Origin of the sequence: Propionivibrio sp. (genome assembly GCF_017995515.1) — a bacterium.
Taxonomy (GTDB): Bacteria; Pseudomonadota; Gammaproteobacteria; order Burkholderiales; family Rhodocyclaceae; genus Propionivibrio.
On sequence record NZ_JAGOIT010000003.1, the window covers coordinates 1 to 57,383 of the forward strand.

Below are 57,383 nucleotides of genomic sequence, written 5' to 3' on the forward strand. Positions count from 1 at the left end.
AGGTTCTCCAGTCCCGGCCAGCCCTGTACCAGCGTCCACTGCACGAAGTCGTGCCAGTGCTCGCCGGCGCCGGCGCGCACGTACCAGGCGTCGGCGTCCTCGGCAACCAGCGCTCGGCCGGGAATCGCCATGTGCAGCACGAGGCCGTCAAAGTCGCCGGACAACACGAGGTTGCTGCCGCCGCCGAGGATGAAGAGGCGCGTGTCGCTGGGCGAACAGGTGTCGGCCAGCGCGGTCAGCTGATCGGCCGAGCTGATCCGCGCAAAAAGCGCGGCGTGTGCCGGTAGCGCCAGCGTGTTGCGCCGTGCGAGGTTGGCGTCGCGTTCTACGAAATCCGGGAAGTGGCCGGGCATGCGCGAATCTATCCGAAGCGTTCCAGGCAGTCGCGCAGCATTTCGTTGAGGCGAATGAGCGCCGGCAGATCCCCGTCGGCTTTGGCGAGTGCGATCTGGGCGAGGATCAGCGAACGCCATTCGGAACTGTGCATCTCGGTCGCTTCGAGCAGCGGTTTGAGCGCTTCGCGTGCTTCCTCCAATTTACCTTCCTTGACCAGCAGCTTGACCAATCCGGTGCGAGCGAAAAAATACCCCGGATCAATCTCGGCTGCGCGTCGAACAAGCGTTGCCCAGCTTTCGAGCGGCTCGTTTTCGGCTTCGCGCAAGGTGGCGACGGAAGTCATCACGCGCGGGTAGTCCGGGTAGCGAACGAGCAGCTGCTCCATGATCGCCCGGGCTTGGCTGATTTTCTGCTCGGCGATGTAGTCGAGCGCATTTTCATAAAGCTTGAAATCGGGCGGGGAGAGAACGGTTTCTTCTTCCGTCGCATCGTTGTGAACCGTGAGCGCGAGTGGGCGAATCTCGGTAATCTTGCCGCCGATGAACATCGTGATCGGTGCGCCCTGGGGGAGCAGATTGTCTTCGATCATCGACATTTGCAGTTGGCTGCGGACCGAATCGGGGCCGCAAGGCAGCGCCAGCAACAAAAGCATGGCATCCCGCGCAGCGGCTTGGCTGTCACCGTCATTCGCCGCCAGGTAGCGCAGCGCCGCGATCGCTAGCGTTCGCGCTCCCTTCCCGCCATTGAGCGCGGTCGCGACGAGATAGTCGGGATGCGGCATCGGCGCTTGCCAGCGCTCGAACAGTTCGTCGTCACGGGCGAATTTCTCGGGGTGGAGCGACATGATGTGAGTGATCGGCCACCATTGCGCCAAGATACCGATCTTCCAGTCCGGGGTCTCTCCACTAATGCGGCCGATGAGGCATTGTTGTATGAATTCGGCGTAGGCATCGTCTTCGTCGGCGATTTTTTCCAGTCGGGTGACGGCGTCGCCAAACCGCGACTGGCGCCAGGCGACCAGTGCGCCAAGATAGTGCAGGCGGTCGGCCGCTCCCGGAATCGCTTCGTTGAGCTCGCGAAGCCACGAGGCATCCAGCGCCTGTTGATAGAGATCTTCGGCACGCTCGAGTTGATCGAGCAGGATCGAAGTTTCCATCTGGTAACGCGCTTCGTCCCGCGTGGATGTCTTGAGGGCAAGCAGCCGTCCTGCCATTGCCGTCGCGGCGGCTTTGCCGTCGAGCCAGAGACGAAGCGCGGTCAGCCAGCAAAGTGCGAAGAAGTTATCGGGATCATCTTGCAGAACAGATTCGAACAACCCGACGGCTTGCTCGATTCTTCCGGCGGCGAACACGGTCAGGGCGTAATTGTTCTGCGCTGCGGGGTGCTGGATCGACGCCACCAGCGCACCCGCCTCCTCGATTCGTCCGACCGCCATCAATACCCGGCTCAGATCGACGCGTATCCCTTCTTCACCGCTGAGCGCCTGCCCCCCGGCCGAGGTGCGCAATTCGTCCAGATCGACGTCGCAGGCTTTCCCCAAGGCGGTGAGGCGTTGTTCGGCGTGGATAAAGAAATAGAGATAATCCCCATTGCTGCTGTCAGAAAGCGCTTCGAAGGCCGGGACGCTATTGGGCGAAGCCTCGCACCACTCCCAGGCGGCCAAAACGGCCTGATTGGCGTCGCCGCTTTGCCAGGCAATTTCGAAAGCCAAACGTCGCAAGGGCTTGAAGCCCGGAAAGGCGGACAACAGGCGCGCGAGTCTCGTGTGTGCCTCGCCGAATTCGCCGCGCTCGACGCAGCGCTCGATTGCTTGCATCTGAGCGGGTTGGGGGCGTTCGGGGGTCGGGGTCTTCTTCATCTTGACTTGGTCCTTTCGGCGTTTCAAACGATGTCGCTACAGCACCGGCGCCAGCCAGCGCTCGGCCTGCGCAACGCTCATGCCGGTGCGTTTCGCCCAGTCTTCCAGCTGGTCGCGGCCGATCTTCGTCACTGCGAAATACTGGGCTTGCGGGTGCGCGAGGTAGAAGCCGGAAACGGCGGCGGCCGGGGTCATGGCGAAGGACTCGGTGATGCCCATGCCGGCATTGCCCGGCGCGTCGAGGAGTTCGAACAGCGGACCTTTGGCCGTGTGATCCGGGCACGCCGGGTAGCCGGGGGCGGGGCGGATGCCGCGATACTGCTCGCGGATCAGCGCATCGTTGTCCAGCGTCTCGTCGGCCGCGTAGCCCCAGTAGTTAGTGCGCACCTCGCGGTGCAGCCATTCGGCGCAGGCTTCGGCGAGGCGGTCGGCGAGCGACTTCAACATGATCGCGTGATAGTCGTCGTGTGCCGCCTCGAACTCGGCGAGCTTCTTCTCGATGCCGAGGCCGGCGGTGACGGCGAAGGCGCCGATCCAGTCGGGGGTGCCTTTTTCTGCCACAAAATCGGTAAGCGACTGGTGCGGCTTGCCGGCCGGACGCTCGTGCTGCTGGCGCAGGTTGTGCCAGGTCATCGCGACTTCGCTGCGCGTTTCGTCGGTATAGATCTCGATGTCGTCGCCGACCGCGTTGGCCGGGTAGAGGCCGAAAACGGCGTTGGCCGTGATCCATTTCTCAGCGATCAGTTTTTCCAGCATCGCCTTGCCATCGGCAAAGACCGAGCGCGCCGTCTCGCCGACGACTTCGTCGTCAAGAATCTTCGGGAAGGCGCCGGCGAGATCCCAGGTCTGGAAGAAGGGGCCCCAGTCGATGTACTCGGCGAGCGTCGCCAGATCGACGTCGCGCAGTACGTGCAGGCCGGGCTTGGCCGGCGCGACCGGCGTGTAGGCCGGATCGGCGTTCCAGGCGAACCGGTTCGCCTGCGCTTCGGCCAGCGTGACCAGCGTGACGCCCTTCTTGTTGGCGTGCTGGGCGCGCACGCGCTCGTAATCGGCGGCGACTTCTTCCTTGTAGCCTGCCGCATTGTCGATCGACAGCAGCTTGGTGACGACGCCGACGGCGCGCGAGGCGTCCGGTACGTAAACAACGGTGCCTTCGTAGTGCGGCGCGATCTTGATCGCCGTATGCGCGCGGCTGGTCGTCGCTCCACCGATGAGGAGCGGCACGTCAAAACCTTGCCGCTGCATCTCGGCGGCGACGTGGCTCATCTCTTCCAGCGACGGCGTGATCAGTCCGGAGAGGCCGATCGCCTGCGCGCCGTGTTCCTTCGCCGCGTGCAGGATCTTGTCGCACGAGACCATGACGCCGAGGTCGATCACTTCGTAGCCGTTGCAACCGAGCACGACGCCGACGATGTTCTTGCCGATGTCGTGCACGTCGCCCTTGACGGTCGCCATGATGACGCGACCCTTGCTGGCCGCGCCGGTGCGGCGCTTTTCTTCCTCGATGTACGGGATCAGGTGCGCGACGGCTTGCTTCATGACGCGCGCCGACTTGACCACCTGCGGCAGGAACATCTTGCCGGCGCCGAAGAGGTCGCCGACGACGTTCATGCCGCCCATCAGCGGGCCTTCGATCACCGACAGCGGCGGCTTGCCGGCGGCTTCCAGCGCGGCGCGGCATTCCTCGGTATCGGCGACGACAAAGTCGGTGATGCCCTTGACCAGCGCGTGCGAGAGGCGCGCCTCGACCGACAGTTCACGCCAACTCAGATCGGGACCGGCGTCCCTGGCCTTGCCTTCCTTGACTGTCTGGGCGAACTCCACCAAAGCTTCGCCGGCGTCCGGCGAAGTGTTCAGGACGACCGCTTCGACCTTGGCGCGCAGCACCGGATCGAGATCGTCGTAGATGCCGACCATGCCGGCGTTGACGATGCCCATTGACAGCCCGGACTTGACCGCGTGGTAGAGGAAAACCGTGTGGATCGCCTCGCGCACCGGGTCGTTGCCGCGGAACGAGAACGAGACGTTGGAAACGCCGCCGGAAATCTGCGCATACGGCAGGTTGGCACGTATCCAGCGGCAGGCCTCGATGAAGTCGACGGCGTAGTTGTTGTGCTCCTCGATGCCGGTGGCGATGGCGAAGATGTTCGGGTCGAAGATGATGTCCTCGGCGGGAAATCCGATGCCCACCAGCAGCTTGTAGGCGCGCTCGCAGATCTCGATCTTGCGCCGGTACGTGTCGGCCTGGCCCTGCTCGTCGAAGGCCATGACGATCACCGCCGCGCCGTAACGCCGCGCCAGCCGGGCCTGCTCAAGAAACTTCGTTTCTCCTTCCTTCATCGAGATCGAATTGACGATGCCCTTGCCCTGGATGCACTTCAGGCCGGCCTCGATGACTTCCCACTTCGACGAGTCGAGCATCACCGGCACGCGCGAAATGTCGGGTTCCGACGCGATCAGCTTGAGGAAGCGATCCATCGCGGCGACCGAGTCGAGCATCGCCTCGTCCATGTTGATGTCGATCACCTGCGCGCCGTTCTCGACCTGCTGGCGGGCGACGGCCAGCGCATCGTCAAAGCGGCCTTCAAGGATCATCTTGGCGAAGACGCGCGAGCCGGTGACGTTGGTCCGCTCGCCGACGTTCACGAACAGCGACTCCGGGCCGACGTTGAACGGTTCCAGGCCCGAGAGGCGCAGCTTCTTCTCGACCGCCGGGATGGCGCGCGGCTTGATCGTCTCAACCTTGCGCGCGATGGCGGCAATGTGCTCGGGCGAGGTGCCGCAGCAGCCGCCGACGATGTTGACGAAGCCATGCTTCGCCCAGTCGGCGATCTCATCGGCCAGCTGATCGGGCGTCTCGTCGTAGCCGCCGAAGGCGTTGGGCAGGCCGGCGTTCGGGTGCGCCGAGACGTAGCAGTCGCAGACGCGCGCCAACTCCTCGACGTACTGGCGCAGTTCATCAGCGCCGAGCGCGCAGTTGAGGCCGAACGACAGCGGCTTGATGTGCGACAGCGAGTTCCAGAAGGCTTCGGCGGTCTGGCCCGAGAGCGTGCGCCCGGAAGCGTCGGTGATCGTGCCGGAGATCATCACCGGCCAGCGGCGGCCAGTCGCTTCGAAAAACTGTTCGATGGCGAACAGCGCGGCCTTGGCGTTGAGGGTGTCGAAGATCGTTTCGACGAGCAGGATGTCGGCGCCGCCGTCGGTGAGGCCGCGAATCGCCTCGGTGTAGCTGACGACGAGGTCGTCGAAGCTGACGTTGCGATAGCCGGGGTCGTTGACGTCGGGCGAGATCGACGCCGTGCGCGAGGTCGGGCCGAGGACGCCGGCGACGAAGCGCGGCTTTGCCGGATCCTTGGCAGTGAACTCGTCGCACGCCTCGCGCGCCAGTCGCGCGCCGGCGACGTTCAGCTCATAGACGATGGCTTCGAGGTGGTAGTCGGCCTGCGACAGCGACGTGGCGTTGAAGGTGCAGGTTTCGAGGATGTCGGCGCCGGCCGCCAGATATTCGGCGTGGATGCCGCGAATGACCTCGGGCTTGGTCAGCAGTAGCAGGTCGTTGTTGCCCTTGAGGTCGAACGGGTGGTCGGCAAAGCGCGTGCCGCGGTAGTCGGCCTCCTGCAACTTGTGCCGCTGGATCATCGTGCCCATCGCGCCGTCGAGGATCAGGATGCGCTGTTGCAGGAGGGCGGTGAGTTCGGCGGAGCGATCTGGCTGCATTGATAAACCTCGAAAATGAAAAAACCCGTTCAGCCTCATCAGCGAACGGGTTTCGGAAAATCGTCGAATCACGCGCGCTTTAGCCAGATTTGTAACGCGCCTGCAAGCTGAACTTCAAATCGGCGCGGACCGGAAAACCGGCCAAGCAAGGGCGTGAATCTACGCGGCAAGCCCTTGATTGTCAATCCAAAGCGCCTTGCGCAGCGGACTCTTCAGGGTGAGCATCAAGCGCCTGCGGCCGCGTCGTATTTGCCGAGGTGATACCAGTCGATCTTGCGCGTGCCGAGCATCAGGCCGGCGAGCGCGAGGAAGAGCAGCAGCGAGCCGAGGAGCAGCGCGTTCTGTTCCGAGCGCAGGATGCCGTAGAGCGCGGCGTACAGGATCGTCAGCGCGCCGCCGAAGCCGAGGCCGCGCCACCAGGCGCGCAGGATCGCCGCCAGATAGACGCCGATCAGGACGATCGATGCCGCCGCCGCGGCGAGGTAGGCGAGCGGGAAGGCGATGTGTTCGGAGAGACTGGTCAGCAGCAGGAAGAACACCGCCTGCGCCAGTCCGACGAGCAGGTACTGGATCGGGTGGATCGGCAAGGTGCGCAGGTGCTCGAACATGAAGAAGGCAGCGAAGCTGAGGACGATGAACAGCACGCCGTACTTCACCGCGCGCAGCGCCTGGCGATAGATGTCAACGGGATCGATCAGGCGCACTTCAAAGCCGTCGGCTCCCGCCTTGACCGGATCGCCCGCGGCGTTGGAGGCGAGCGCGGTGGTCGCCCAGCGCGCCGAGAAGCCGTCTTTCGCCACCTCACGGCTGCGCGGCAGATAGTTGCCGCCAAAGCTCGGATGCGGCCAGTTGCCTTTCAGCTCCGCCGTCGTCGTTTCGCCGACGGGGACGAAGTCGAAGCTGCCGGTGCCGGCGAGGGCCAATTCCACGCGGAAGGGGAGCGTCGCGGGACGCGCACCGTCGATCTGTTCGGCGAGCGCGTGGAAGCCGTTCCTTGCCTCGCCGGCCTTCGAGCCACGGTGCGGCGTGAGCGCCGCGCCGGCCAGCACGATCTTCGGCGCGCCCGTGATCCCGCGCGCGTCGGCGACGCTCACCGAGAGCACCGGTGCGCCCCACGACAAGACCGCATTCTGGCCGAGCGTCGGCAGCGCCGCGGGGCCGGGCAGGTCGAAGCTGCCGGTGATGCCGCCCTGCATTTCGAAGACGGCGGTTTCGTGCAGCCCGTAGGCGCGCTTCTCGACGTTCAGCCCACCCTTGAAGTCGAGCTGGCGCGGCAGGACGGTGATCGTGTGCGTGCGTTTTCGGCGCACCGATTTCTTGCGCGTCTCGCCGTTCACCTCCTCGACCTGCTCGTCGTCGTATTCCTCGACGACGGGAATCGTCAGCATCGGGCCGCTGACCGACTGCTCGCCGGCCGAACTGGCGGCGATCGCCCGGATGGCTTCGGCCCGGTGCAGCGTGCGCTCGTCGATCGTGTGCTCGATCATCGCGAGCGGGATCAGCAGCAGGGCGCCGATCAGCGCCAGCAGCGCACATTTCAGGAACAGCGGGTTCTTCATGGCTTGTCTCCGTGGGGTTGGGTCGGAGGCCAGTGTGGCCGGGCGATGTGTGCACCGGATGCGCCTGCATGAAGGGCGCGTGAAGCGAATGTGAAGCGCCTTCTGGCGCCGTGTTCAGGCAGCGGTTTGCTGGCCGGCGATGGTCAGCGTGGCGATTGCGCCGCCATCCGCTGCGTTGTCGAGCGAGACCTTGCCGTCGTGCAAAGTGGCGATCTCGCGCACGAGCGGCAGGCCGAGGCCGGTGCTCTTGGGCGTTCCATTGGGGCGGGGGAGCGAGAAGAAGCGCTCGAAGAGACGCGCGCGGGCGTACTCGGGAATGCCGGCGCCGTGATCGCGTACGCCAAGGACAATCTGCCCGCCTCCTGCCGTCGCGGTGATCTCGACGGTGCTTCCCGCCGGGGAGAAGTCCAGGGCGTTCTGCACCAGATTGCCCAGCGCGAGACCGAGCAGGAAACGATCGCCGTTCGCCGTGAGGCTCGCATCGGCGGCCGAGAACGAAAGCGAGACATCGCGTTGTTCGGCGAGGGGCGCCAGGGCTTCCTCGATAGTGTCGAAGAGCGCCTTGAGCGGGAATTGCGCACGCGATTCGAGTTGTCTCAGCTGTTCGAGCTGGGCGAGGCGCAGCAGCTTGTCGATCAGCGCCTGCAGACGTTCGCTTTGTGCCTGCACATTGGCGGCGAAGCGCTGCCGTTCGGCCGGCGGAAGGTCGTCCTCACCGAGCAGCTCGGCGGCGCCGCGGATGGCGGCGAGCGGGCTCTTCATCTCGTGCGTCATGTGCTGGACGTAGTGCTCAACGTAGGCGCGGCCGTCGACTTCATCCCTTAACTGCGCGAGCGCGCGCGCCAGCGTGCCGATCTCGTCCTTGCCCTTCGCCGGCGGTTCGGCCGGTTGGCCGGCCGCGAGGGCGCGCGCGTAGCGGACGAGGCGTCCGAGCGAAACGCTGAGCCAGGCGGTGAACAGTCCGCCGATCAGCAGGGTCGCGCCAAGGAGCAGCAGCCCTTGCCGGAGCACCGCGTTCTCGCCGCGGGCGATGATCGGCGTCAGCGTGCGCGACGGCTTGGCGACGGTGACGACGCCGACGATCGCGCTGCCGGGGTCGTTCGTTTGATGGACGGGCGCGGCGACGTGCATGACGCTGCTCGTGCTGTCGTCGGGATCGTCGCGCGTCGAGCGGCTGCCGTATTCGCCGCGCAGCGTGCGGTAGACGTCGCGCCAGTCGCCGTAGTTCTCGCCGATGGCCTGGTGTTCGGAGTCGTAGCGCACGATGCCTTGTGCGTCGGTGACGTAGATGCGGAAATCGAGCGTCTGCTTTTCCAGCCCCCAGATCGTGGCCTTGACCGGGCGGCGGCGATACGCCTCGACGCTTTCGGAAAAACGTCCTGCCGGCAGGCGGTTGGCGAGCAGATCGTCGCGTGCGAGTTCGGCGAGCAGGTTGGCGCTGTCGACCATCACGTCCTCCACCGCGTCGCGCACGCCGGGTTTGACCTCGGAGACGAAGACGCGCAGGAGGAACCAGCCCGAGAGACCGACGATCAGGAAGTAGCCGAGGAAAACGCGCGCCCAGAGCTTCATGGCGCGAGGCTGTAGCCGATCCCGCGATGCGTGACGATGGGTTCGCCGATCGGGTCGACCGCGCGCAGCTTGGCGCGCAGCGTCTTGACATGGGTGTCGATGCTGCGGTCGCTCGTCTCGGGCGCATCGGACCACACGCGGTCCATGATCTGCTCGCGCGTGAACACGCGGCCCGGTGACGAGAGCAGCAGCGCGAGCAGCAGGTATTCATAGCGCGTGAGGTCGAGCGTCTGTGCGCGGAAGACGATGCGCATGCCCGCCGCATCGTGCTGCCAGGTGGTCGCCGGCTCCATTGCTTCCGTGCCGCGCGAGCGTGCCTCGCGGCGGAGTATGGCGCGCACGCGCGCGGCGACCTCGCGCGGCGAGAAGGGCTTTGTCACGTAGTCGTCGGCGCCGAGTTCGAGGCCGAGGATGCGGTCGATCTCCTCGGCGCGGGCGGTGAGGAAGATGACCGGCACATCGCGCCGTTCGGGCAGGGCGCGGATCTGTTTCAGCACTTCGAAGCCCGTGGTGTCGGGCAGGCCGACGTCGAGGATGACGAGATCGGCTTCGGTCGCGCGGAGTGTGGCTATCGCTTCACTGCCCAGCGCGACGTGGCAGACGTCGAAGCCTTCGCTGCCCAGCGCGTAGAGCAGCGTATCGGCGATCGCCTGTTCGTCTTCGACGAGGATGATTTTCTGGCGTTGCATGGGCGGACAGGAAGCGGGAGTGACGGGACGAGCAACGCTACCCGAAAGTCATCCCGCCGCCAACAACGTCGGGCGTGTGTTCGGCCTTACTTCAGTGCGCCGAACACCTTCTTGAGCAGGCTCGAACCGGTGCCGATCGGGTCCTTGCGGATCGACTTTTCCTGTTCGGCGATCATCAGGAAGAGCCCGTCCAGCGCCTTCTGGGTGACGTAGGTATCGAGGTCGGCGTCCTGCTCGCTCATCAGCCCAAGCTTCGCGGCCTGTCCGGCGTACTTGTTGTACTGCCCGGCGAGGTCGACCTTGGCGGTTGCCGTCTTGACGATGGGCAGGAACCTGGCGCCGATGTCCTTCGACGTCGTGCGCTTGAAATACTGCGTCGCCGCGTCGTCGCCGCCGGTGAGGATGCTGCGCGCGTCGTCGAAGCTCATCGACTTAACCGCGTTGGTCAGGATCGGCTTGGCTTCGACGACGGCCATCTCGGCGGCGCGGTTCATCGTCTCGATCAGCTCGTCGGCCTGCTTCTTCATGCCGAAGGTGCGCATCATCTTCTCGGCCGTTTGCGCGGATTTCGGCAGCGGTATCTTCACGCGCTTGTCGCCGAGAAAGCCGTTCTTCTGGCCAAGCTGGCTGATCGCGATGTCGGCGCCGCGCGTCAGCGCCTCCTTGAGACCGGACGAGGTGTCGGTTGCCGACAGGTCGCCCACGCCGGCGGCCGACGTGGGCAAGCTGAAGGCCAGCACACAGGCGATACCGAGTGCCTTGATCGTCCCGGCGATGTTTCTGGCGATGCTCATGCGTCTCTCCCTGGAAAAGGACAATGGTCGTCAAAGGGAGAGACTATGCTTGCGTCGCGCGGCCCGGCAAGTAAACAAGTGTGAAGGGGTCGGGCTTTCAGTCCGTTTCGTCGCCGCTGCGCGGCGTCATCGCGGCGCTCAGCAGCTTCATCGGGTCGGTCTCGTGGGCCTTGGCGAGGGTTTCGATCGTATCGGTGGCGTCCACCCGCGCCACACCGGCCTCGGCAAAGCGTGCCGTGAGCTCCGCCGTGGTAACGCCGACGACCGGCGCCAGATCCTTGAGCGGCGCGCGCATGACCGCCGTGATCGTCGAACGCATCGGGTTTGGCTGCTGGCTGGACGACGGATAGAGGAAAGCGAGCGAGATGACCAGCGTCAGCACGAGCAGGATATGCGTCCGGCTCTGCTTCATCATCAAGCCTAGCGGACGGCGATGGCGCAGGAGATGCAGCACGGCGGCGACGACGAAGCCCATGCCCAGCCACTCGTGCATGGCCTGGACTTCGCCCTTGTAGAGGTGGAAGAACATCATCACGCCGGTGACGCAGACGACGATGGCCGTCGCCGCGGTCAGCGGCGTCGAGTACTTCTTGAGCAGCGCGTCGGCATTGCTCGCCGCATCGGCCGGCTGGTTCGTGGGTGATGAGGTGGTGATTGCGTTCGTCATGGTTGTTCTCAGGGAGGGGTGATCGACGCGCGCAGTATGGCAAGCAGATATATCCCGTCTGTTTCAAGAAACCGCGTGGATGTTTCAGGATATTTCGGCGCTGCCGATGGGTGGTCAGGCGGGCCCGTGTCCGTCGTGCGGAGTGCGGCCGAGACGCACGGTCAGCCAGAAGGTGCTGCCTTTGCCCGGCTCGCTGCGGGCGCCGGCCGTACCGCCCATCAGTTCGGCGATGCGCTTGGTGATGGCGAGGCCGAGGCCGGCGCCTCCGTGCTTGCGCGTTGCCGAATTGTCGGCCTGTTCAAAGCTCTGGAACAGGCGGACGAGGTCGTCGGGTGGAATGCCTGTGCCGGTGTCCTCGACTTCGAACTGGACGAGGGAATCCTTCTCCCGCCTTTCGAGCGTATGGCAGCGCAGCGTGATCTTGCCGCGCTCGGCAAACTTGACCGCGTTCGATAGGTAGTTGACCAGCGCCTGGCGCAGGCGCTTGCGATCGCCGCGCACTTCCTGTGGCGCATCGCCAACGTCGATGCGGAGCAGCAGTCCCTTGTCGACCGCGCTCTGGCCGACAATGTCGGTCACGTCGCGGATCAGGTCGTTCAGGAAGAATTCGGTCTCGTCGATCTGCAGTTTGCCGGCCTCGATGCGCGAAATGTCGAGGATGTCGTTGATGACGGCGAGCAGGTGATTGCCGGAGACTTCGATCTTGTCCACATAACTCGTTTGCTTCTCGGTCAGGCCGCTGCGACGCAGCAGGTGCGCCATGCCGAGCACGCCGTTCATCGGCGTGCGGATCTCGTGGCTCATGTTGGCGAGGAAGGCGCTCTTGGCGACGCTGGCGACCTCGGCATTCGTCCTGGCGATTTCGAGCTCGCGTGTCCGTTCATCGACCAGCTGCTGCAGGTGGTGGCGATGCCGATCGAGTTCCTCGGTGAGGCGCTTCTTCTCGGTGATGTCCTGCTTGACCGCGAAGTAGTGCGTTATCCGTCCGTTTGAGTCGCGCATCGGCGAGACGATGGCGAACTCGGTGTATTCCGTACCGTCCTTGCGCCGGTTGATGAGTTCGCCGCTCCAGGTCCGGCCCTGCCTCAGTGAAGCCCAGAGTGCGTCGTATGTTGCGTTCGGTGCCCTGCCCGAGCGCTGGAGGCGTGCGTTTTGTCCGAGCAGCTCGTCGCGGCCGTAGCCGCTCGACGCGACGAACGCATCGTTGACGTACTGGATGTTGGCGTCGAGGTCGGTGATGACGATGGCCTCGGGGCTCTGCTCGATCGCCTGCGAGAGCTCGCGCACTTTCTCCTCTGCTTCCTTGCGCGCCGTGATGTCGATGATCGCAACCAGCATGTCGTCGCCCAGCCTCTGCCGGCTGATCAGAATGGTTTTTGTGCTGCCGTCCCTGCTTACGGCCGTGGCCTCCACGGGCGACGGGCGACGGGTTTCCTCGGCCGCCTCATTCCAGCTTTCACGCCAGTACTGTTCCTGCTGTGCTCTTTCGGCTGGATCGGGATACACGCGCTGGCGGAAGGTCTCGACGCTGGGAAGCTCCTCTTGCCGGTAACCGAACAACGTTTCGAACGCCTGGTTAACCAGAAGCACACGCCCTTGACGGTCACTGATGGCCAGCGCGATCGGCGCGCGCCCGAACAACTCGCGGAAGTGTGCTTCGCTTTGCGCGAGCGCGAGCGTCGCCATCCTTCGTCGTTGCCACTGGCGGTAGAGTGCGATGGCTCCGGCCGAGAACACGGCGAAGAGCAGTACTTTGGCGACTGCGAGGGGGTACCAGCGGGCGATGATCTTGTCGAAACGGGCCGAAATCGCGACGTCGATGCCGGTGTCGCCGACCTTGGCGAAGACGACGAGGCGCCTCGTGTTGTCGGCCACCGCGGCGCCGATATGCCGCGTGATGTTGGTCTCGGACTTGAGATAGTGCTGGAAGGATTCACCCCGTACGACGTTCTGGCCGGTATGCGTGTCGGAATCCGGAACGCGATAGAGGATGTCGCCCTGTCGGTTATGGAGGCTGGCCACATCGACCGTGTCGTTTGCAAGGATGTCCTGCAGAATCGACTCGAAAAAGCGCGGGATGACGGTGGCGACGACGGCGCCGTGAAATTCGCCGTCCTCGCCGCGAATCGCCCGTGAGGCGGCGATGATCCAGCGCTTGGACGAGCCGATGAACGGGCGCGAGAGGTGCATCCGGTCGAAGTCGTCGGACACCGCATCGCGATGGAAGCGGAAGTAGTCGCGCCCCGAAATGTTGAACGCGCGGATCACCGGGAGATCGCCGGGTGTCTGGAGGCTCTCCGCGGCGATGACCTGGCCGCTGGCGTCGGTTGCCGTCACGGTACGGATTTCGGCAAAGCTCTTCAGGAACGAGCGCTGATGTTCGGCGACAACCTTTTCTGGCAAGGGGACACCGGATTCGTGATCGGCGGCAAGGCCGTGCAGGCCGATGTCGAGTCCGCGCAGGACGCCGCTGACCTTGGCCTCGGCGAGGATCGCCTGACTTTCCAGCGTCTGGAACGCATCCGCGATGGTTTGTGCGTAGTCGCGCTGGATCGACACGCCGACGGCCAGCCCGACGAGCGCGAGGAACACGACGAGCAGCGCCGGGCCCTTGGCCGAGGCGAGCTTCTCCACACGTGATTGCCTTGCGCCAGGAGTCGTCATTGCCGCATCAATTCAATAATTCGAGCACGGACAAAAAAGGTAATCGAAGTTTTGTCCAATCGCGTGAAAGAAGCAACCAGCGCGACGTCATGCGCCACTCCGCTTCGTCATTGACCAACCCGGGGGACTTCCGGATACTGCAACGGGAATGACATCGGACAGGTTGGGTCGCAGAGTGCCCGATTGGGGCGGCGCCATACGTGTCCATTACCGACTTGTCAGGGCATCGACCGCCACCAGAAAACCACCGGACCCCATCGCCATGAACCTGGAAAAAGTCATCTTCGGTTTCTTCATCATTCTTGCCTGCACGCTGAACTTCGGCTTTGTCATCGGTGACCTGGACCGGATCGATCTGCACCATCCGTCGGAGCTTTTCGCCGCGCTGGTCGTCAACCTGATCGCCACCGTGCTCAAGTTCGGCGATCGCACGCACATCGGTGCGACACACCTGGCGACCAGCCTGGTCGCGCTGGTCCAGCTGATTACGGCAAGCTTTGTCTGGGCCTGGCAGCTTTACATTAACCAGCAGCCGATGGACGGCACCATCATTTCCATCGTGGTCTCCTTGTCGGCCGGCGCCTTGCTGGCCAACATCATTTCGGTGATCCTGCTGATCGGCGAGACGCTCAAGCAAAGCCGTTGAGACGGTCGCCGTGCGAGACGTCCTGTTCATCGCGCTGCGCCGGCTGCGCGTCCCGCTGATCACGCTGATCCTGGCCTACGCCATCTCGGTGGCGGGCCTGGTGGCAATGCCCGGCCTGGATGGACAAGGGCTGCCGGCCTCACTGAGCTTCTTCCACGCTTTCTACGTCGTCAGCTACACGGCGACGACCATCGGCTTCGGCGAGTTGCCCTTTGTCTTCACCGACGCCCAGCGCGCCTGGGTCACCTTCTCGATCTATCTCTCGGTCATCTGCTGGGCGTATGCGCTGGGCAGCATCTTCGCGCTGGTGCAGGAACCGGTTTTCCGCACTACCGTCGCGCGCGGCCGGCTGGCGCGCCGGGTGCGCTGGCTGGACGAGCCTTTCTACATCATCGCCGGCTACGGCCAGAGCGGCATGGCGCTGGCCCATGCCTTCGATGCGTTGGGAACGCGCAGCGTGCTGATCGAGCTGCGCCCCGAGCGTGCCGCGCAGGCTGACGTCGATGACTACAAGGAGCCGCCGCTCGCGCTGTGCGCCGACGCGCGCTGGCCCGAGGTGCTCAAGGATGCCGGCGTGACGCATCCGCGCTGCAAGGCCTTGATCGTGCTCGTCGGTGACGACGAAGCGGTGCAGGCGATCGCCATCGGCGCCGCTGCGCTGGCGCCTGAGTTGCCGATCATCGCCCGCGTGCATAGCGCGCTGGCCTGGGCCAACCTCGACAGCTTCGCCAATATCAGCGTCATCAATCCGTTCGAGAGCTTCGCGCTGAACCTGCAGATGGCGCTGGCCACCCCGGCCGTGCTCTGGGTGGCGGAGTGGCTGTCGAGCGTGCCGGGCAGTAATTGCCCGGTGCCGCCGGAGATCCCGCGCGGCCACTGGCTGGTCCTCGGCTTTGGCCGCTTCGGTCAGGCCGTGGCGCGCGCGCTGGAGCGCGGCGGCGCCACCTGGACGGCGATCGACTCGAATGACCGCCTGTGTGACCAGCCGCATCTGCAACACGGCGACAACTCGATCGACAGCCTGCACAACGCGGGGATCGCGGATGCGGTAGGCATCGTCGCCTGCGCTGACCGCGACGCGATGAACCTGGCGCTCGTGACGCGCGCCCGTCGGATCAAGCCGGATCTGCACGTCATCGTCCGTCAGAACAACGCCACGCAGCGCAGCCTGATCGAGGCGGCGCGTGCCAACCTGTGCTTCGTGAAGTGCGAGATCATGGTGCGCGAGTGTCTGCAGCTGCTGGTCTCGCCGCTGCTCAATCGTTTCCTGTTGCAGGTCAGGAAGCACGGGCCGAAGACGGCGGAGCAGATCGCCGTTCGCCTGCTGACCGAGCTCGACGAGCGCGTCCCGCACATCTGGGCCTTCAACTGCGAGCCGGCCTCACCCGGACTGCGCGCGGTGCTCAACGGGGAGACGGCGCATCCGCTGCGCTTGCGCGAGCTGCTGATCAATCCGCAGGAGGCGACCGAGACGCTGGCCGCCGTGCCGCTCCTGCTGTTGAGCGGCGACATCGAGATCATGTTGCCGCCGCTCGATACCGAGCTGATAGCGGGCGACCGCATCCTGTTCGCCGGACGGGGCGGGGTTGAGGGGTTGCAGAATCGCTTCTACCTCGATCCTAGCCCCCTGGAATACGTGCGCAGCGGCGTCGAGCCGCAACGCAGCTGGTTGTTCCGGACCCTGCGCGCGCGCTTCGCGGAAAAGGCGGCGATCGACGGCTGACAGTTCCAGATGCGGCGGTTGCGCCGTGCCTTGTCGGCCGAAACACCTGCCACAGAGCCGCAGAGCCGCGGAGTTTTCGCAGAGAAAATCTTTGGCAACGGTGCTTTTTCTCTGCGTTTCCTCTGCGCCTCCGTGTCTCTGCGGTGGCTTTGAGTTTCTTTACGGGCTCCGAGATCGCGCTTTATCGCTGCGCCGCTTCGGTCAGCACGTCGAGCAGTTCCTCGCCGTAGCGTTCGGCCTTGGCCTGGCCGATGCCGGGGATTTCGAGCAGGTCTTCCGCTGTCTCCGGGCGATGCGCGGCGAGTTCGAGCAGCGTGCGGTCGTGCAGGATGACGTAAGCGGGGACGCCCTGTTCGCGCGCCTTGTCGGCGCGCCATTGACGGAGGGCATCGAAGAACGGGGCGTCGGCGGGTGAGACGACGGTGCTGGTGTTCTTGCGGCCGCTTGCGCCTCCACTTGCGCCGGTTTTCGTCGCCTTGCCCTTGGCGCGCGCGATGTGGCGGCGCAGCGAGAGGACGGTTTCGCCCTTGAGCACGGGCCGCGCGGCCTCGGTCAGCTTGAGCGCACCGTAGGCCTGCGCGTCGGCCTCAAGCAGGCCGGAGGCGAGCAACTGGCGGAAGACCGAGCGCCAGCCCATGTCGTCGAGATCGGCACCGACGCCGAAGGTCGGTAGCCGGTCGTGGCCGCTCTGCCGGATCTTCTCGGTCGGTTTGCCGCGCAGGATGTCGATCAGGTGGCCGGCGCCGTAACGCTGGCCGGAGCGCAGCGCGGCGGAGAGTGCTTTTTGCGCGGCGACCGTGCCGTCCCAGACTTCGGGCGGGTCGCTGCATACGTCGCAGTTGGCGCAGGGCGTCGTCGCCTCGCCGAAGTAGTTGAGCAGCACGACGCGCCGGCACTTGGCCGACTCGCAGTAGGCGAGCATGGCGTCGAGCTTCTGCCGCTCGACGCGCTTCTGCTCGTCGGGCGAGGCCGACTCCTCGATCATCTGGCGGTGGATCACGACGTCGTTGAGGCCGTAGGTCATCCACGCCTCGGACGGCTCGCCATCGCGGCCGGCGCGGCCAGTCTCCTGATAGTAGGCTTCGAGGCTCTTGGGCAGATCGAGGTGCGCGACGAAGCGCACGTCGGGCTTGTCGATGCCCATGCCGAAGGCGATGGTGGCGACCATGACGACGCCGTCTTCGCGCAGAAAGCGCTGCTGGTTGCGCTGCCGCGTCTCGGCGTCGTGCCCGGCGTGGTAGGGCAGGGCGTCGATGCCCTGCTGCTTGAGCCAGGCCGCCGTCTCGTCGACCTTGCGCCGCGAAAGACAGTAGACGATGCCCGCTTCGCCGCGGTGGTCGGCGAGGAAAGCAAGCAGTTGTTTGCGCGGATTGTCGCGTTCCACCACGGTGTAGCGGATGTTCGGCCGGTCGAAGCTGGAGACGAAGACTTCGGCCGTGTCGAGGCCAAGGCGGGTGATGATCTCCTGCCGCGTCAGCTCGTCGGCCGTCGCGGTGAGCGCGATGCGCGGGATGTGCGGATAGCGTTCGTGCAGCGCCGAGAGCTGGATGTACTCGGGGCGGAAGTCGTGCCCCCACTGCGAGACGCAGTGCGCCTCGTCGATGGCGAACAGCGCGAGCTGGCCGCGCGCGTCGAGCTGGTCCATCAGGCCGCCGAAGCGCTCGGTGAGCAGGCGCTCGGGCGCGACGTATACCAGATCGAGTTCGCCGCGCATCAGGCGGCGCTCGGTGTCGACGACGGCGTCGAAATCGAGCGAGGAGTTGAGGAAGGCCGCGCGCACGCCGGCCTGCAGCAGCGCGTCGACCTGGTCCTGCATCAGCGCAATGAGCGGCGAGACGACGACGCCGACGCCGGGACGCAGCAGCGCAGGAATCTGGAAGCACAAGGACTTGCCGCCGCCGGTCGGCATCAGCACCAGCGCGTCGCCGCCGTTCGCGACGTGCTCGACGACGTCCTCCTGGTGGCCGCGGAACGAGGGATAGCCGAAGACGCGCTGGAGGATTTCGTGGGCGGGCGAGGACATTGCGAGGGAGACTTTCAGAGGGGCGGTGGTGTGATGCGCGGCGGAGGCCGCCATTATCCGCGATCACGCGCCCCTTGTTCCTGCTGCGCGGAAAAACGCGAGTGCTTTTCAGTCGCGCTGTTTCGTCACCAGCCAGATACCGGAACAGACGAGCGCCAGCGCGACGACGTTCTTCCATTCGAGGATCGTCTCGCCGAGAAAGATGGCCGAGAGCACCGCGCCGAATACGGGAACGAGAAAGTTGAACACCGTCACCAGTCCGACCCGGTTGTACTTGAGCAGGATGGTCCACAGCGCGAACGCCGCCGAGGACAGCAGCACGAGATAGAGCAGCAGTGCCGACGATTGCAGCGTGAAGCCGGTCAGCGAGCCGCCGAGCGCGTAGCCGACGACGACCAGCGCGACGCCGCCGATCGCCAGCTGATAGCCGGTGAGGACGACCGAATCCATCGTCTGCGAGATCTTCTTGCCGTAGATCGTCCCGGCGGAGAGCACGAACGCGGCGATGACGACGAATCCTTCGCCGAGCAGCGTGAAGTGAAAGTCGAGCAGCTCGCGGTTGAAATTCACCACCATCACCCCGGCGAAGCCGATCAGGCAGCCGAGCACCTTGTTCCGGCTGAGCCGGTCGTTGTGATAGATGAAGTGCGCCATCAGCACGCTGAAGAAGGTGCCGGTCGCGTTCATGATCGAACCCTTGACGCCGGTCGTATTGGCCAGCCCGATGTAGAAGAAGGCGTACTGGATTGAAGTCTGCGTCAGGCCGAGCGTCGTCACCTGGCGCAGGCGCGGCCAGTTCAGGTTGAAGACCTCGCGTTTGCCCAGCGCGGCCATGACCAGCAACAACAACCCGGCGAAGGCGAAGCGGTAGCCGGCGAAGACCATCTTGGCGGCGATGTCGTCGGGCGCGATGGCAAACAGCGCATAACCGTTCTTGATCGCCGGATAGGCGCTGCCCCAGAGCAGGCAGCAGAACGAAGCGAGCAGGACGACGACCTTGTGGTTCGAGAAAAGCGGGTGCGGAGCGGATGACGGATTCACAGAGCGGGACCAGGGCGGGCGAAGGCCCGAGCATAGCAAACAAAAACGGCCTCCAGTTCTGGAGGCCGTTCTATCGGGAGTGGGCGTTACCCACCGGCGGGTCACCGTCCATCGGGAATGTACTCCTCGTCCGCCGTTTCGGAACCGCGCGGCACGTTGAAGTACAACTCGAGCAGGAAGGGTATGGCCAGAACCGCCATGACGATCAAGGTTGAGAACATGTTTTTCCTTTCATGAAAAGTCAGGCAAGGCCACCTGACGACTGCACGATAGCAAGAACGGTTATCAATGAGTGTTGCCCGATTGACAGCCTTTGGTGCCCCCTTTGGCGGATTCTTGTAGCAGGCTGTGACCGGTTTGCAGAAATACAACAGGATCGGCGCGAACGGCGGGCAGGATGATTTCCGAACTCGAACAGTTGAACATTTCAATTTCGGCGGCTATAGTGCTGATTCGAGTTAGCACTCTGGCGAAATATGATTACCATCGTTGTATCGTTGAGTTTCGAGTCCCCTCTTCTCGCCGCTTCAACCCCTCACACCGCTGCCTGCGCTTGGATCGCTAACTGATTTTGATGTCTCTCCCGGTATCGCCACATAACACGAGGACAAACATATGAACGCAAAGCTTCTCCCCAAAATCGGCATCCGCCCGACCATCGACAACCGTCGCCTGGGCGTGCGCGAGTCGCTCGAAGAGCAAACGATGAACATGGCCATTCGCACGGCCGAGTTCCTGCAGAAGAATCTGCGCCACGCCTCCGGCGAGCCGGTCGAGTGCGTGATCGCCGATACCTGCATCGGCGGCATGGCCGAATCGGCCGCGTGCGAAGACAAGTTCAAGGTCTCCAACGTCGGCCTGACGATCACCGTCACGCCGTGCTGGTGCTACGGCAGCGAGACGATCGACATGGACCCGCTGCGGCCGAAGGCGATCTGGGGCTTCAACGGCACCGAGCGCCCGGGCGCCGTCTATCTGGCCGCCGCACTCGCCGCGCACAACCAGAAGGGCCTGCCGGCTTTCTCGATCTACGGCCGTGACGTGCAGGACGCCGGCGATACCTCGATCCCCGCCGACGTGCAGGAAAAGCTCTTGCGCTTCGCCCGCGCCGGCCTCACCGTCGCCGCCATCCGCGGCAAGTGCTACATGTCGCTCGGCAACGTCTCGATGGGCATCGCCGGTTCGATCGTCAATCACGACTTCTTCGAGTCCTACCTCGGCATGAAGGTGCAGGCCGTCGACATGACCGAACTGCGCCGCCGCATCGACAAGAAGATCTACGACGAAGCCGAACTCGAACTCGCCGTCTCGTGGGCTGACGCCAACTTCCGCTTCGGCGAGGATCTCAATCCGAAGGAACAGCAGCGCAGCGCGGAAAACAAGAAGCAGGTCCTGCGCGAAAGCCTGGCCATGACCATCTGCATGCGCGACATGATGCACGGCAACGCCAAGCTCACCGCCAAGGGCTTCACCGAAGAAGCGCTCGGCTACAACGCCATCGTCGGCGGCTTCCAGGGCCAGCGCCACTGGACTGACCAGTACCCGAACGGCGACACCGCCGAAGCGCTGCTCAACAGCTCGTTCGACTGGAACGGCGTGCGCGAGCCGGTCGTCATGGCCACCGAGAACGACAGCCTGAACGGCGTCTGCATGCTGCTCGGCAAGCAACTCACCGGCACCGCGCAGATCTTCGCCGACGTGCGCACCTATTGGTCGCCGGACGCGATCAAGCGCGTCACCGGCCACACGCTCGAAGGCGTCGCCCAGCACGGCCTCATCCACCTGATCAACTCCGGCGCCGCCGCGCTCGACGGCTCCTGCCAGCAGAAGGATGCGGCCGGTAAACCGACGATCAAACCGTTCTGGAACGTCTCGGCGGCAGAAGCCAAGGCCTGCCTCGACGCCACCGAATGGTGCCCGGGCGTCGACGAATACTTCCGTGGCGGCGGCTTCTCGTCGAAGTTCCTCACCGCCGGCGGCGTGCCCTTCACCATGACGCGTCTCAACCTGGTCAAGGGCGTCGGCCCGGTCCTGCAGATCGCCGAAGGCTGGAGCGTCGATCTGCCGAAGGACGTGCATGACAAGATCGACCGCCGCACCAACTTCACCTGGCCGACGACCTGGTTCGCCCCGCGCATCACCGGCCAGGGCGCCTTCCGCGACGCCTACTCGGTGATGGCCAACTGGGGCGCCAACCACGGCGTGCTCACCATCGGCCACGTCGGCGCCGACTTCATCGCGCTGGCTTCGATGCTGCGCATCCCGGTGTGCATGCACAACGTGCCGGACGAAGCCATCTACCGCCCGACCGCCTGGTCGGCCCTCGGCATGGACCCGGAAGGCCAGGACTTCCGCGCCTGCAACGTATTCGGCCCGCTCTACGGCTGATTGCGCACGAGACTCGTCACTTCAGCGAACGCCGGGGTGACGAGGGCAACAAGTGTTGTGAAGAGAGTCTCCTTTGTGGGTTCACCGCTTTCCGAATATGAGGCCGGAAAGCGGTTTTTTTTGTCTTGTTGAATGGATCGGTGCAATTCCGCTGCGCTGCATTGACACCCTACGGGGCGGGGGCGTCTTGCGCCGAATGCGGTGACTGATATCAAGCGTGCTTGGCTTTCCAGTTCACCATCAGGTCAAGGCATTCATCATCTGACACTTTTGATGACCGCATTAGGGCTTCTAGTCGGCGTAAACAACCACGTTGCAGATCCGATAGACCCTCGAGTGAGAGTGAATCAGGCGTGGGCTCCGCTGTCGGGTTAACTGAAGCGATTTCGTTTTGAGGGAGATCCATGTACCCGTGGGGTAATCCTAACTTCTTCTCGACCATGCGAGCGATCTGATCGCCGACGTTCTTTCTTCTGCTTTTTATTTGCGACATATACGACGGGTTCATTTCGATCATCTCGCAAAATAAATTCTGTCTCTTATATTGCTTTGCAAGCTCCATCAAATTTTCACGACGTATGTCAAAGCTGTCCATTATTATCCTCGAAGGTTTGTTTTGAGGAAGAATTATCTAACGGATAATCATATTTCTGCAAGTCAGCCTGTTGGGTTTGGTGAAATTGCTGCCAGGGTAGTATTTCTTATGTTGCGGCTAAACTTGACACGCGGTTGCGAGGCTACTCAACTCGGTCGAGCTGCAATACAGTCGAACTTGTGTTCGTCGGCTCCGCTAGCCTGAAAACGAAGCCGAACGATTATCTGCGAGATAAGACGCCATCAGCGCCTACTTCTCGCCGGACTGCGCCTCCCAATTGACGCCGCCGACGAAGTTGTCGCCGGAGACCGCAATATTGTCCTCTGCAATGAAAACAAGCCGTGTGCGTTTCCACCGCCGGGGTGCGGAAAAGACAGCGTGCATTCTGCTCCATTCGATGTCCATAGAGTCCCCTTTGCGGTGAATCCGCGGGCCAATTGCCGCGGATTGTGCGGCGAATTTCTTGGCTTTTGCGGTGAAAGACTCGCATAATCGCCGCATGAACTACGGTGATTGCATTTACATCTGGCAAATACACGATTGGCCGCGTTGGCAGTACGACCTCGCGGCCCTGGCCGGGCCCATGGCCGAGGTGAGCCGGGCGCAAGGCTTGTTGCTCGGACGCCTGGTCGATGTCGGTGCGGCTTTGCGCGATCAGGCCAGTCTGGTGGCGCTGACCGACGATGTCGTCAAGACCAGCGAGATCGAAGGCGAGCAGTTGAATGTCGCTTCCGTCCGCTCAAGTATTGCCCGCCGACTGGGCGTCGATATCGGCGCCGTCGCACCGGTGGACCGGTACGTCGAAGGTGTGGTCGAGATGGTGCTCGATGCGACGACGAACTGTCAGTCGCCGGTGACTCAGGCGCGTTTGTTCGGCTGGCATGCCGCGTTGTTTCCCACCGGGTACTCCGGGCTTTCCAGGATACGGGTCGGCGACTGGCGGGATGATGCCAACGGGCCGATGCAGGTGGTGTCCGGTCCCTTGGGTCGGCAGAAGGTGCATTACGAGGCGCCGCCGGCGGACCGTCTGGCGGCGGAAACCGCGCGGTTTCTCGCGTGGCTGAATGCGGATTCCGGCGAGCCGCCCTTGATCAAGGCGGGCTTGGGGCACCTCTGGTTTGTCACTTTGCACCCCTTTGACGACGGCAACGGGCGGATCGCGCGGGCCATTGGCGACCTGCTGCTCGCACGTGCCGACGGCTGCCCGCAGCGCTTCTACAGCCTGTCCGCTCAGATTCAGCGTGAGCGAAAGGCTTACTACGAAATTCTTGAGCGAACACAAAAGGGAACGATGGACGTCACGGCTTGGTTGCTCTGGTTCCTCGACGGTCTGCAGCGAGCGGCGGAAGAGGCCCAGCAGACGCTTGATGCAGTCTTCCTGAAAACACGCTACTGGCAGCGCTGGGCGACGCTACCACTCAATGAACGGCAGGTGAAAGTACTGAATCGCTTGCTCGACGGCTTCGACGGCAAATTGACGAACAGCAAGTGGGCGGCCATCGCCAGGTGTTCGGCGGATACGGCATTGCGCGACATCAATGATCTGCTGGCGCGCGGGATACTGAGCAAGACGGGCGCGGGCGGGCGCAGCACCGCTTATTGGCTCACGGAGGGGTAGTGCGCTCCCGGTGTGACGACGAGTGCTTAGCCGGCTGAATCGCTGGCGTCAGTCGGGCGGCGGAACATGTCGGGCGTCAGCTCGTGTTTTTGCAGCAGGCGATAGAACTCGGTGCGGTTGCGGTCGGCGATGCGCGCGGCGTCGCTGACGTTGCCGTCGGTGAGCTTCAGTAGCTGGACGAGATAATTGCGCTCGAAGCGCTGCTTGGCCTCGGCGTAGGAGAGCGCTTCGAGCGTCGGCACGCGCAACGCGCGCTGGATGAGCGCGAGCGGGATGAGCGGCGTCGTTGCCAGCGCGCAGCATTGCTCGACGACGTTGTAGAGCTGGCGCACGTTGCCCGGCCACGCGGCGTTGATCAGCGTCTCGATCGCCTCGGGCGCGAAGCCGACGATGCCCTTGTCGTACTTTTTGACGAGCTGCTGGACGAAGTGGCTGGCCAAGAGCGGGATGTCCTCGCGCCGTTCCTCGAGGCGCGGCAGCGCCAACGTGACGACGTCGAGCCGGTAGTAGAGGTCCTCGCGGAACTGCCCGTCGGCCATCGCCGCTTCGAGGTCGCGGTGCGTCGCCGAGAGCACGCGCACGTCGACCGGCTCGGCGCGTGTTGCGCCGACCGGGCGCACGGCGCGGTCCTGCAGCACGCGCAAGAGCTTGACCTGCAAGGCGAGCGGCATGTCGCCGATCTCGTCGAGGAACAGCGTGCCGCCGTTGGCTGCCTGGAAGAGCCCGGTGTGCGCCGTCGCCGCGCCGGTGAAGGCGCCCTTGACGTGGCCGAAGAGCTCGGATTCGAGCAGCTGCTCGGGGATCGCGCCGCAGTTGATGGCGACGAAGGGCGCGCCGGCGCGTGGGCTGGCGCGGTGGATGGCGCGCGCGAGCACTTCCTTGCCGGTGCCGCTCTCGCCGCGGATCAGCACGCTGGCGTCGGAGGCGGCGACGACGCGCGCTTCCTCGATCAGCTCGGCCATGCGGCTGCTGCGGAAGACGAGCCCGGCGCGCCAGGCTTCGTCCTGTCCGGCTTGCGGGACTTCGCCGGTCGGCGAGAGCTGCAGCGCCTGTTCGATCTTCTCGCGCAGGACGGCGCTGTCGAAGGGCTTGGTCAGGTAGCCGAAGACGCCGCGCGACATCGCATCGACGGCGTCGGGAATCGTCCCGTGCGCGGTGAGCAGGATCACCGGCAGCGTCGGCCGGGTGGCGCGGATCTCGTCGAACAGCGCGAGGCCGTCCTTGCCGGGCAGCCGGATGTCGCTCAGGACGAGTTGCGGCGGCTCGACGGCGATGCGCGCCAGCCCTTCCTCGGCCGAACTCGCCGTCGATACGCGATAGCCCCAGGCGTGCAGGCGCATGGTCAGGAGGCGCAGGAGGTCCTGGTCGTCGTCGACGACGAGTAGATGCGCGCCGTTTGCGGCCGTCGCGCTCATCGGCTGCCTCCCGCGCCATCGCCCCCGGCCGGCGGTTTGGGCAGCGAGCGTTCGATGTCGGCGAGCGCGTCGATCTTGCGTTGCAGTTCATCGTTGCTGCGCTGGCTGTCGCCGAGTCTTCCTTCGAGTTCGTTCATTTGCGTCGTCAAGCGGGCGTTCTGTTGTTCCAGTTTCTGCCGTTCGCCGTAGTGCGTCGCCAGCAGGCGGGCGAGCGGATGCAGGCTGTTCGCATTGGCCTCATTCGATTTGAGAATGCCGGCGAGCACGCTCTGCGCGCGCGCCAGGTTGGCCGGCGCGCGCGCCTGGCCGAGCAGCATCGCCATGCGCAAGCGCACGCTCGGCGTCTGCGGCAGCGCGGCAAGCGTCTTGCGCTCACGCGCCAGCTCCTGCGTGCTCATGCGCGGCAGCAACTGGAGGTAGCCGAGCAACGGCAGCATCGCGGTCTCGTCAACCGTGACTTCGACGCGCGGTGTTTCCTCGCTCGTCGCTTCCTCCGCGATCGGCTCGGGCGCCGGCACAGTGGCGCAACCGGCCATGATGACGACGACCGGCAGCCAGCAGCCCCGGCGGAGAAGTCGTTTGATCGGCACGTTATTCACAGGGCACCTCGATGCGCAAGCTGGCGCCGGGCGCGTTGCTGCCGTTGCCGTACTGACCCTTGACCAGTTCGATGCTGCCGCCCATTGCCGTCAGCAGCTCGCGCACGATCGACAGGCCGACACCGCTGCCCTGGCGTTTGGTCGGCGCCGGGCGCGCGCCCTGCACGAAGGGCTCGAAGATGCGTTCGGCATCCTCGGGCGCGATCCCCGGCCCCTGGTCGGTACAGGTGATGCGCACGCGATCGTCGCCGACTTCGGCTTCGAGCCGGATGACGCCGCCTTCCGGACTGAAGTCGATGGCGTTGGAAAGCAGGTTGTCGAGGACGACGAGCAGCTTGTCGCCGTCGAGTGCCCGGGCAACGGCCGGCGCCTTGGGCACGACGACGAGCCGCCGCGCCTGGATTTGCAGCTCGCGCCCCTGGATGGCATCGGTGAGGAGTTTCTTCAGCGGCACCGGCCGGTAGCGCAGGCGGCGCGCCTCGAACGACGCGGCGTTGAGACGCAGCAGGCTTTCGATGTGCTGCTGCAACGTCATCACGTTGTGCTGCAGGATGTCGACGACCTCCTGTTGCGCGCCTTCAAGCGGCCCGACGACCTTGTCCTGCAACAGCGCGACGCCCTCGCGTAGGGCGGTGAGCGGCGTCTTCAGTTCGTGCGAGACGTGGCGCAGCGTGCGCTCGCGTTCCGATTCGAGCTCGCCGAGGCGCTGGCGCAACCAGTCGAGCCGCCGTCCGACGCGGCGCAGGTCGGCCGGGCCGCGCACGTGGACCGGCTCCTCGAAGCGGCTCTCGCCGAGGCGCTCGATCGCGCCTTCGATCGTCGTGATCGGGCGCGACAGCCACCAGCTCATCGCCAGCGCGACAACGAAGGCGCCACCGACGGCGACGGCGACCATGCCGGTCAGCTGCAGGCGGCTTGCTTCGAGCGTCGTCAGCGTCGCCTGGTGCTGCGCGTCTATCCACTGCCGACCATGCCGGTCGAGCGCGCGGTTGAGGTCGCCGAGCCGGGTCAGGAACGGTTGCAGTTGGTCCTTGTCGGCGAGGCGATGCAGACCGGCGCCGAGCTGTTCGAGGTTGCTGCGCCAGTCGCGCGGCAATTCGCCGAGCGCGACGCCCGGCAGCGCCTCGAGCCGGCCGACGGCGGTAAGCGCCAGCGCCGAGTGTTCGTCGAAGCGCTTGAGCAGCACGGGATCGTTGAGCACGAGAAACTGGCGCCCGCTGCGTTCGAGGTCGACCGTCCGCTCGGCGAGTTCCTGAATCGCCGCGTTGAGTTCGAGCGCCTGCGCACTGTCGCGCTGGCTCTGCGCGACAAAGTACTCGAGCGTGAGCCAGCTCTGGATGGCGGCCCAGCCGAGGAGCACGGCGATCAGCAGAAAGCCGGCGAGCATGCTCTGGCGGAAGGAGATTCGGAACATCGCTTGGCGTGAAGACATCCGGGGAAGTTTCGCCGCCAGCGGAAAAGCGATCGCCGGCGTGGCGCGAGAGCGCAGTTTAGACCGCTCGCGCGCCATCGTGGGAACGAAAATGCGTCCACGGCGTTCGTGGCCCGGGCGCATTGCTGCGGTAAAAATCATTGTGTAGCAAGGACTTGCCGCGCCTGTCGCCAGCCGGCGACAGGCTAATCCGCTGTCTCGCAAGGCAATTCGAAAAAGCCGGCGAAGCACTGTCGCTTTTTCCCGACATCTTCCCGTAAGAATCTAATAGATAATATGAGGAGTGTTGCGTAGGTCGTTGTTTGTCATTGAAAAACCGTCGTGGCACGGATATCGCTAAGGCCTTGGCGTCTTTAACGCTGAAAAACCTTGGAAGGAAATAGCATGTTCAATAAATCCGGCGTCTTCGGGCGCAACGAACCCGTAAATTCGACTAACCGCCGCGATTCCGCACCAATGACTTCGTCCGGCACCGCGTCTCCCCCGCCGGCAGAGCGTTTGCCCGGGCGTCCCGCGCCGACGGTCAAGGAGGCGCTGCCGGCTGCGCCCGTCGTCGATGCGGCGCAGCCTGCCGTGCCCGTACTGTCGAACGAGACGCCGGTCGCCGGCAACGACGCGATGGGTGCGCGTCTGATCGTCGGGCCCGACGTCAAACTCAAGGGCGCCGAGATTCTCGATTGCGACACGCTCGTCGTCGAAGGCCGCGTCGAGGCGACGATGGACAGCCGCGTCATCCGCATCGCCGAGAACGGCTCGTTCTCCGGCAAGGTGAGCATCGACATCGCCGAGATCCACGGCACCTTCGAGGGTGAACTGACGGCGCGCTCGCAGTTGATCATCCACTCGACCGGGCGCGTCAGCGGCACCATCCGCTACGGCAAGCTGGTCGCCGACGAAGGCGGTGAGTTGTGCGGCGACATCAACGTCATTGCGGCAAATTCGGGCAGTTCCGCCCACGCCATAAACAGCGCTTCCACGCCAAAACCTGCCGGTCTCGTCCTTGGCGTCGTTTCGGCCTGACCCAGTTCATTCGGATAAAGAAACCAGGACATGCAGTATTCAACTTCCTCCCGCGTGCATCCGATCGAGCGCGCGCCAGAGTCTCTGCCGCCGCTGCGTTCGCTGTGGGCGGCTTTGTCCGGCCCGCGCGGCGTCGATATCCGACCGGCGCGCACGCCGAAGCAGCACGGGCTGACCAACTCGCTGGTGCAGCGCATGTACGCCTGGCGCGGTTACCGGACCGAAGCCCGCAGACAACCGCTCGACGAGCAGAACCGGGTGACGCTCGCCGCCTGGCACTACGAAGAGGTTGTCGCGACGCTGACGCTGCGCCGCGATTCGCCGATCGGCCTTCTCGCCGACGCGCACTACGGTAATGTGCTCGACGGCCTGCGCGGTCCGGATCGCGTCGTCTGCGAAGTCTCGCGCCTGGCCATCGATCCCGACTTCAGCTCGCGCGACTTGCTGAACAACCTGTTCAGCGCGGCGCTCGACTACGGCCGCGAGCATTTTTCGGCGAGCGACGCGGTGATGGAAGTCAATCCGCGCCACGTTCGCTACTACGAACGCTGCCTCGGATTCCAGCAGATCGGCGACGTTTGCCGGTGCCTGCGGGTCGATGCGCCGGCCGTGCTCATGCACCAGGAAATCGACGGCATCACGATCCCGGATGACGCGCCGCTGGCGGCCGAGCGCTAGAAAGCGCACTTGTGGCGGGATGCAAGGCACCGAGAAGCGAGCCCCTTTGTATTCCGATCAGTCCGCTGCTGCGTTAGCTCCGCAGAACGGGTGAAAACCGGTTCCTCAACCTATACTCGACATTCCCGGACCGAAAACTTGGAGGTACCACCATGAAAAAAACTGCCCTGATGATCACCATTGCCACCTTCGCCGCGAGCAGCCTGGTCGGTTGCGCCAACATGACCGAGACGCAGAGCGATACGGCCAAGGGTGCCGGTATCGGCGCCGTCGCCGGGGCCGTCATTGGCGCGGCGACCGGTGGCCGCAAGGGCGCGGCGGCCGGTGCGGCGATTGGCGCGGCAGCGGGGGCCGGCGGCGGCTATCTCTGGTCCAAGCGCATGCAGGAGCAGCGCGCGGCAATGGAGCAGGCGACTCAAGGCAGCGGCGTGACGGTGACGCAGACGCAGGATAACCAGCTCAAGCTGGAGATCCCGAGCGACATCTCCTTCGACTCGGGCAGTTATCAGATCAAGTCCAGCCTGCGGCCGATCCTCGATCGCTTTGCCACGACGCTCAATCAGAATCCGGCCACGACCGTGCGCATCATCGGCCATACCGACAACCGCGGCTCCGATGCCGTCAATAATCCGCTCTCCGTCAACCGTGCCGACGCGACGCGCGACTATCTCGTCACGCGCGGCGTGCTCCTGAGCCGCATCGGCATCGACGGGCGCGGTTCGCGCGAACCGATCGCGACCAACAGCACGGAAGCAGGGCGAGCGCAGAATCGCCGCGTCGAAATCTTCGTCGCCGAGGCGGCGCCGAAGTAAGGAAGCAGGTGACGGGCCGGCGGATGCCCCGGCGTCAGTAGATCCCGCCGGGCCGCTTCCGCATCAGCGTGCTCTTGCCGAAGAGGCTTTCGATCAGGTCGACCGCCAGCTCGGTCGTCCGATTCCGCACGTCGAGCGCCGGGTTGAGCTCGACGATGTCGAGCGAGGCGAGCCGCCCGGTGTCGGCGATCATCTCCATGCACAACTGCGCCTCGCGGTAGGTCGGCCCGCCGCGTACGGTGGTGCCGACGCCCGGCGCGATGTCCGGGTCGAGAAAGTCGACGTCGAGGCTGACGTGCAGGTGCGTGTCCGGCCCGATCAACGCGAGCGCCAGCTCCATCGCGTGGCGCATGCCCGTTTCGTCGATGAAGCGCATGTCGAAGACGTCGATGCCCATGTCGTGCACCATGCGCTTCTCGCCTTCGTCGACGCTGCGGATGCCGATCTGGCGCACGTCCTTGGCGCTGAGCGCCGGCACCTGGCCGGCGAGTTCGATCAGTTCCTGCGGGCCGTGCCCGCACAGGCAGGCGACCGGCATGCCGTGGATATTGCCGCTCGGCGTCAGCGTCGCCGTATTGAAGTCCGCGTGCGCGTCGAACCACAGCACGCGCAGCTTCTTCTTGCGCTCGCGGCAGTGGCGCGCCACGGCGCTGATCGAGCCGATGGCCAGCGAGTGGTCACCGCCGAGCAGGATCGGTAGCCGCGCGTCGCTGAGTTCGGCGTAGAAGGCGTCGTGCACCGCCCGGTTCCACTCGACGATTTCCGGCAGATGGCGGAAGCCGTCGATCGCAGGCAGGCCGGGGTTGGCCGGGCCGCCGACGTTGCCGCAGTCGCGCACGTCGATGCCGAACTGCGCGATCGCCCCGGCGATGCCGGCGACGCGCAAGGCGTCCGGGCCCATGCGCGAACCGGTGGTGCCGGCGCCGATATCGGTCGGTGCGCCGATCAGGCTGACAGCCGTCTTGTTCATGGTCTTGGCCTCTGCAATCCAGGTGGGGAAAATCAGGCGCGAATGGTAGCGCCGATTCGGGTCAGGCGCGAAACACGCCGTGCAGGAGCGCGATTTCCTCGCCATAGCCAGGCAGGTCGTTCGGCGTTTCGAGCAGGAAGGGCAGGTGGCGCAGCGCCGGGTGGTTGATGAAGCGGGTGATCGCCTCCAGCCCGAGGTGGCCGTGGCCGATGCGTTCGTGCCGGTCCTTGCGCGCGCCGAGCGGGTTCATGCTGTCGTTGAGGTGGATCGCGCGCAGACGATCGAGGCCGACGACGCGGTCGAAGGTTTCGAGCACGCCGTCGAGGTCGTTCACCACATCGTAACCGGCGTCGTTGATGTGACAGGTGTCGAGGCAGACACCCATCTTCTCGTGCAGCACGACGCCGTCGAGGATGCGCCGCAACTCCTCGAACGTGCGCCCGACCTCGCTGCCCTTGCCTGCCATCGTCTCGAGCAGCACCGTCGTCGTCAGCGCCGGCGTCAGCACCGCGTTGAGCTGGGCGACGATCAGCGCGATGCCGGCGTCCTCGCCCTGGCCGACGTGGCTGCCCGGGTGGAAGTTGTAGAGATTGCCCGGCAGCCGCTCCATGCGCACGAGATCGTCCTGCATCGTCTCCAGCGCAAAGCGGCGCGTGTTCTCGTCGGCCGAGCAGGGGTTCAGGGTGTAGGGCGCGTGTGCCAGCAAGGGCGCGAACCGGTGTTCGGCGGCGAGGGCGAGAAAGGCATCGAGATCCGCCTGATCGATCGCCTTCGCCTGCCCGCCGCGCGGATTGCGCGTGAAGAACTGGAAAGTGTTGGCGCCGATCGACAGCGCGTCGCGGCCCATGGCGAGAAAGCCCTTGGCGGTGGAGAGGTGACAGCCGATGTTGAGCATGGGAGTTCCGTGAGGAAGGTCGAACGGGGCGCCGACTATACCAGCAGCTCGGTTAAACGCTGATGTCCACCGCGCCCGCCGAGAGCGTCGGCACGATCGCCAGGCGGGTGCTTGAAGCCGATTTTCCAGGGTCGCCGAGCTGCGTATAGACTTGAGCAATGGAGCCTTGCGCCAAGGTGTTGTCGAGCTTCTGCCAGTTCGGCCAGTTCGGCCAGCTCAAGCTCGCCGAGATGATCCCGCTGGCGCACCGGCGCAAGCGGCGGATCGGCATGATCTTCATCGACATCGACATCGACATCGACATCGACGCGCTGGCGCGGCGCTCAACGAGAACCGGAACACCAGGAAGCGCGCCTTCGAGGCCTTCGCCCCTGTCCTGCTACAGACGGTACGCGATTGATCCGGCGCGATAATGTTCGAAGTCCGTTCGCCCTGAACTTGTCGAAGGGTGGGGCGGGCTTCGACAGGCTCAGCCCGAACGGGAGTTGAGACTTCTTCGTGCCGGATCAATATCGAAATAGAAGGTCGTCAAGCGAGACGAAACCCTGCCGGCCTGTGCCGGCGTGCAGACGATGGCCGGGCGAGTGCAGGTGCGCTGGGAGACGGAAAGCGCCGCCACCCCGATGGGGCAGCTGGCGTATTCCATCGAGTTTCTCAACCTGACCGGTTTGCCCTGTACGGGCATCAGCAAGGCGCTGTGATCGGCTACAGCCCGAAGAAGCCAGGACGACCCTCGCATGCCTGTCACACCTACCTCATGGCCGGACTGCGTCAGGTGCTGTGGGCGTCGAGGAGTGTCCAGGCAACGAGCACATTGCCACGCATGCGCAGCCGGGGCTGCTGAAGACGCCCGATACGCGTCGTGAGGCGATCACCAGCCGTCCGTGGCTGATGGCTTCGGTCGGGCGCAGAACCGAACATGCGGGTCAAACGACGGTCAAGCCGACCAGCATGCATGCCCATTTTGCACAGGCGCGGGTAGCGCTGATGCGTGTCTCCGCCCTGCTTCAGGGCTTTGCCCTTCGCGCTGCGGAGCAGTTGAACCCCCCATCGGTCTGGCAACACGTTGGTGATCACCTTAAGCGCACCCTCGCCGGTATCGTTCCGCCGATCCAGCCGGCGTTGACCGGAAATGTCGCCTGATGTATCGGCCAACTGCGGTTTGCAGGTTGAATGATGAATGTGTAAGCGATTGTCGCAACCGGGCCGAATCATTTCGGGCAAGCAATGGGACGAACGCTGTATCCGCGAGCGCGGTGCCGTCTTGTTCGAAACTGCTACAAAGCTCTGGCCGCGATGAGCCGCGTGCCTATGCCACGAGTGGCGACTCGTGCGATTCAATCATCGAGCAGCGCCTGCGCGACGTCGAGGTCGGTGATCAGCGTCGTGATCCACTTGCCGCGCAGGGCGGCGCGGATCGATTCGAATTTGCGTTTGCCGCCGGCGACGGCGACGCGGCGCGGCGTGGCGAGGATCTGCTCGGCGCTGATGCCGACGACGCGCTGATTGAAGTGCGAGTCGACGAGCTTGCCGTCGCGGTCGTAGAAGCGCAGACAGATGTCACCGACCGCGCCGCGCTCGCGCAGTTCTTCCATGTCCTCGGCGTCGAGCACGTTGCCGCTGTCCTGCAGCAACCGCGACGGCGTCAGGCAGCCGATGCCCATCAGGATCATCGACAGCTTGCCGCAGTATTCGAGGACGTGCTGGCAGGAGACGTCGTTCATCAGCATCTCGTGCATTGGGGTGGACGAGACGACGCCGGGTGCGAGCAGGAACATCGCCTCGGCGCTCGAGATCTGCGCCAGCCGCTCGGTCAGGCGCGTCGCGTAGACCTGCGAGTTGGCGCGGCCGAAGCCGCCGAAGACCTGGACGATGTGCGTCGTCGCGCCCGTGGAGAGCGGGCGCATCAGCTCGACAGCGGTGAGCAGCGTTTCGCTCCATGACGACACGCCGATGATCTCGCACGAAGGAACGACGCGCTCGAGATAGGCGGCGGTCGCCGAGCCGAGCGCGGGCAACACGTTCTCGTCGGCGAGGTGCGCGGCGTCGACGACGACGAACTCGATGCCGCCGAACTTGCGTTGCAGTTCATCCTCGATGTCCGAGAAGATGCCGGGCGGGACGTGCACGGTCGTGCGGATGATGCCGTTTTCCGAGGCGAACTTGAGCATGCGCGAGACGCGCGTCTGCGTGATGCTCAAGAGCTGGGCGATCTCCGGCTGGGTGCGATTCTGCTCGTGGTAGAGGCGGGCGATCTGCGTCGCGAGGCGCAATTGCTGGTGCGTATTGTCGTTATGGATGGCCATTCGTGCCCTCGGTGCGGTTCTCATGATGAGCATGCTCGATGCCGCGCGACGGCTCGCGCGTCGTCTTCGGCGTGGAGAGTATACCGGCACGCGCGCCGCGCTTCGTGGCAAATTTCTCTGCAAAAACCGGCAATTATGACTCTGGCAACGCGCGTGGCGCACGAAAAAAGGCCGGACGCGCTGCGTGTCCGGCCAAACGGGGAGAGTTCGCCAGTCAGGCGACAGCACAACGCCAGGGGCGCGCGCCGTGCCGTCATCGTTCAGTTGCCCGGGGTCAGCGGTTGTGCAGCGACCTTACGCATGGTGATAGACGTCCCACTTGAGGTAGCGCGAGACGGCCTCGTCGACCACATCCGCATGGCTGCCGCGCACCATCGCGACGTGGTGCTCGAAGCCCTGGCGACAGAGGTGCGTGAACAGGTCGCGCATGCGCGGCAGGTCGATTACCGCGATGCCGCCGTCCATGGCGAACGGGTCGGCGGTGAAAGTACCCTGGCCGACGTAGCCCTTGACCTTGCCCAGCCGGTCGTCGGTCGAGATGCGGAAGTAGGTCATCGGGCCCGGGGCGACCTTGCCCTTGACCGCGCCGAAGCACTTTTCCGGCCCGATCGTCGTGCCGAGCACGTCGAGGTTGGAGATTTCCGGCTCGACGCCGAGGAAACTCTTCGGGAAGTTGCCGCAGTGCGTGCCGACGCACTTGTTCGGCTCGCGCCCGTAGTTGTTGTTCCAGTCGAGCAGGGCGGGTGGCGCGCCGGAAGCGAGCGCCAGCGCGTACATCGAGATGGCGCCGGCGACGTCGACTTCGCAGGCGCTCGGCATCAGCCGTTCGCTCAACATGCTCATCGACAGGCAGGTGGCACAGCCGTAGTTGTCCTGCACGCTGGTCCAGCACTGAATGGCGCTGGCGTCGCACTCGTTTTCCTCGATCCAGCGATTGACGGCGAGCGAGAGCTTGGCCTGCTTGACGATGTTCTCCTGCCTGATGTGCGCCGGGATGCGCCCGTAGCTGGCGATCTTGTCGAGCTGCGCCTTGACTTCCGGCGCGTCGCTGTTGATCGCCTGCGCGGCGCCGAGGATCTCGGAGAGGTCGACGGTGACGACGGTGACGCCCGAAGCCTGCAGGATCTTTTCGCTGAAGCGCACCGTCTGGAAGGCGCCGGTACGCGCGCCGATGCTGCCGATGCGTGCGTTCTTCAGCCCCTTCACGGTACGGCAGACGCGCGCGAAGCGGTCGAGGTCGGCGGCGAATTCGTCGCTGGCGATGTCGGAGGTATGCGTCGTCGTGTCGGTGAAGTCGATGCCGTACTGGTAGAGGTTGTTGCACACCGAGAGCTTGCCGCAGAACGAGTCGCGGCGGCCGCGCAGGTCGACCTTGTCGAGGTCGTCATTCGATGCCTGCACGAGCACCGGCACGTTGAGCTTCGAGCGCTGGATCGTCTCGATGACGGCGATCTCGTCGCCGAAGTTGGGCAGCAGGACGACGAAGCCGTCGATGTCGTGGCGGTGCTCGTCGAACAGCTGCACGTACTTGCGCACGTCTTCCTTGGTCTCGACGGTGCCGTTGTTCGTCGCGTCGACCGGCAGGATGTGATAGCCGATGCCGAGCTTGTCGAGCTGGGCGATGACGTCGCGCCGCGCGTCGAGCGCCAGCGTGCCGTTGAAGAACTCGCGGCTGGCGATGATCAGGCCGAGCGAGACTTGTCTGTCAAACATCTTCATTGCGTTTCTCCATTAAGCGCTGGTCGTCAGGATTGACTGACGGCCAGCATATCGAATCGATCCAGCGCTTTCCTTTAACGCTTGGCCATTTTGCGTTGCATCTGGTCGAGCACGACGGCCGCGATGATGACTAGGCCTTTGATGACCATTTGCCAGAACTCGCTGACGCCCATCATCACCAGGCCGTCGCTCAGGACGCCGATGACGAAGGCGCCGATGATCGTGCCGCCGATCGTGCCGCGCCCGCCGGCGAGCGAGGTGCCGCCGAGCACGGCGGCGGCGATGGCGTTCATCTCGAACGAGGTGCCGGTCGCCGGGTGCGAGGCGACGAGCTGCGAAGAGATGATCAGGCCGACGATCGCGGCGCAGAAGCCGGAAATGACGTAGACGATGACCTTGACGCGATTGACGTACACCCCGGAGAGCAGGGAGGCGCGCTCGTTGCCGCCGATGGCGTAGATCTGCCGGCCGAGCGGCGTGCGTCCGGCGACGTAGGCGGCGGCGAGCGCGACGATGGCCATCAGGATCACCGCGACCGGGACGCCGAGCACCGTGCCGGAACCGAGGATCGGGAAGCCGGTGTTGCCGAGATCGGCCTTGCCCACCAAGTTGGGGAAGGTCTCGCCGTTCGAGATGAGCAGTGCCGCGCCACGCGCGATGTACATCGTGCCCAGCGTCGCGATGAAGGGCGCGACCGAGAACTTGGTGATCAGCAGGCCGTTGATCAGTCCGACGAAGATGCCGGTGAGCAGGCCGAAACCGATGACTTCGAAGACGTTGGGGTAGGCCGTGGCGTCCATGAAGGGAATCGGTATGCCTCTGGTGATCAGCAACCCCGAGATCATGCCGACGAGGCCGACGGTCGAGCCGACCGAGAGGTCGATGCCGCCGGTGACGATGACGTAGGTCATGCCGATGGCGAGGAAGGCGGTGAGCGCGACGTGTTTGGAGATGATCACCAGGTTGCCCAGCGAGATGAAGTTCGGCGCCATGATGCAGAAGTAGGCGGTGACGATGATCAGCGCGATCAGCGTGCGCAGCTTGAGCAGCAGCATGACGGCGCCGGAGTTCTTGTCCTCGCTTTCGGTGCCGCCGGGGAGTGTGGCGTTTGCGGTGGTAGCCATTGTTCAGTGCTCCGTAATCGGGGTGAGCGGCTCCTCGCTGGAGCGCGCCGTTTCATGGTTTGTGGCGAGGTCGGCTTCGGTCATGGTCGATGCGGCAACGAGCTTGCGTTCGGTCGCTTCGCTGCGCGGGAAATCGCCAGTGACGAGTCCGCGCGACATGACGAGAATGCGGTCGGCGGCGCTCATGATCTCCTTGAGGTCGGACGTCGCGAAGACGACGCCCAGCCCTTGTTCGGCCAACTGGCGCATCGTCTTGAACACCTCGGCCTTGGCGCCGATGTCGATGCCGCGCGTCGGTTCGTCAAGCAGCAGCAGCTTCGGCTGGGTGAGCAGGCTCTTGCCGATGACGACCTTCTGCTGGTTCCCACCCGAGAGTGCGGTGACTTCGACGTCAGGCGCCGAGACCTTGACGCGTAGCGCCTTGATCATCTCGTCGATGCGACCTGATTCGCGGTTCTGCTGGATGGCGATGCCGCGCCGGAACTGCCACAGGCTGGAAATGCTCATGTTCTTGAGTACCGAGAGATTCTGCAGCAGACCGTCGCGTTGGCGATCCTCGGGGACGAGGAAGAGCCCCTTGCGGATGCGTTCGGCGATCGAGAGGCCGGCGAGGTTTTCGCCGTTGAGGTGGATGTTCCCGATGGCGTCCGGACGCAGGCCGAACAGGCACTCGAACAGCTCGGTCCGCCCGGCGCCCATCAGGCCGTAGATGCCAACGATCTCGCCGGCAGCGATCGACAGCGAGACGTGGTCGACGAGGTAGCCGCCGCCGACTTTCGGCAGACAGACGTTCTCGGTACGCAATACCTCGATTCCGCCGGCGAGCTTTTCGCTGCGCTGCGGCGGCATCATCGTCTTGCCGACCATCTGGTCGATGATCCACGGCACGTCGACGTCGGCCATGCGCGCGCTGTTCTGCATCTTGCCGTCGCGCAGCACCGAGACGTAGTCGGCGATGCGTGTCAGCTCTTCGAGGCGGTGCGAGATGTAGATGATGGCGACGCCGCTGCGTCGGAGTTCGTCGATGACGCGGAAGAGGACCTCGACTTCCGATTCGCTTAGCGCCGAGGTCGGCTCGTCCATGATGAGGACCTGCACGTCGCGCGACAGCGCCTTGGCGATCTCGACGATCTGCTGTTCGCCGATGCGCAATTCACCGACCAGCGTGTCGGGCGAGAGATCGTGTTCCAGCCGCTTGAGCAACGCGGCGGCGTGCGCCGTCTGGCGTGCGCGGTCGATATGCACGCCGCCCTTGGTGTAGGGGTGCGTGAGAAAAATGTTCTCGGCGATCGAGAGGTTGGGGCAGAGGTTGAGTTCCTGGAAAACGATGCCGATGCCCTTGGCCGACGCGTCATGGACCGAATTGAAGACGACCGTCTCGCCGTTCAGGCGCAGCTCGCCGGAGGTCGGTGAGTTCACCCCGGCGAGGATCTTCATCAGCGTCGATTTGCCGGCGCCGTTCTCGCCGACGAGCGCCGTGACCGCCGACTTGCGCACGACGAAATCGGCGTTGTCGAGCGCGATGGTGCCGGGGAAGACCATCGACACGCCGATGGCTTCCAGAATGACGCTCTGGTCGAGCGTCGATGCCACCTCGTTCGCCGCGTTCGCGACCGGCGCGTTCATTGCGCGCTCCCGGCGGCTTTCAGCGAAACCGGCGTGACGACGAAGGTTTCGGGGACGCTGGTCAGGCTGATCGCGCCCTTGAACTCGACGGCGGTGCCCGGCGTCTTCAGCTCGGCGAGCGGCTTCTCGACCTCTTTCAAGGCGCGCTCGTTGAAGGCGCGGCCGACCTGGGCGAATTCGATCTGGTTGGTGACGTTCGCGAAAGAGAAGAACGGCAGGCTGTCGCGGATCGCCGTGCCCTTGACGACCGGGCCGATCTGCAGCGTGATTTGTTGCGGTCCGGCATCGCTCGCGATTTCGACGATGAGCGTTCCGGCGCGGGATTCGGTATTGACGGAAACGACCTTCCCCGTCGACTTGACGGCAAAGCTCCACGGGCTGCCCTCGCTTGCGGCGCGATGGCCGTAATCGTGCCCGGCCTTGTCGAGATCGGCCTTGACGGCGGCGATGACCGTCGCCAGATCATTGGCCTTGCTGTCGAAATGAGGGGTGAGTTGCGAAGCCCAGACGCTATCCACGTAACCGGCGGCGTTGAACCCCTCGGCCGTCTGGTTGGCGGAGGAGCCCGTAGTCTTTGCGCGCTGATCGTTCGGCACGATCTTGCAGCCAGAGAGCGGCAGCAAGATCGCGCACAAGGATGTGATCAGCGCCGGGACGAGCTTCTTGCGAAGTGTGTGCATCCCGGCGGCCCTCTTACTTGCTCAGCGCAAAGGTTTCGAGTTTGTCGGCGTTGGCCTTGGTGATCAGCACGCAGTCCATCGAAATCTTCTCCGGCTTGCCGGTGGACTTCGTCTTCAGGTACTGATCGGCCAGTTCAACGGCCCATTGCGCCTGGCGGTGCGCCGGCTGCAGCACGGTCGCGGTGATCTTGCCGGCCTTGATCGCGTCGCGCACGTCGTTGCTGCCGTCGAAGCCGACGACGATCACGTCCTTGCGGCCAGCGGCTTCGAGCGCGGCCATCGCGCCCATTGCCATCGTGTCGTTACCCGAGATGATGCCCTTGATCTTCGGGTTGGCCTGCAGGATCGACTCGGTCTTGGCGAAGGCTTCGGTCTGGCTCCAGTTGGCGCTCTGGCGGGAAACCATCTTGAGTTCCGGGTATTGGTCGATCACGTCGTGGTAGCCCTTGGAGCGGATGCCGGCGTTGGTGTCCGATTCCTTGCCGACGAGCTCGGCGTAGTCGCCTTTCTCGCCCATGACCTTGACGAACTCTTCGGCACCGAGCGTTGCGCCCTGATAATTGTTCGAGACGATCTGTGCAACGGCGACGCCGGTCGCGTTGATCTCGCGGTCGATGAGGAACGAAGGAATCCCGGCGTCCTTGGCCTTCTTGACGGCGGCCACCGTCGCGTCGGCGCCGGCGTTGTCGAGGACGATCGCCGACGCCTTGCGGGCGATGGCGGTGTCGAACAGTTCATTCTGCTTGTTGGCGTCGTCGTTGTGCACGAGCACCAGCGTCTTGTAGCCGAGGTCCTTGGCACGCGCTTCCGCGCCGATCGCCTCGGCCTTGAAGAACGGGTTGTCGTGCGATGGCGTGATGATCACCATCAGTTTGTCAGCGGCCGAAGCCGTCATCGGAGCGGAAGCAAACCCCGCCGCCATCAATGCCATCGTGACCAAAGCCATGCGTCGCGTCAGTTTCATGCAGATCTCCTCCTGAGATACTTCATTTGCGTAACGATCAGGACGCTGTTGCCGTCCTCCTCTTGTTGCCGGCATCGAGAAATCGGTGGATATCTGCCGCACGCTCCGCCAACCCCGCTGCCAGTTCCTGCTCCAAGGCCATCGGCCCGATCGATCGGCGACGGCTCCAGACTGTTTCCGGCCAAGCTGCCTTGGTTCGTGTTTCATTCGCATGCCTGCGGTGCATTTATTGCGCGCGACTAAATATGCAGTGCAGGCTATATATTCTTTTGTTAAAGCTAATTCCGGTCGAGTAGGTCTGTCAAGCGAATTTTTCTTTTTCCTGCTCGGGTGTTAGGGCGATGGGCATGAATGCCGAGCGGGCGACCGCAGGCAGGCGTCTCCCATGCGCGGCATTTGCACTAGGTAACTGCGGGCTATGAAGATTTTGGCTGTCGACGATTGAGAAAATTGGTTGACAAAGGGCGAAACGAGTTTTAATTTATTAAAAAGCATATATATTCAGTGCGGAATAAATAAACGAAACCAAAGTTGATCGTCAGAAGGAGCAAGGTGTGAATTCCTATTTCTCGTCGTTGAAACCCAGCAGCACTCGGGTGTCGTCCGTCCGCAACGCCGCGCCGGCTGAGCGCGAGGCGCAGTTGCGCGAGTTCGCCCGCGAGCTTCGCGTGTGTGTGCTCAATGTCATCAAAGGTGCCGGGCTGGGCCACGTCGGCGGCGACTTCTCGGCCGCGGATACGCTGGTCACGCTGTTCGGCGGCGTCATGAACTACGACGCGGCCAACCCTCAGTGGGCCGAACGTGATCGCTTCATCCTGAGCAAGGGGCACTGCTCCGCTTCGCTGTATTCGGTGCTGGCGATGTGCGGTTTCATTCAGCCGGAAGAGCTCGCAACCTTCGCCAAGCCGCTTTCGCCGTTGAACGGTCACCCGAATCGCAACAAGGTGCCGGGCGTCGAGACCAATACCGGGCCGCTCGGCCACGGTCTGCCGGTTGCCGTCGGTTGTGCGATGGCGGCGCGTTTGTCGAAAGCCGATTGGCGCACCTTCGTCGTCCTCGGTGACGGCGAACTGCAGGAAGGCAGCAACTGGGAGGCGATCATGTTCGCCGGCCACAAGGGGCTGTCGAACCTCACCGCGATCGTCGATCGCAACCGCCTGCAGCAGGGCGCGCGCACCGAAGACACGAACCGCCTCGACCCGCTTGGCGACAAGTGGGCGGCGTTTGGCTGGGAAGTGTGCGAGATCGACGGTCATGACTACAACGCGTTGTACGACAGTCTGGCCGGTCCGCGCGGCGACCGTCCGCGCGTCGTCATTGCCAATTCATTGAAGGGGAAAGGTGTGTCGTTCATGGAAGACCGGGTGGAGTGGCATCACAAGGTGCCGTCGGCCGAGCAATTCGATCTGGCGAAAGCCGAACTGGGAGCCGCGAAATGAGCGCCAACGAAACCACTCAAGTCTCCAGCGTGCCGACCTTCGACTGCCGGCAGACCTTCGTCGAAACGCTGATCGAACTGGCGACCGCCGACAAGCGCATCGTCGCCGTGTGCAACGACTCCGTCGGCTCGAGCAACCTCGGCGCCTTTGCCAAACAGTTCCCGGATCGTCTGGTAAACGTCGGCATCGCCGAGCAGAACATGGTCGGCGTCGCCGCCGGTCTGGCCAACGGCGGTTTTCTGCCCTTCGTCTGCGCCGCCGGCCCCTTCCTCTCCGGTCGCGCGACCGAGCAGGTCAAGGCCGACATCGCCTACAGCAATTTCCCGGCCGTGTTGTGCGCCATGAGTCCCGGTTTCTCCTACGGCGAACTTGGCCCGACACACCACTCGATCGAGGACTTCGCCTGGATGCGCGCCATCTCCAACATCGTCGTCATGGCGCCGGCTGACCCCAAGCAGACGCGTGAAGCGATGCGCTGGGCGGCCACCGCCGGCAAGCCGACGTACATGCGCATTGGCCGCTACAAGATTCCGGCCGTGACGCCGGAAGATCACAGCTTCGCCATGGGTAAGGCCGATCAGCTGCGTGACGGGAACGATGTGACCCTGATCGCCATCGGCACGCTCGTCTCGCGTGCGCTCGCCGCCGCCGATCTGCTGGCTGCGGAAGGCATCAAGGCGCGCGTGCTCAACATGGCGACGGTCAAGCCGATCGACGCCGAAGCGGTGATCGCCGCGGCGAAGGAAACCGGTCGCATCGTCACCGCCGAGGAAGGCATCCTCTACGGCGGCCTGGGTTCGGCCGTCGCCGAAGTGACCGCGCAACACGCGCCGGTGCCGATGCGCATGCTCGGCCTGCCCGGCTTCGCGCCGACCGGCAGCGTCGACTTCCTGTTCGAACACTTCGGCCTGACCGGCGCCGGCATCGCCGCCGCAGCGCGTGAGCTTCTCGGCAAATAACCAGTGTGCAACCGTCATGACCAATAACTACATCATCGCCATCGACCAGGGAACGAGCGCGACCAAGTGCGTTCTCGTCGATACCACGGGGAAAATCGTCGCCAAGGCCGCCGCGCCGCTCGGCGAGCGTTATCCGCAAAGCGGCTGGGTCGAGCAGGACGCCGACGAGATCTGGCGGAGCGCGCAGAAAGCCGTCGCGCTCTGTCTCGAACAGTGTCCTGACGCCAAGGTGCTGGCCGTCGGCCTGAGCACGCAGCGCGAGTCGGCGCTGATCTGGCAACGTTCGGATTCCAAGGCGGTGACGCCGCTCCTGAGCTGGCAAGACCAGCGCACGGTCGCGCTGCGCGACAAGCTGGCGAGTTCAGAAGCGATGGTGCGCGAGCGCTCGGGGCTGCCGCTCGACCCGATGTTCTCGGCGCTCAAATTGAGCTGGCTGCTCGACGAGATCGATCCCGGCCGTACCCGTGCCGCCTCCGGCGACTGGTGCATGGGCACGATCGACGCCTTCCTGATCGCGCGCCTCGGCGGCGAACAGGTCGTCGAGGCAGGCAATGCTTCGCGCACGCAGTTGATGAACGTGCACACCGGCGAATGGGACGACGATCTGCTCAAGCTCTTCAACATCCCGCGCGTCGCGCTGCCGAAGATCGTTCCTTCGATCGGCGTCTTTGCCGACGCGGGCGGCCTGCATCCGGCGCTGAAGGGCGTGCCGGTCCGTTCAGTGATGGCCGATTCGCACAGCGCGCTGTTCGCGCACGGCGCCTACGCGCCGGGTCAGGTGAAGGCGACGATGGGCACCGGTTCCTCGGTGATGGGCCTCACCGACGGCAAGCAACCACCGCATCCGGGTATGTGCCTGACCATTGCCTGGGATCGCGGCGACGGCCAGCAGCAGGCGCTCGAAGGCAACATCCGCGCCGCCGGTTCGACGCTGCGCTGGATCTCCGGCGTCTTCGGCATCAGCAGCGAAGAAGCGGCGGAGATCGCCGCGCAGAGCAAGAGCGACGGTGTCTGCCTGGTGCCGGCGTTCAACGGTCTCGGTGCGCCGTGGTGGGATTCGCGCGCGCTCGGCCTGATCAGCGGGCTCACGCTCAACACCGACAAGGGCGCGTTGTTCGCCGCCGCCGTCGAGTCGATCGCGCATCAGGTCGCCGACGTCGTCGACGCAATGAACGCGAGCGGCGTCGAGGTCCAGCGGCTGCTGCTCGACGGCGGCCCGTCGCGCAACGCCAAGCTGCGCGAGATGCTCTCGGCCTACATCGCCAAGCCGGTCGTGCATTGCTCGGACGCCGAACTGTCGGCGCTCGGTGTCGCGCACCTGGCTGGTGTCGGCGCCGGCATCTGGGACTGGGAGGCGATCGCCAGGTTGTCGCGGGCACAGACGGCAACCGATGTCTCCGAGCGCAATGCGGCAACGAAGCCCGAGCGCCAGCGTTGGGCGCACGCCGTCGCGCAATCGCGCCTGCCGGCCAAGAGCCAGGGCTGACTTAGAGAAATCGTGAATTCAGGAGAGGTCAAACCGTGAGTACAACTGCATCCAACGTATCGGACTCCACCAAGCGCGCACAGGAAACGGTCTTCGCCGACCAGTTCTCCTGGGGCGACCGCATCATCGCCTACGCGCCGGCCCTGAGTCTTCTTGCGCTGTGCATCCTGTTCAGCCTGACGACCAACACCTTCTTTACGATCCGCAATCTGCTGAACGTCATCGATCAGCTGACCGTACTCGGGATCATGGCGCTCGGCATGACCGCGGTGATCGTCATCGGCGGGATTGACCTCTCCGTCGGGTCGATCCTGGCGCTGTCGATGATGGTCATGGGCTGGCTTTCCAACGTTGCCGGAATCCCGATGTCGTTTGCCATCATCGCTGCGCTGCTGACCGGCGCACTGTGCGGCATGACCTCGGGCTTGCTGGTTACGCGCGCCAATCTGCCGGCATTTATCGCGACGTTGGCGGTGATGTCGATCGCGCGCGGTCTGGCCAACATGGTCACCGACGGCACGCAGATCGTCGGTTACGTCGAGTGGTTCTCCGAGTTGTCGATCAACCGCTATTTCGGCTTTATCTCGGTCACCGTCGCCCTGTTCCTCGTTCTGACGGCGATTGCCTTCGTCTTCATGAAATATCGCTCGGGCGGGCGCGCGCTGTATGCCATCGGTGGCAATTCCGAGGTGGCGCGTCTGGCGGGTATTCCGGTCAAGCGCGTCACGGTGCTCGTCTATACGGTGTGCGGCGTGCTGGCCGGTCTGGCAGGCGTCGTCATGTCGACCCGGCTCGATTCGTCGCAGCCGAGCGGCGGCTTGGGCTACGAGCTCGACACGATCGCCGCGGTCGTCATCGGCGGCGCCAGTCTGTCCGGCGGGGTCGGCTCGATCTGGGGCACCTTGATGGGCGTCCTGACAATCGGTGTTCTGCGTAACGGCCTGAACCTGCTCGGGGTCTCGCCGTTCGTGCAACAGGTGGTCATCGGTCTCGTCATCGTCATGGCCGTGGCCGTCGATTCAAACAAGCGAAAGATTCGTTGATTCACATCCCAGGTAGTTGTTTTTCCGCAGTTTCCCAGGCAGTCGTTTTACTGAAGTTGCATAACCCACACACAAGGAGAGGTTCATGTTCAAGCTAAGCAAAATCGCCACCGTTATCGGACTCACTGCTGTTATCGCGACCAACTGTGCTTACGCACAAGGTTCCGGCAAGAAAATCGGTCTCGCCGTCGCCAACCTGCAGGCCGAATTCTTCAACATGATCAAGCAGTCGGTTGAAGCCTACGGTAAGGAAAAGGGCTACACCATCATCACCATGGACGCCAAGGGCGACGCAACGACGCAGGTCAACCAGATTCAGGACTTGATCACGCAGAAGGTTGACGCGCTGATCTACATCCCGGCCGGTGCAACGGCCGCCAGCGTTCCGGTCAAGGCCGCACGCGCAGCCGGCATCCCGGTGGTCAACGTCGACCGCAACGCCGATGGCGCGCCTGGCGATACCTTCATCCGCGGCGAATCGATCAAGGCGACCAAGGACCTGGGCGAGTGGATCTGCAAGCAGACCGGTGGCAAGGGCAACGCGGTGGTCATTCACGGCCAGAAGGGAACCTCGCCGGAAGTCGACCGCTTCAAGGGCTTTACCGAAGGCTTGAAGGCTTGCCCGGACATCAAGATCACGCAAAATCAATGGACCGAGCGCTGGGCGGCTGACGAAGGCAACAAGTTCGCACAGGACATGCTGCAACGCGATCCGACCATTTCGATCATCTTCGGCCAAGCCGACGGTATCGCGCTGGGCGCCGCACAGGCGGTCAAGCTGGCGAAGCCGGATCACAAGATCTGGGTCGTCGGTTACGACGGCGACATCGGCGGTCTGAAGGGCGTGCAGAACGGCACGCTCGACGCTACCGTGACGCAGCCGACGTTCACGATGGGTCGCATGGCGGTCGATACCGTGACCGAATTGCTGGCCGGCAAGAAGGTCAATCCGGATCAGCCGATGGAAGGCGTGTTGACGACCAAGGATAACGTCGAGCAGTTCCTGAAGAACCACCCGTAACCTCGATCCGGGTGCCCCGTGCGTCAGGTGCGGGGCACCCTTTTCCGGTTTCGTGAACAACACATGAATAGCTGAAATCTATGAGCGAGCGCGACGAATCATCTGCCGGGTGGGTGCCCGATCATCCGGGACTGGTCCTGCGCAACATCGGCAAGACCTACTACACCGTCAATGTGTTGAACGGCGTCAATTTGGAAGTCCGTCCGGGCGAAATGGTCGCCCTGATCGGCGAGAACGGCGCCGGCAAGTCAACGCTTTCCTCGGTCATTGCCGGCCTCATTGCGCCCGACGAAGGCGGCAAGATGTGGTGGCAGGGCAAGCCCTACTCGCCGACTGCGCCGGCGGATGCGCTGCACGCCGGGATCGGCCTGATCCACCAGGAAATGCGCTTGCTGCCGCACCTGTCAATCGCCGAGAACGTCTTTGTCGGGCGTCTGCCGATGAAGAACGGGCGGATCGATACCGCGTCGATGATCGAACGTTCGCAGCGCCAACTGCAGCGGCTCGGGCTCAACGTACCGGCGACGCGCAAGGTCAGCACCTTGCGCGTGGCTGCGCAACAGCAGGTGGAAATCGCCAAGGCGCTGACGCTGAATGCGAAGCTCCTGATCCTCGACGAGCCGACGGCGGCTCTGGGCGACGAGGAAACCGATCGCCTGTTCGAACAAATTCATAGGCTCAAGGCGGAAGGCGTGTCCTTTATCTACGTTAGCCACCGCCTTGCCGAAATCGCGCGCATCGCCGACCGTATTGTGGTCCTGCGCGACGGCCAGCAAGTCGCACAGCACGAAACCGCGCAGTTGCCGACGTCGGTCCTCGTGCGCGACATGGTCGGGCGCAACGTCGATCGTCTGTTCCCGCAGATTCCCGAGCCGCCGGCCGAAGCCCGGACGGCTTTGTCGGTGCGCAATCTGTCGGCGCCCGACGGGAGCTTCAAGGATATTTCCTTCGACATCCGTGAAGGCGAAGTCTTCGGCCTGGCCGGCATTATCGGCGCGGGGCGAACGGAATTGGTGCGCGCGATTGCCGGCGTCGACCCGATCGAATCGGGCGAGATCGTCATCCGCGACAAGAAGATCGAGATGAGGTCGCCGGCCGACGCGATCCGCGAAGACCTGGTGCTCGTCCCCGACGATCGCAAGGCGCTCGGCGTCGTTCTCACCCACTCGATCGGCGAGAACATGACCTACAACAACTTTGACCACGTGGCCCCCGACGGTTGGGTGCGTCCGACGAAGGCACGCCAATTCGCCGCCGAGATGATCCGTCGCCTGGGCGTCAAGGGCGCGCCCGAGCAGCTGGCCGGCAGCCTCTCGGGCGGCAACCAGCAAAAGGTGGTGATCGCCAAGTGGATCGCCCGCAATCCCAAGGTCATCATCCTCGACGAGCCGACACGCGGCATCGACGTCGGTGCGCGTGCGGCGATTTATGAAGTCATTGCCGAGCTGGCAAAGAGCGGCATGGCGGTGATCGTCGTCAGCTCGGATCTGGAAGAGGTGCTCGGGCTGTCGCATCGCGTGATGGTGATGTCGCGCGGCGAGGCGCGCGGGGTACTGCCACGCGCCGAAGTCGATAGCTCCAAGGTCATGGAACTGGCGGTCATCTAGGCCGACAGTCGATTCAATTCAGTCATCAGCGGTATTTCATTCTGAGGAGATAAACAATGGACTTGTTTCAACTGAACGGCGACGTCGCCTTTGTTACCGGTGCTGGCAGCGGCATCGGCCAACGTATCGCCATCGGCCTGGCCGAGGCGGGCGCAGCGGTTGCGTGCTTTGATCTGAAGGGCAGCGCCGGACTGGCGACGACGGTCGCGAGCATCGAGAAGTGCGGCGTCAAGGCGATCGCCATCGAAGGCGATGTGACGGTGGCCGACGACCTCGCCGCAGCCATCGCGCGCACCGAGAAGGAACTGGGCGCGCTGTCCGTGGCGGTCAACGCTGCCGGCATCGCCAACGCGATCGCCGCCGAGGACATGCCGATCGAGCAGTTCCAGCGCCTGATGAAGATCAACCTCGAAGGTGTTTTCCTCTCGTGCCAGGCCGAAGGTCGCGCGATGCTCAAGCACGGCCGCGGCAGCATCATCAACATCGCGTCGATGTCCGGTTCAATCGTCAACCGTGGTTTGCTGCAGGCGCACTACAACAGCTCCAAGGCGGCAGTCATGCATCTCTCCAAGAGCCTGGCGATGGAATGGTGCGATCGCGGCATTCGTGTGAACAGCATCAGCCCCGGCTACACGCTGACGCCGATGAACCTGCGCCCGGAAGTCGCCGAGCAGCGCAAGATCTTCGAGCGCGATACGCCGATCGGGCGCATGGCGACCGTCGACGAAATGGCCGGACCGGCGATCTTCCTCGCCAGCCGTGCCGCGTCGTTCGTCACCGGCGTCGATCTCTTGGTCGACGGCGGCTTCTGCTGCTGGTAAGCCATCTATATCGCCGAAGGGAAAGCAACATGGAAAAGCGTTTTGAAGGAAAAGTCGTCGTCATTACCGGCGGCAGCCGCGGCATCGGTAAGGGCATTGCCGAGCGCTTCGTGCGCGAGGGCGCCAAGGTCTGCGTCGTCGCCAACGATCCGCTGGTGCATGAAACGGCGGCTGAACTGCGCGCCATGGGGGCACAGGCGATCTCAGCCGAGACCGACGTGACCAGCAGCGAGCAGGTGAAAGCGCTCTACGAGCGCGTGGCGCAGGAGTTGGGTGAAGTCGACATCTCGATCCAGAACGCCGGTGTCATCACCGTGGCACGCCTGGAAGACCTGACCGAAGGCGAGTGGGACAAGATCCTCGCGGTGAATACCAAGGGTGTCTATCTCTGCTGCCGCGAGGCCGCGCTGCGCATGCGCAAGGCCGGCAAGAAGGGTCGCCTGATCAACACCGCGTCGACGCAGGCGCGCCAGGGCTTCATTTACACGCCGCACTACGCGGCGAGCAAGTTCGGCGTCATCGGCATCACGCAGAGCCTGGCGATCGAACTGGCGAAGACCGGCATCACCGTCAACGCCTTCTGCCCGGGCATCATCGGCACTGACATGTGGGCCTACAACGACGCCGTCTGGGGCAAGCTGCTCGGCGACTACAAGCCGGGCGAGCTGATGGCCGAGTGGGTCGAAGGCATCCCGATGGGCCGCGCCGGCACGCCGGAAGACGTCGCCGGGCTGGTCACCTTCCTCGCCTCCGACGACGCCGCCTACATCACCGGGCAGACGGTCAACGTCGACGGCGGCCTGTTCATGTCCTGATCCCTCCAGCGTCGGCGTCCGGCGCCTAGCGCCGCTGTATGCCGGCGTCCTTTTGGAAGGCGCCGTCCTTCCATTTTTTTGAGGGCTGTGCGTCGCTACCGACGGGCAGCCTTCGCCTTTTCCGGCCGCCGCGCGCGTCGCCTTGGCCACGTAATGCTAGCGCCCGATATTTGGGCGTGCGAAAATGTCCCATTGTCCGGATGGCGCCGTTATTGTGTTTTCGCGTCGTCGAGGCGGTTCCGCTGCGTTTCCCCCGACCGTTTCCGCGTGGTTCTGGCGACGCACGCGTTGCGGCGACTGCGCCATCCTCTTCTCCCTTTCAGATTGACTCTCCGGAGGTCACACATGTCACCACAAAGCGAATCGTCGGCCATTGCGTCGGTCGAGGAAATCGTCGAGGAAATCCGAGCCGGGCGCATGGTCGTGCTGGTCGATGATGAAGACCGCGAAAACGAGGGCGACATCATCCTCGCCGCCGACCACGTGACGCCGGAAGCGATCAACTTCATGGTCACGCACGCGCGCGGCCTCGTCTGCCTGACGATCACCGAGGCGCGGGCGCACCAGCTGGGCCTGGCGCAGATGGCGCACCACAATACGAGCCCGAACGGCACCGCGTTCACAATGTCGATCGAAGCCGCCGAAGGGGTGACGACCGGCATCTCCGCGCAGGACCGGGCGCGTACGGTGCAGGCCGCCATGGCGCGCAACGCCAAGCCGTCGGACTTCGTGATGCCGGGGCATACCTTCCCGATCGTCGCGCGCGAAGGCGGCGTGCTGGTGCGCGCCGGGCATACTGAAGCCGGTTGTGATCTGGCGCAGCTGGCCGGGCTGGAGCCGGCATCGGTGATCTGCGAAGTGCTCAAGGACGACGGCACGATGGCGCGCCTGCCCGATTTGATCAAGTTCGCGCAGGAACATGGTATCAAGATCGGCACCATTGCTGACCTGATCCATTACCGCAGCCGCAACGAGACGCTGATCGAGCGCACGCTGTCGAAGACCATTCAGACCGGGCACGGTGAATTCACGCTACACGCCTATACCGATCGTACGACCAACGACGTGCATCTGGCCTTGACCAAGGGCGCGATTCGTCCGGATAGCGAAGCGCTGGTGCGCGTGCATGAGCCGCTGTCGGTCCTCGACTTCCTCGACTCGACGCGCGGCCGCCACACCTTTTCGCTCGATCAGGCGCAGGCGGCCTTGTCCAAGGCGGAGTCGGGCGTCATCGTTCTCCTGCGTCGTCCGGAGAGCGGTGAAGACATCCTCGCCGCACTCGGGGAGCCGGCTGCGGGCCAGATGCCGGCGGCGAAGTGGGATCCGCGCATCTACGGGATCGGTGCGCAAATCCTGCGCGATCTTGGCGTGCGCAAGATGAAGCTCCTGGGCAGCCCGCGCCGCATGCCGAGCATGGCCGGCTTCGACCTGGAAGTGACCGGTTATATCGCCTCGCCGGCCGACCCGGCCTGATCTTTTTGCTGTCTCAGGATCTATTGGAAAGTACTGCAATGCCACGTTACGAAAACATCTACGAATACGAAACCGTCCTCGCCGGCAAGGGTCTGGCGGTCGGCGTCGTCATGAGCCGCTTCAACCAGGACATCGGCGAGGGTCTGCTCGCTGCCTGCACCGGCGAGCTCAAGCGCCTGGGCGTGGCTGAGGGCGATATCGAAATCGCCGCCGTGCCCGGCGCGCTGGAAATCCCGCTCGTCCTGCAAACGATGGCGCAGAGCCGGCGCTTCGACGCGCTTGTCGCCCTCGGTGCCGTGATTCGTGGCGATACCTATCACTTTGAGGTCGTCTCGAACGACGCCTGCCGCGCGGTCATGGAAGTCCAGCTCGAAACGGGCGTACCGGTGGCGAACGGCATCCTCACCTGCGAGAACGACGATCAGGCGCTTGCGCGCATGCAGCAGAAGGGTTCGGATTGCGCACAGGCGGCGGTTGAAGTCGCCAACCTGTTGCGCGCTGTCAGGGAGAAATCGGCATGAGCCACGTATCCGGAAAACCGGCAAAGGACGCCAAGTCCGAGAAGAGCGGCGGCAAATCGCCGCGTCGGCGCGCACGCGAGTTGGCGCTGCAGGGACTGTATCAGTGGCGTATCGGCGGCAACGATGAGGCGGCGATCGAAGCGCACCTCGCCGACGTGGAAGGCTTCGACAAGGCCGATCGCGAGTTCTTCGTCGGCCTGCTGCGCGGCGTGCTTGCCCAGCAAGCCGAGCTGCAGGAGCAGCTGCAGGCCTTCCTCGACCGCCCGTTCGCCGAACTCTCGCCGATCGAGGCGAGCATCCTGCTTGCCGGCGCCTTCGAACTCGCCAACTACCAGCAGACGCCGTATCGCGTGATCATCAACGAAGCCATCGAACTGACCAAGGGCTTCGGCGGCACCGACGGCCACAAGTACGTCAATGGCGTACTCGACAAGCTGGCGTTCAAGCTGCGTCCGGTCGAAGTCGAAGCCAAGCGCGCCGAGCGCAGGGGCTAAAAGCATTTTCCGGGCGTCGCCAGATTGCGCTCAAGGCAACGGCGCGGTCTCTGCGCGCACCCGGTTGTTGAACAGGTGTCTCAATGCCCTCTGAATTTGCTCTGATTGACCGTTACTTCGTGCGCCCGACGCCGCAGGCCGTGCTCGGGCCGGGGGACGATTGCGCCTTGCTGGCGCCGTCGCCGGGCATGGAGCTGGCAGTGACGACCGACATGCTGGTCGCCGGGACGCATTTCTTCGCCGATACCGACCCTTTTCAGCTCGGCTGGAAATCGCTGGCGGTGAATCTGTCCGATCTGGCCGCGATGGGCGCCCGTCCACGCTGGGTGCTGCTCGCCGGCAGCCTGCCCAAGGCCGACGAGGCGTGGATCGCAGCCTTCACCAAGGGGTTTTTTGCCTGTGCCGAACGCTACGGCGCCGACCTCGTCGGCGGCGACACGACGCGCGGGCCGCTCAACCTGTGCCTGACGGCGATGGGCGAGGTGCCGTCCGGCGCGGCCCTGCGTCGCGATGGCGCTCGCGTGGGCGACGACCTGTGGGTTTCCGGCCAGATCGGCCTCGCCGCGCTCGGCCTCGCGCAGTTGCAGGCGCGAACGCAGCTGCCTGAGGCGCTAGTCTCGCGCTGTATTACCGCGCTGCAGCGGCCGCTGCCGCGTGTCGAACTCGGCCTCGTCCTGCGTGAACGCAAGCTCGCTCGTTCGGCCATCGACATCTCGGACGGTCTGCTCGCCGATCTCGGACATATCACTGAGCGTTCGCGCGTCGATGCGGAAGTCGTTCTCGGTCAGCTGCCGTATTTGCCCGCCGGCGCCGATCCGCAACTGGCGCGCCAGTGCCAGCTGGCCGGTGGTGATGACTACGAGCTTGTCTTTTCGGCCGCACCCGAAAAGCGCGCCGAGATCGCTACCCTCGCCGCCGAGCTCGACCTTGCCCTCTGGCGTATCGGGCAGATCGTCGCCGGCTCCGGTGAAGTCCGCCTGCTCGATGCGGACGGGCAGTCTGTTCCCGTTTCCGACAAGGGGTTCGACCATTTTGGACATCAAGAAAAGTAAGCCGCCGTCCTGGCGTTTCCTCTTCTCGCATCCGGCGCATCTCGTTGCCTGCGGCTTCGGCAGCGGGCTGTCGCCGTTTGCGCCGGGCACCGTCGGCACGCTGTTCGCTTGGGCCACCTTCTACCTCTTCCGTCCATGGCTGGGCGATCTGGCGCTCCTCGCCGTGTTCATCGCCTGTTTCGTCATCGGTGTGGCCGCCGTACACAAGACGGGTGCGGATCTCGGTGTCGTCGACCATGGCAGCATCGTCTGGGACGAAATCGTTCCTTTCTGGCTGGTGCTCCTCTTTTGTCCGGCTGGCTGGCTCTGGCAGACGGCGGCGTTCCTGCTCTTCCGTTTTTTCGACATCGTCAAGCCGCAACCCGCGCGTTACTTCGATACCCGGGTCAAGAACGGTTTCGGCGTGATGACCGACGACCTGTTTGCCGGCGTCTACACCGTCCTGGTACTGCAGGGTGCGCTTTTCCTCCTCTCATGAACTCGCCGCAATCCGTTCCCGACCAGACCGCGCTCGAGGCGCTCGCCGCTGAAGTCGGCGCGCTGCTCGGTGCCAACGGGCAAAAACTTGCGACTGCTGAATCATGCACTGGGGGCTGGGTTGCACAGTGCCTGACGGCGATTGCCGGCAGTTCGGACTGGTTCGAGCGCGGCTTCGTCACCTATTCGAACGAGGCCAAGCAGGAGATGCTCGGCGTCGCCCGCGAAACGCTCGATCGGCACGGTGCGGTGAGCGTGGCGACGGCGCAGGCGATGGCACAGGGGGCGTTGCGGCGTAGCCGGGCCGACTGGTCGGTGGCGATCACCGGCATTGCCGGCCCCACTGGCGGCTCGCCTGACAAGCCGGTCGGGACGGTCTGCTTCGGCTGGGCCGGCCCCGACGGCTTCACCACCACCGAGCTGTGCCACCTCGCGGGTAGTCGCGCAGAGGTGCGCGCGCAGTCGGTGGCGTACGCCTTGCATGGCGTCCTGCAGCACGCGGCGATCCTGCGCGCCTGAGTACGCATCGTGGGCGCTGCCGTTTATGCACAGTGCAAAAACAGGGAATAGTTCCTCGCCCGAGGCTGTAGTCCCTCGTTTAGAATGCGCCTTGGAATATATCGTCGGATTCTGATGTTCTCACTCACTCCCAACGCCCTGCGCAGTAGCGTAACTGCAGCGGTTCTATCGGCCTTCCTGTTTACATCGGGAAATGCCGCGGCGCTGGGTTTGGGGGATCTCGTCGTGCGCTCGTGCCTCGGCCAGACGCTGCGTGCCGAGATCGGGCTGCTTGAGGCGCCCGGACAGGGCAACCTTGGCGAAACGTGTTTTCGCCTGGGCGAGGCGGCAGGCGGCGAGAACCTGCCCGTTCTGACGCAGGGCCGATTGCGCCTCGAACAGAGTGGAGGCCACAACCGGCTGGTGATCACGTCGTTGCAGACGATCAATGAACCCGTGCTCCAGATCAATGTGCACGTGGGCTGTGGCGCCGAGCTGGTGCGCAGCTATACGTTGTTGATCGATCCGGGTCCGACTGACGGAGGCGTGCCGGCCGATGTCGATGACGGACGTGGCCGGCCGGCGGTGCATGACAATCCACCGCATCCGCGGCCCTCCGTCGCGCCTGTCGATGATTCCTATCCGACGCTCTGGGAGTCGGTCGAGGGCGAATCGGCAAAGTCCATCACCCAGGCGCTGTTCCCGCGCCAGCCACGCGCGCAACGGCGCTTTCTCAACGCCTTGCGCGAGGCCAATCCGCAGGTCGAATTCGGCGAAACGGGGGAGCAGCCGCTGGACGCCGGGGTGTCGCTGCTCATCCCCGATACCCGGCGCGCGCCTGTCATACGCAAGACGACGAAACCCAAAGACCGACCGTCTTCGCCGCCGGCGCAGAAGCCGGGCGAGCTTGCCAGCGTCTCAGCGACCGGGCAGATGTCGGATCGTCTGACGATTTCCGGCGATGCGGTTACAGCAAGCGATGCCGGCAGTGTCGGCGATGCCTTCGATCCAGCCTTGCGCTATTCATCCGATCTGTCGATTGGTTTCTCGGACAAGGTCAGCGACAACACGCGCGCTATGTTGCGCGTTGAATACAAACTCTTGAACGCGCTCGTCTTCCAGGCGGAAAAGCAGCTTGAGCTGGCCGAGCAGTTGCGCAATCTCGAAGCGCGTTTCGGGGAAATGCGGGCGATTAACGAAAGTGTGGCGAACCCGGCCGTGGCGCAATCGCAGCCGCCGCTTGCCGCAAAGGCGCCGGATGAGGCAGTGCTCGCCGACGCCGCGCAGCCCAAGGAGAAGGTCAAGCCGGCAACAGCGGTTCCGGTGACGGACGCGCCCGTGTGGTGGCCGCCCACACTCTTGCTCCTGGCCTTGTCCGGCCTTCTCGCCTGGTGGCTGGCGCGTCGTTCGCGCGCCGGTAAAGCGGCCGTTGTAGCGGCGGACTCGTCTGAATCTGATTTGCGCGCTACGCCCGGGGCGTTCGTCGTACACGACACGCTGACGCGAGCCGATCCCGTGGACGCGGTCGAGAGCAAGGTTGCGGCGACGGCGCCCGTGTTCCAGGCCGACATTCCGCTCGACGTCTCCAAGCCGTTGCCCTTCCACGACGACCATGACGCACGAACGGCTCCGCCGGCCTCTGCGATCGAAGTGAGCCACGTGGAAGAAGCCGACGATTCTGGCACGGTGCTGGAACTGGCGGAAATCATGGTCTCCTTCGGCCGGATCAAGGGGGCGTGCCAGGCGCTGGCCGAGTACCTCGAAAATAACCCGGACGCGTCGCTACTCCCGTGGCTGAAGCTCCTGGAAATCTACCGGATGAACGATATGCGCGACGAGTTCGTCGACTGCTCGACGCGCCTCCGGTCGCACTTCAACGTGGCGCCGGCAAGTTGGGACGAGGCCGGCGCGTGCCTTGGCGAGAAAATCGAGCCGCTCGACGAGAGCGAGTTGTCGATTGACGACATCCTGCAGAAACTGCCCACGGTCGGGACATTCCCTCATGTCCGGGAAGGCATCGCCAAAACCTGGGGCACGAACGAGGGCCTGACCTACCTGAAGCACTTGCTGCGCGATACGCGTAACGGCCAACGCACAGGGTTCCCGCTGTCGATTGCGCGCGAAATCCTGTTCCTGCTCGATCTCCTGGAGGCGCGTCTGCTTACCAGGGTGTGAGCGAGACGCAAGCCGCGTTATGTCGATTACTGTTTCTTGTCCAGATTGCTGTATATAATCACAGTAATTGGCCGTGACGTTCGGGCGCAGCTTCAACGCCGGTCGAACATGAGATAATTTCCGCCGATCAGGACAAAGGACAAGAAATGGACGACAACAAGGCAAAAGCACTCGCCGCGGCGCTGGCGCAGATCGAGAAGCAGTTTGGCAAGGGCTCGATCATGAAGATGGGCGACGGCAGCATCGCCAACGACATCCAGGTCGTCTCGACCGGTTCGCTCGGCCTCGACATCGCGCTCGGCATCGGCGGTCTGCCGCGCGGCCGCGTCGTCGAAATCTACGGACCGGAATCGTCGGGTAAAACCACGCTGACCCTGCAAGTTATTGCCGAAATGCAGAAACTGGGCGGCACGGCGGCCTTCATCGACGCCGAACACGCACTTGATCCGACGTACGCACAAAAGCTTGGCGTCAATCTCGACGACCTCTTGATCTCGCAGCCGGACACCGGCGAGCAAGCGCTCGAAATCGCCGACATGCTGGTGCGCTCCGGCAGTGTCGACGTCGTCGTCATCGACTCGGTCGCCGCACTCGTGCCGAAGGCCGAAATCGAAGGCGAGATGGGTGACTCGCTGCCCGGTCTGCACGCCCGCCTGATGAGTCAGGCGCTGCGCAAGCTGACGGGGAACATCAACCGCACCAACACGCTGGTCATCTTCATCAACCAGATCCGCATGAAGATTGGCGTCATGTTCGGCAGCCCGGAAACGACGACCGGCGGCAATGCGCTCAAGTTCTACGCCTCGGTGCGCCTCGACATTCGCCGCATCGGTGGCATCAAGAAGGGCGACGAAGTGGTCGGCAACGAAACGCGCGTCAAGATCGTCAAGAACAAGGTGTCGCCGCCGTTTCGCGAAGCGATCTTCGACATCCTCTACGGTGAAGGTACGTCGCGCGAAGGCGAGATCATCGAACTCGGCGTCGCGCACAAGCTGGTCGAAAAATCGGGCTCCTGGTACGCCTACAACGGCGAGAAAATCGGTCAGGGCAAGGACAACGCGCGCGAGTTCCTGAAGGCCAACCCGGCGATCGCCGAGGAGATTGAGGCGAAGATCCGTGCCGCCGTGAACGTGCCGTCGGCCAAACCCGTTGGCGCAGCCGCCACCGAATAAGAAGCAAGGATGAGCGTCTCCCTGCGCGAACGGGCGATACGCATGCTCGTGCGGCGCGAGCATGCACGCGCTGAGTTGGCGCGCAAACTGGCGCCGTACGCGGAGTCGGTCGAGGAAGTCGACATCCTGCTGAACGATCTGACGGCAAGGCGTCTGCTATCGGATGCGCGCTATGTCGAAGCCAGAGTTGGCGCGCGACG

At 64.3% G+C, this 57,383-nt stretch carries 51 protein-coding genes and 1 riboswitch (1 of these 52 running past the window's edge); of the genes, 26 read left to right on the forward strand and 25 right to left on the reverse strand.

What is annotated here, in order from left to right; all coding sequences use genetic code 11:
- The 9 genes from KBA32_RS00840 to KBA32_RS00880 form a co-directional block, all read right to left on the reverse strand.
- On the reverse strand, window positions 1–353 hold a 353-nt coding region (locus KBA32_RS00840), incomplete at its 3' end, for an FAD-binding protein (RefSeq protein WP_294353838.1).
- A gap of 8 nt (window positions 354–361) precedes the next feature.
- On the reverse strand, window positions 362–2,194 hold the full coding sequence (locus KBA32_RS00845) for a tetratricopeptide repeat protein (protein WP_294353840.1): 1,833 nt from the start codon (window positions 2,192–2,194) through the stop codon (window positions 362–364).
- Between the two features lie 36 nt (window positions 2,195–2,230).
- Window positions 2,231–5,911, reverse strand: a complete 3,681-nt coding sequence (gene metH / locus KBA32_RS00850; RefSeq protein WP_294353843.1) for a methionine synthase — start codon at window positions 5,909–5,911, stop codon at window positions 2,231–2,233.
- A gap of 58 nt (window positions 5,912–5,969) precedes the next feature.
- A riboswitch (SAM riboswitch) is annotated at window positions 5,970–6,047 on the reverse strand.
- A gap of 88 nt (window positions 6,048–6,135) precedes the next feature.
- Complete coding sequence (gene creD / locus KBA32_RS00855) at window positions 6,136–7,470, reverse strand: cell envelope integrity protein CreD (RefSeq protein ID WP_294353846.1); 1,335 nt, start codon at window positions 7,468–7,470, stop codon at window positions 6,136–6,138.
- A gap of 114 nt (window positions 7,471–7,584) precedes the next feature.
- Window positions 7,585–9,042, reverse strand: coding sequence for a two-component system sensor histidine kinase CreC (gene creC / locus KBA32_RS00860; RefSeq protein WP_294353853.1), 1,458 nt, complete (start codon window positions 9,040–9,042; stop codon window positions 7,585–7,587).
- Window positions 9,039–9,731, reverse strand: a complete 693-nt coding sequence (creB, locus tag KBA32_RS00865; RefSeq protein WP_294353855.1) for a two-component system response regulator CreB — start codon at window positions 9,729–9,731, stop codon at window positions 9,039–9,041. The genes creC and creB overlap by 4 nt, the downstream gene beginning before the upstream one ends.
- An 86-nt stretch (window positions 9,732–9,817) precedes the next feature.
- The gene (locus tag KBA32_RS00870; protein WP_294353856.1) at window positions 9,818–10,525 is read right to left on the reverse strand and encodes a DUF4197 domain-containing protein; all 708 of its coding nucleotides are present in this window, start codon (window positions 10,523–10,525) and stop codon (window positions 9,818–9,820) included.
- Between the two features lie 97 nt (window positions 10,526–10,622).
- Complete coding sequence (locus tag KBA32_RS00875) at window positions 10,623–11,192, reverse strand: DUF4405 domain-containing protein (protein ID WP_294353857.1); 570 nt, start codon at window positions 11,190–11,192, stop codon at window positions 10,623–10,625.
- A 114-nt stretch (window positions 11,193–11,306) separates the two neighbouring features.
- Window positions 11,307–13,826: a PAS domain S-box protein gene (locus KBA32_RS00880; RefSeq protein WP_294353859.1), complete on the reverse strand. Its 2,520-nt coding sequence runs from the start codon at window positions 13,824–13,826 to the stop codon at window positions 11,307–11,309.
- A gap of 292 nt (window positions 13,827–14,118) precedes the next feature.
- Between KBA32_RS00880 and KBA32_RS00885 the strand changes: the two genes are divergently transcribed.
- Window positions 14,119–14,502 (forward strand): DUF6394 family protein, encoded by a 384-nt coding sequence (locus tag KBA32_RS00885; protein ID WP_294353861.1) that lies wholly within the window; start codon window positions 14,119–14,121, stop codon window positions 14,500–14,502.
- Between the two features lie 10 nt (window positions 14,503–14,512).
- A complete protein-coding gene (locus KBA32_RS00890) occupies window positions 14,513–16,225 on the forward strand; it encodes an NAD-binding protein (protein ID WP_294353865.1) in 1,713 nt (570 codons plus the stop codon).
- Window positions 16,226–16,406: 181 nt separating this feature from the next.
- On the opposite strand, the gene recQ is transcribed toward KBA32_RS00890, so the two are convergent.
- Window positions 16,407–18,248, reverse strand: a complete 1,842-nt coding sequence (recQ, locus tag KBA32_RS00895; RefSeq protein WP_294353868.1) for a DNA helicase RecQ — start codon at window positions 18,246–18,248, stop codon at window positions 16,407–16,409.
- 108 nt (window positions 18,249–18,356) lie between these two features.
- Entirely contained in the window at window positions 18,357–19,289 is a 933-nt protein-coding gene (locus KBA32_RS00900) for a DMT family transporter (protein ID WP_294353871.1), read from the reverse strand.
- A 615-nt stretch (window positions 19,290–19,904) separates the two neighbouring features.
- On the opposite strand from KBA32_RS00900, the gene KBA32_RS00905 reads away from it, so the two are divergent.
- Window positions 19,905–21,677 (forward strand): L-fucose isomerase, encoded by a 1,773-nt coding sequence (locus tag KBA32_RS00905; protein WP_294353872.1) that lies wholly within the window; start codon window positions 19,905–19,907, stop codon window positions 21,675–21,677.
- Window positions 21,678–21,888: 211 nt separating this feature from the next.
- Here the strand turns inward: KBA32_RS00905 and KBA32_RS00910 are convergent, their stop codons facing one another.
- Entirely contained in the window at window positions 21,889–22,272 is a 384-nt protein-coding gene (locus KBA32_RS00910) for a hypothetical protein (RefSeq protein WP_294353875.1), read from the reverse strand.
- A gap of 249 nt (window positions 22,273–22,521) precedes the next feature.
- Window positions 22,522–22,677 carry a hypothetical protein gene (locus tag KBA32_RS00915; RefSeq protein WP_294353879.1) on the reverse strand — a complete coding sequence of 52 codons (156 nt, stop codon included), beginning with the start codon at window positions 22,675–22,677 and terminating at the stop codon, window positions 22,522–22,524.
- A 94-nt stretch (window positions 22,678–22,771) separates the two neighbouring features.
- On the opposite strand from KBA32_RS00915, the gene KBA32_RS00920 reads away from it, so the two are divergent.
- Window positions 22,772–23,890, forward strand: a complete 1,119-nt coding sequence (locus tag KBA32_RS00920) for a Fic family protein (RefSeq protein WP_294353882.1) — start codon at window positions 22,772–22,774, stop codon at window positions 23,888–23,890.
- Window positions 23,891–23,916: 26 nt separating this feature from the next.
- Here the strand turns inward: KBA32_RS00920 and KBA32_RS00925 are convergent, their stop codons facing one another.
- The 3 genes from KBA32_RS00925 to KBA32_RS00935 are packed head-to-tail and all read right to left on the reverse strand — an operon-like array spanning window position 23,917 to window position 27,318.
- A complete protein-coding gene (locus KBA32_RS00925) occupies window positions 23,917–25,305 on the reverse strand; it encodes a sigma 54-interacting transcriptional regulator (RefSeq protein ID WP_294353884.1) in 1,389 nt (462 codons plus the stop codon).
- On the reverse strand, window positions 25,302–25,904 hold the full coding sequence (locus KBA32_RS00930; protein ID WP_294353886.1) for a permease: 603 nt from the start codon (window positions 25,902–25,904) through the stop codon (window positions 25,302–25,304). The genes KBA32_RS00925 and KBA32_RS00930 overlap by 4 nt, the downstream gene beginning before the upstream one ends.
- Window positions 25,897–27,318 (reverse strand): ATP-binding protein, encoded by a 1,422-nt coding sequence (locus tag KBA32_RS00935; RefSeq protein WP_294353893.1) that lies wholly within the window; start codon window positions 27,316–27,318, stop codon window positions 25,897–25,899. Before KBA32_RS00935 ends, KBA32_RS00930 begins: the two co-directional genes overlap by 8 nt.
- Before the next feature lie 402 nt (window positions 27,319–27,720).
- On the opposite strand from KBA32_RS00935, the gene KBA32_RS00940 reads away from it, so the two are divergent.
- From KBA32_RS00940 to KBA32_RS00950, 3 genes are all read left to right on the forward strand, one after another.
- Complete coding sequence (locus tag KBA32_RS00940) at window positions 27,721–28,356, forward strand: polymer-forming cytoskeletal protein (protein WP_294353897.1); 636 nt, start codon at window positions 27,721–27,723, stop codon at window positions 28,354–28,356.
- Window positions 28,357–28,386: 30 nt separating this feature from the next.
- Entirely contained in the window at window positions 28,387–29,034 is a 648-nt protein-coding gene (locus tag KBA32_RS00945) for a GNAT family N-acetyltransferase (RefSeq protein WP_294353899.1), read from the forward strand.
- Window positions 29,035–29,186: 152 nt separating this feature from the next.
- Window positions 29,187–29,846 carry an OmpA family protein gene (locus KBA32_RS00950; protein ID WP_294353904.1) on the forward strand — a complete coding sequence of 220 codons (660 nt, stop codon included), beginning with the start codon at window positions 29,187–29,189 and terminating at the stop codon, window positions 29,844–29,846.
- Window positions 29,847–29,880: 34 nt separating this feature from the next.
- Here KBA32_RS00950 and rocF read toward each other — a convergent pair whose 3' ends face one another.
- The 3 genes from rocF to KBA32_RS00965 all read right to left on the reverse strand — a co-directional run bounded on the left by rocF (window position 29,881) and on the right by KBA32_RS00965 (window position 32,015).
- Window positions 29,881–30,816, reverse strand: coding sequence for an arginase (gene rocF / locus KBA32_RS00955; RefSeq protein WP_294353906.1), 936 nt, complete (start codon window positions 30,814–30,816; stop codon window positions 29,881–29,883).
- A 61-nt stretch (window positions 30,817–30,877) separates the two neighbouring features.
- Complete coding sequence (locus KBA32_RS00960) at window positions 30,878–31,711, reverse strand: deoxyribonuclease IV (protein ID WP_294353908.1); 834 nt, start codon at window positions 31,709–31,711, stop codon at window positions 30,878–30,880.
- Window positions 31,712–31,763: 52 nt separating this feature from the next.
- Window positions 31,764–32,015 carry a hypothetical protein gene (locus KBA32_RS00965; protein WP_294353911.1) on the reverse strand — a complete coding sequence of 84 codons (252 nt, stop codon included), beginning with the start codon at window positions 32,013–32,015 and terminating at the stop codon, window positions 31,764–31,766.
- Window positions 32,016–32,283: 268 nt separating this feature from the next.
- Here KBA32_RS00965 and KBA32_RS00970 point away from each other — a divergent pair, with 268 nt between their 5' ends.
- Together KBA32_RS00970 and KBA32_RS00975 are read left to right on the forward strand one after the other, a co-directional pair.
- Window positions 32,284–32,412 (forward strand): hypothetical protein, encoded by a 129-nt coding sequence (locus KBA32_RS00970; RefSeq protein WP_294353913.1) that lies wholly within the window; start codon window positions 32,284–32,286, stop codon window positions 32,410–32,412.
- A 79-nt stretch (window positions 32,413–32,491) separates the two neighbouring features.
- The gene (locus tag KBA32_RS00975; protein ID WP_294353916.1) at window positions 32,492–32,854 is read left to right on the forward strand and encodes a hypothetical protein; all 363 of its coding nucleotides are present in this window, start codon (window positions 32,492–32,494) and stop codon (window positions 32,852–32,854) included.
- A 194-nt stretch (window positions 32,855–33,048) separates the two neighbouring features.
- Here the strand turns inward: KBA32_RS00975 and KBA32_RS00980 are convergent, their stop codons facing one another.
- The 6 genes from KBA32_RS00980 to KBA32_RS01005 all read right to left on the reverse strand — a co-directional run bounded on the left by KBA32_RS00980 (window position 33,049) and on the right by KBA32_RS01005 (window position 40,130).
- Window positions 33,049–34,017, reverse strand: a complete 969-nt coding sequence (locus KBA32_RS00980) for a sugar-binding transcriptional regulator (RefSeq protein WP_294353918.1) — start codon at window positions 34,015–34,017, stop codon at window positions 33,049–33,051.
- Window positions 34,018–34,311: 294 nt separating this feature from the next.
- Entirely contained in the window at window positions 34,312–35,736 is a 1,425-nt protein-coding gene (locus KBA32_RS00985) for a fucose isomerase (protein ID WP_294353920.1), read from the reverse strand.
- A gap of 74 nt (window positions 35,737–35,810) precedes the next feature.
- A complete protein-coding gene (locus KBA32_RS00990; RefSeq protein WP_294353923.1) occupies window positions 35,811–36,860 on the reverse strand; it encodes an ABC transporter permease in 1,050 nt (349 codons plus the stop codon).
- Window positions 36,861–36,863: 3 nt separating this feature from the next.
- Entirely contained in the window at window positions 36,864–38,486 is a 1,623-nt protein-coding gene (locus KBA32_RS00995; RefSeq protein WP_294353926.1) for a sugar ABC transporter ATP-binding protein, read from the reverse strand.
- Window positions 38,483–39,166 carry a DUF2291 family protein gene (locus KBA32_RS01000; RefSeq protein ID WP_294353928.1) on the reverse strand — a complete coding sequence of 228 codons (684 nt, stop codon included), beginning with the start codon at window positions 39,164–39,166 and terminating at the stop codon, window positions 38,483–38,485. The genes KBA32_RS00995 and KBA32_RS01000 overlap by 4 nt, the downstream gene beginning before the upstream one ends.
- 13 nt (window positions 39,167–39,179) lie before the next feature.
- Window positions 39,180–40,130 (reverse strand): D-ribose ABC transporter substrate-binding protein, encoded by a 951-nt coding sequence (locus tag KBA32_RS01005; protein ID WP_294353931.1) that lies wholly within the window; start codon window positions 40,128–40,130, stop codon window positions 39,180–39,182.
- A 554-nt stretch (window positions 40,131–40,684) separates the two neighbouring features.
- On the opposite strand from KBA32_RS01005, the gene KBA32_RS01010 reads away from it, so the two are divergent.
- The 17 genes from KBA32_RS01010 to recX all read left to right on the forward strand — a co-directional run.
- A complete protein-coding gene (locus KBA32_RS01010) occupies window positions 40,685–41,569 on the forward strand; it encodes a transketolase (RefSeq protein WP_294353934.1) in 885 nt (294 codons plus the stop codon).
- The gene (locus KBA32_RS01015) at window positions 41,566–42,528 is read left to right on the forward strand and encodes a transketolase C-terminal domain-containing protein (protein WP_294353937.1); all 963 of its coding nucleotides are present in this window, start codon (window positions 41,566–41,568) and stop codon (window positions 42,526–42,528) included. Before KBA32_RS01010 ends, KBA32_RS01015 begins: the two co-directional genes overlap by 4 nt.
- A 16-nt stretch (window positions 42,529–42,544) precedes the next feature.
- On the forward strand, window positions 42,545–44,014 hold the full coding sequence (locus KBA32_RS01020) for an FGGY family carbohydrate kinase (RefSeq protein ID WP_294353941.1): 1,470 nt from the start codon (window positions 42,545–42,547) through the stop codon (window positions 44,012–44,014).
- 35 nt (window positions 44,015–44,049) lie between these two features.
- Window positions 44,050–45,057 (forward strand): ABC transporter permease, encoded by a 1,008-nt coding sequence (locus KBA32_RS01025; protein ID WP_294353943.1) that lies wholly within the window; start codon window positions 44,050–44,052, stop codon window positions 45,055–45,057.
- A gap of 85 nt (window positions 45,058–45,142) precedes the next feature.
- Window positions 45,143–46,078: a sugar ABC transporter substrate-binding protein gene (locus KBA32_RS01030; protein ID WP_294353944.1), complete on the forward strand. Its 936-nt coding sequence runs from the start codon at window positions 45,143–45,145 to the stop codon at window positions 46,076–46,078.
- 80 nt (window positions 46,079–46,158) lie between these two features.
- The gene (locus KBA32_RS01035) at window positions 46,159–47,685 is read left to right on the forward strand and encodes a sugar ABC transporter ATP-binding protein (RefSeq protein WP_294353945.1); all 1,527 of its coding nucleotides are present in this window, start codon (window positions 46,159–46,161) and stop codon (window positions 47,683–47,685) included.
- 56 nt (window positions 47,686–47,741) lie between these two features.
- A complete protein-coding gene (locus tag KBA32_RS01040) occupies window positions 47,742–48,506 on the forward strand; it encodes an SDR family oxidoreductase (RefSeq protein ID WP_294353948.1) in 765 nt (254 codons plus the stop codon).
- A gap of 29 nt (window positions 48,507–48,535) precedes the next feature.
- A complete protein-coding gene (locus KBA32_RS01045) occupies window positions 48,536–49,321 on the forward strand; it encodes a glucose 1-dehydrogenase (RefSeq protein WP_294353951.1) in 786 nt (261 codons plus the stop codon).
- A 345-nt stretch (window positions 49,322–49,666) separates the two neighbouring features.
- The gene (gene ribBA, locus KBA32_RS01050; RefSeq protein WP_294353953.1) at window positions 49,667–50,794 is read left to right on the forward strand and encodes a bifunctional 3,4-dihydroxy-2-butanone-4-phosphate synthase/GTP cyclohydrolase II; all 1,128 of its coding nucleotides are present in this window, start codon (window positions 49,667–49,669) and stop codon (window positions 50,792–50,794) included.
- Window positions 50,795–50,832: 38 nt separating this feature from the next.
- On the forward strand, window positions 50,833–51,315 hold the full coding sequence (ribH, locus tag KBA32_RS01055) for a 6,7-dimethyl-8-ribityllumazine synthase (RefSeq protein WP_294353955.1): 483 nt from the start codon (window positions 50,833–50,835) through the stop codon (window positions 51,313–51,315).
- Window positions 51,312–51,809 carry a transcription antitermination factor NusB gene (gene nusB / locus KBA32_RS01060; RefSeq protein WP_294353958.1) on the forward strand — a complete coding sequence of 166 codons (498 nt, stop codon included), beginning with the start codon at window positions 51,312–51,314 and terminating at the stop codon, window positions 51,807–51,809. The genes ribH and nusB overlap by 4 nt, the downstream gene beginning before the upstream one ends.
- Before the next feature lie 83 nt (window positions 51,810–51,892).
- Window positions 51,893–52,861, forward strand: coding sequence for a thiamine-phosphate kinase (gene thiL / locus KBA32_RS01065; RefSeq protein ID WP_294353961.1), 969 nt, complete (start codon window positions 51,893–51,895; stop codon window positions 52,859–52,861).
- Entirely contained in the window at window positions 52,842–53,339 is a 498-nt protein-coding gene (locus tag KBA32_RS01070; protein WP_294353964.1) for a phosphatidylglycerophosphatase A, read from the forward strand. The genes thiL and KBA32_RS01070 overlap by 20 nt, the downstream gene beginning before the upstream one ends.
- Window positions 53,336–53,857 (forward strand): CinA family protein, encoded by a 522-nt coding sequence (locus KBA32_RS01075; protein ID WP_294353967.1) that lies wholly within the window; start codon window positions 53,336–53,338, stop codon window positions 53,855–53,857. Before KBA32_RS01070 ends, KBA32_RS01075 begins: the two co-directional genes overlap by 4 nt.
- A gap of 114 nt (window positions 53,858–53,971) precedes the next feature.
- Window positions 53,972–56,011 carry a hypothetical protein gene (locus KBA32_RS01080; RefSeq protein ID WP_294353971.1) on the forward strand — a complete coding sequence of 680 codons (2,040 nt, stop codon included), beginning with the start codon at window positions 53,972–53,974 and terminating at the stop codon, window positions 56,009–56,011.
- A 146-nt stretch (window positions 56,012–56,157) separates the two neighbouring features.
- Entirely contained in the window at window positions 56,158–57,183 is a 1,026-nt protein-coding gene (gene recA, locus KBA32_RS01085) for a recombinase RecA (protein WP_294353975.1), read from the forward strand.
- Window positions 57,184–57,192: 9 nt separating this feature from the next.
- Window positions 57,193–57,383, forward strand: the start of a protein-coding gene (recX, locus tag KBA32_RS01090) for a recombination regulator RecX (protein ID WP_294353978.1). It continues 256 nt past the right edge of the window; only the first 191 of its 447 coding nucleotides appear in the window; it begins with the start codon at window positions 57,193–57,195; its stop codon lies beyond the right edge, outside the window.

Coding starts and splice junctions, on each gene's coding strand:
- KBA32_RS00845 (WP_294353840.1), bottom strand. CDS start 2,194: ATGAAGAAGACCCCGACCCCCGAACGCCCCCAACCCGCTCAGATGCAA.
- metH (WP_294353843.1), bottom strand. CDS start 5,911: ATGCAGCCAGATCGCTCCGCCGAACTCACCGCCCTCCTGCAACAGCGC.
- creD (WP_294353846.1), bottom strand. CDS start 7,470: ATGAAGAACCCGCTGTTCCTGAAATGTGCGCTGCTGGCGCTGATCGGC.
- creC (WP_294353853.1), bottom strand. CDS start 9,042: ATGAAGCTCTGGGCGCGCGTTTTCCTCGGCTACTTCCTGATCGTCGGT.
- creB (WP_294353855.1), bottom strand. CDS start 9,731: ATGCAACGCCAGAAAATCATCCTCGTCGAAGACGAACAGGCGATCGCC.
- KBA32_RS00870 (WP_294353856.1), bottom strand. CDS start 10,525: ATGAGCATCGCCAGAAACATCGCCGGGACGATCAAGGCACTCGGTATC.
- KBA32_RS00875 (WP_294353857.1), bottom strand. CDS start 11,192: ATGACGAACGCAATCACCACCTCATCACCCACGAACCAGCCGGCCGAT.
- KBA32_RS00885 (WP_294353861.1), top strand. CDS start 14,119: ATGAACCTGGAAAAAGTCATCTTCGGTTTCTTCATCATTCTTGCCTGC.
- recQ (WP_294353868.1), bottom strand. CDS start 18,248: ATGTCCTCGCCCGCCCACGAAATCCTCCAGCGCGTCTTCGGCTATCCC.
- KBA32_RS00905 (WP_294353872.1), top strand. CDS start 19,905: ATGAACGCAAAGCTTCTCCCCAAAATCGGCATCCGCCCGACCATCGAC.
- KBA32_RS00910 (WP_294353875.1), bottom strand. CDS start 22,272: ATGGACAGCTTTGACATACGTCGTGAAAATTTGATGGAGCTTGCAAAG.
- KBA32_RS00915 (WP_294353879.1), bottom strand. CDS start 22,677: ATGGACATCGAATGGAGCAGAATGCACGCTGTCTTTTCCGCACCCCGG.
- KBA32_RS00920 (WP_294353882.1), top strand. CDS start 22,772: ATGAACTACGGTGATTGCATTTACATCTGGCAAATACACGATTGGCCG.
- KBA32_RS00925 (WP_294353884.1), bottom strand. CDS start 25,305: ATGAGCGCGACGGCCGCAAACGGCGCGCATCTACTCGTCGTCGACGAC.
- KBA32_RS00935 (WP_294353893.1), bottom strand. CDS start 27,318: ATGTTCCGAATCTCCTTCCGCCAGAGCATGCTCGCCGGCTTTCTGCTG.
- KBA32_RS00940 (WP_294353897.1), top strand. CDS start 27,721: ATGTTCAATAAATCCGGCGTCTTCGGGCGCAACGAACCCGTAAATTCG.
- KBA32_RS00945 (WP_294353899.1), top strand. CDS start 28,387: ATGCAGTATTCAACTTCCTCCCGCGTGCATCCGATCGAGCGCGCGCCA.
- KBA32_RS00950 (WP_294353904.1), top strand. CDS start 29,187: ATGAAAAAAACTGCCCTGATGATCACCATTGCCACCTTCGCCGCGAGC.
- rocF (WP_294353906.1), bottom strand. CDS start 30,816: ATGAACAAGACGGCTGTCAGCCTGATCGGCGCACCGACCGATATCGGC.
- KBA32_RS00960 (WP_294353908.1), bottom strand. CDS start 31,711: ATGCTCAACATCGGCTGTCACCTCTCCACCGCCAAGGGCTTTCTCGCC.
- KBA32_RS00965 (WP_294353911.1), bottom strand. CDS start 32,015: ATGTCGATGTCGATGTCGATGTCGATGAAGATCATGCCGATCCGCCGC.
- KBA32_RS00970 (WP_294353913.1), top strand. CDS start 32,284: ATGGCCGGGCGAGTGCAGGTGCGCTGGGAGACGGAAAGCGCCGCCACC.
- KBA32_RS00980 (WP_294353918.1), bottom strand. CDS start 34,017: ATGGCCATCCATAACGACAATACGCACCAGCAATTGCGCCTCGCGACG.
- KBA32_RS00985 (WP_294353920.1), bottom strand. CDS start 35,736: ATGAAGATGTTTGACAGACAAGTCTCGCTCGGCCTGATCATCGCCAGC.
- KBA32_RS00990 (WP_294353923.1), bottom strand. CDS start 36,860: ATGGCTACCACCGCAAACGCCACACTCCCCGGCGGCACCGAAAGCGAG.
- KBA32_RS00995 (WP_294353926.1), bottom strand. CDS start 38,486: ATGAACGCGCCGGTCGCGAACGCGGCGAACGAGGTGGCATCGACGCTC.
- KBA32_RS01000 (WP_294353928.1), bottom strand. CDS start 39,166: ATGCACACACTTCGCAAGAAGCTCGTCCCGGCGCTGATCACATCCTTG.
- KBA32_RS01005 (WP_294353931.1), bottom strand. CDS start 40,130: ATGAAACTGACGCGACGCATGGCTTTGGTCACGATGGCATTGATGGCG.
- KBA32_RS01015 (WP_294353937.1), top strand. CDS start 41,566: ATGAGCGCCAACGAAACCACTCAAGTCTCCAGCGTGCCGACCTTCGAC.
- KBA32_RS01020 (WP_294353941.1), top strand. CDS start 42,545: ATGACCAATAACTACATCATCGCCATCGACCAGGGAACGAGCGCGACC.
- KBA32_RS01030 (WP_294353944.1), top strand. CDS start 45,143: ATGTTCAAGCTAAGCAAAATCGCCACCGTTATCGGACTCACTGCTGTT.
- KBA32_RS01035 (WP_294353945.1), top strand. CDS start 46,159: ATGAGCGAGCGCGACGAATCATCTGCCGGGTGGGTGCCCGATCATCCG.
- KBA32_RS01040 (WP_294353948.1), top strand. CDS start 47,742: ATGGACTTGTTTCAACTGAACGGCGACGTCGCCTTTGTTACCGGTGCT.
- KBA32_RS01045 (WP_294353951.1), top strand. CDS start 48,536: ATGGAAAAGCGTTTTGAAGGAAAAGTCGTCGTCATTACCGGCGGCAGC.
- ribBA (WP_294353953.1), top strand. CDS start 49,667: ATGTCACCACAAAGCGAATCGTCGGCCATTGCGTCGGTCGAGGAAATC.
- ribH (WP_294353955.1), top strand. CDS start 50,833: ATGCCACGTTACGAAAACATCTACGAATACGAAACCGTCCTCGCCGGC.
- nusB (WP_294353958.1), top strand. CDS start 51,312: ATGAGCCACGTATCCGGAAAACCGGCAAAGGACGCCAAGTCCGAGAAG.
- thiL (WP_294353961.1), top strand. CDS start 51,893: ATGCCCTCTGAATTTGCTCTGATTGACCGTTACTTCGTGCGCCCGACG.
- KBA32_RS01075 (WP_294353967.1), top strand. CDS start 53,336: ATGAACTCGCCGCAATCCGTTCCCGACCAGACCGCGCTCGAGGCGCTC.
- KBA32_RS01080 (WP_294353971.1), top strand. CDS start 53,972: ATGTTCTCACTCACTCCCAACGCCCTGCGCAGTAGCGTAACTGCAGCG.
- recA (WP_294353975.1), top strand. CDS start 56,158: ATGGACGACAACAAGGCAAAAGCACTCGCCGCGGCGCTGGCGCAGATC.